Genomic DNA, 57,671 nt, shown 5'->3' with positions numbered 1-57,671 from the left:
AACTGCTTATTTAAAGTAACAGCAAGGAATAACCTTTGTATATAGAGTGTACAATACATGCAAAACAGGATTAAAGAAGATTTTAAATATAATATGAAATAGTACAAAATAAGAAGTTTATATATCTTATATATAAACTATTAATTGAAGTTTGTAATTACGCATTATAGTTAGTATACTAACTATATAATTAGTGTGCTAACTATATTGGAGGTTATATGAATAATTTAGGCTATTTATTACACAAGGTAAGTATAATGACGAAAACAGAATTATCAAATCAATTAAGAGAATATAAAATAACAGCTCAGCAATGGTCTGTGTTAAAGGATATATCTCTTTATCCAAATGGAACCACCCCGGCTATGATTGCTGAAAGGCTCTTAGCAGACCGTCCAACAGTAACCGGAATTATACAAAGATTATTGCAAAAAGAATGGATTCTTATAAAACATAATCCTAAAGATAAACGGTCACATTTAATATTTTTAACAGATGAAACTAAGGGATTAATACAGGAGATAGAAAATGTAAGCGATGAAGTTATAAAAAATGCTACAGCTAGTATTCCTAAAGAGGAAGTAGAAAATACAGTTCGAGTTTTGCAAAGTATGATTCAAAATTTACAAAAAAATAAAGGGTGATTAAAATGATTTTAGTAACAGGTGCTACAGGGAATGTAGGAAAAGAGGTTGTAAAATGCCTAATAAAAAGAAATGCTACTTTCAAAGTCACAACGCGCAGTAGAGAAACTGAAGGAGTGTATTTTGATTTTGAAAACCCTTCATCTGTAAAGGCAGCTTTAAAAGGTGTTACTAAAGTCTTTCTAATAAGACCGCCACATCTAGCTGATGCAAAAAAGTATTTCCAGCCTGTTGTAGATGCCGCAAAAGAAATAGGTATAAAACACATTGTATTTTTATCTTTATTAGGTGTAGAAAAAAATCCGATAGTACCTCATGCTAAAATTGAAGCTATCATAAAGGCTTCTGGGATCCCTTACACATTCCTAAGACCGAGTTTTTTTATGCAAAATCTATTATCACAACATGGTGATGAATTAAGAAATGAAAAAATAATTGAAGTACCTGCTGGTAAAGGGGAAACAAGTTTTATAGATGTACGGGATATTGGAGAAGTTGCAGCTAAAATATTAACCGAAGAGGGACATGAATTTAAAGCTTATTCTTTAACGGGAAATGAGGCATTAACATATTATGAAGTTGCTGCTATTATTTCAAAAATAATAAATAAAGAAATTACTTATACAAATCCAAGTATATTTAAATTTAGAAAAAGAATGATTCAAAAGGGACTTAACAGTGACTTTATTTGGGTTATGATTGGAATATATACAACTGCAAAATTAGGGTTAGCTAAAAAAGTCACATCAGATTTATCGAATTTACTAGATAGAAGTCCAATAACTATGGAAACGTTTGTTTATGATTACAAAGAATTATTAATATAATAATGCAAAAGCAAAAAAGAGGATTATTCACATAAAGAATCTATTATGTTTTAAGAGTAAGAAAGGATAGCCATGCAAAATAAAATTATTGTTATGTTTCAAAAAGATTTTCGCTTATATGATAACCCAGCTCTATTTGAGGCTGTTCAGTCCGGGGAGGTTCTTCCGGTATATGTACAAGATGAAACTTTTTCAATAGGAAGTGCGGCAAAGTGGTGGTTACACCATGCTATAATAGATGTCCAAAAGCAACTTAAGGCATTGGGCTCTACTTTAATAATCCGCAAAGGAAATACACAGGAAGAAATACTTTCTCTCATCAAACAATTAGATATAACGGCTGTATATTGGAATAGTTGTTATGATCCAGACAGATTACAATCTAATCAAAAAATGAAAATGATATTAGAAAATAAAGGTATTATTTGTAAGGAATTTAATTCGCATTTATTATTAGAACCGTGGATTATAAAAAAGAAGGATAACACTGAATATAAGGTGTTTACGCCTTTTTACAATGCATTTCAAAAGCAGGTAATACCTAAACCTATTAACAGAGTGCAGAGTATAAAGTGGGGAAACTCTTTACCAGCAAGCTTATCTGTTTCAGAATTACACTTGTTGCCGACTATACCGTGGACATCTCATATGGAAGAAATATGGGATCCGACAGAAGAAGGGGCATATAAAACATTCAAGAAATTTTTCTCTAGCAAATTAGTCTCTTATAGTGAAGGAAGAGATTTTCCAGATCAAAATGTCCATTCGATGTTGGCACCGTATCTTTCATTTGGTCAAATATCAGTAAAGCTAATGTTTCATTACTTAATAAATAAAAGTATCGAAAGACAATGTAGTCTTTTTGAAAAACAAGTTAATAGCTTTATACGTCAATTCATTTGGCGAGAGTTTTCTTATTATTTACTATACCATTATCCATTTACAGTATATAAACCTCTTAATAAGAGCTTTGAACATTTTCCGTGGAATAAGGAAGAGGAGTTATTAAGAGTATGGCAGAAGGGTGAAACTGGTTATCCGTTTATTGATGCGGGAATGCGGGAGCTTTGGCAAACAGGCTTTATGCATAATCGGGCAAGAATGGCTGTAGCCTCTTTTCTTGTAAAGCATTTGTTAATTCCGTGGCAAGAAGGTGCAAAATGGTTTATGGATACACTACTAGATGCTGATATTGCAAATAATACAATGGGATGGCAATGGGTTGCTGGAAGTGGAGCAGATGCATCACCGTATTTTCGTATTTTTAACCCCATCACACAAGGAGAAAAGTTTGATAAAAATGGAGAGTATATAAGAAGATGGGTACCAGAATTAAGAGATATCCCAAACAAATATATACATAAACCTTGGGAAGCACCTGAGCATATTTTACAAAAATCCAATATAAAACTTGGGAATACATATCCTTATCCGATTGTTGATCATAAGGCAGCACGAGAGAGAGCCCTTTGTGCATATAAAAGTATGAAAGAATTTATATAAAATACACGAGTCAATATGAATTTGATATGTAAAAGTTATAATGTCTATTTGCGTATTAAAGTTGTATTCATTGAAAGAGTATACGAATCATATAGAGTTTCTAAAACCTTCTATTAAAAAGGAGAATGTTTATGAAAAAATCTAGTATTATAGTATTTTTACTAACATATGGTTTGTTTTATGTTTCTAGTGTTTTATTCCCTATTGATCGTACTTGGTATGATGCGTTAGAAAAGCCGTCTTGGACACCTCCTGGTATGACAATCGGAATGATATGGGCTGTATTATTTGGACTTATTGCATTATCAGTAGCAATTATTTACAACAACTATGGATTTAAGCCAAAAACATTTTGGTTTTTATTCCTTTTAAATTATATATTCAATCAAGCGTTCAGCTATTTTCAATTTAGCCAAAAGAATTTGTTTTTAGCAACAATAGATTGTTTACTAGTCGCTATTACTACGTTGCTTCTCATAGCGGTTTCTTCCAATTTATCTAAAGTATCGACATGGTTGCTAATTCCATATTTTTTATGGACTGCATTTGCTACATATTTATCTTGGACCATTTATAGTATAAATTAAAGGCGTAAATAAAAACTTGAGCATAATAAAAATGCTCGAGTTTTTATGTGTGTTAATGATAATCCGAAATATGGAATATATACATCTTATGGAGGTCATCTTTGTGAAGAAATGGATAAAAATTACGCTGTACTCTTTACTAGCTATTTTAATTATAGGAAGTATTACTTTTTTGACTTGGTCTCAGTTTACTTATAAACCGACGCAAGAGGCTTTGTCGTTAGTAGATGATAAAAAAGATGAAGATAATATCGTTTTTGGAGCGAAAGATGCGAAAGTAGGGGTTATTTTTTATCAAGGAGCTAAAGTAGAAGCTGAGGCTTATAGTTATTTAGGAGAAGCTCTTGCAAAAGATGGACATTTTGTAGTAATGCCTAAATTACCATTAAACTTAGCGATACTTGGAATCAATGAGGTAGATAGTGTAATTGAAAAGTATCCGGAAGTTCAAAAATGGTATGTTGCGGGGCATTCAATGGGCGGAGCTATGATTTCTAAGTATGCCTTTCAACATGAAGAAAAGGTAGAAGGGATTATTTTCTTAGGTTCGTATCCTGCAGATGACTTCTCTACTAAGTCGATTCCAATGTTATCAATTTACGGGGAAGTAGATGCTTTAGCAACTGTAGAAAAAATAGAAAACAATAAAAAGTTCATGTCAAAGAATACAACTATGCACATGATAAAAGGTGGAAACCATGCTCATTTTGGCATGTATGGTGAACAAAAAGGTGATAATGCGAGTTTAATTACGCCAAAAGCACAACGAGATGAAACAGTGAAAGTAATAGAAGAGTGGCTATTGAAACAATGATAATAGGTTTAATAAATCGATGGTGATTATAAAAAAAGATTCTTACTATGTAAGAGTCTTTTTTTAGTAATTGCTAGCATTTTTGATGTATATCCAGATCTTCAATGGATCAATTCGTATGAAATAACCTTATTTGGGTATAAATATTAAAAAATTGAAGGAGTTTAATATGAAAAAAATGATAGCGGTTTTGTTTACTTGTAGCTTTCTTTTACTAGGTGTACAAGGGATGGTAGAAGCAGCGGATTCTTCAAAAGAGATTTCCTATATAGAAAACAATGCAAGTAAAATCTTTGAAAATCCAAAAGTTTTTTATAGTAAGGTTAAAAATCATACGTATCGTTCTTTCTATGTTCCTTTTCATGAGGCTGAACATCATATACAGAAAACAGTTCTATATAAAGATTTACAATCGACTATGGAATCCGAAATAGGACCGTTTGTAAGTAGAATGGCTGGCAAAGAAAAATCACTTAACATTAATCCTAATAGACAAATTTACTTAATAGCATCATGGACAGAAACGGAAAAAAATTTCCGGGTAAAATATCTTATCGCTGATGCTGAAACAAAGACTACTCTTTGGACTGGAGAAGATAAAGGAATGAAAAAAATAAGCCGATAAAAAATCAGCTTATTTTTTTATTTGTTTACTATCTTCAATTGCTCTCTTATTTTCTCTGGAATATCCTTTTCTGCAATAATATCGTAAGAATAAACATATTTTCCTTTTACATGAATCTTTAAGTAAGTTTTTCTAATAAAATCATTAGGGGTGTTCGTTCCCACTTTATATTCTTTCTCATTGCTTAATTCATCAACACTTTTTAGTGAGTAAATAGCCCGGCCTTTATAATGATAATCTGGAACGCCATAACCTTGCGCAATGGCGTATGCATTTTTTTCTTCAGCAATCGGATTAAATCTGTCTAAATCCCCGCGTAATATGAAAGGTAGTAAGTATATAGGAAGGCCTATTCCTAGTATGCAAATTATAAATCTCTTCATGGTCATTTCTTCTCTTGTTAAATTACTTATTTTTAAGTATAGGAAAAAATTCTTATGAATTTAGAAGTGAATTTCTTAAGTTTTTCTTAAATAGGTGTTTAAAGGAGAGATAACAGTGTATGGTTATTCTTTCGTGCAAATCGTGTTATTTTTTATTTATATCTTCGCGGCTTTTATGAAAAATACAACATTTCTAGATAAGATTAGACCTTCTTATATAGTAGAAAATGTTTTTTGTGAATTAATTATGAATATATTTTATTTTAAAAAACATCCCTTGATAAATAAACAGAATTATTGTAAAGTGATGATAATTAAAATGTATATTGCTTGAAAGCGATAAAAGGAACTTGTGAATCCATCTTTGAGAGAAATGAAGAACACTTCAGTGTGAAGTTAGTAATCGTTTCCAGCTACAAGCAGTTAATAAATTAAGTAGAGGGCGTATATTTTTAAGTTTTTAACTAGGGTGGCAACACGGGTTAACTTTCGTCCCTTTTATAGGAACGGGAGTTTTTTGTATTTGATTTAGTTAAAACCCTAATTTGAAAAAGGTTAGTTCCTTCATTAATAAAATATAAAAGATTAAGGGGATATTGTTTATGGATAATCAATATAAATTAATAGAAGAATTTAATAATGCGGAATTTGATAAAAGATTAAAATGGTTTTCTCCACCTAAAGATTGGGAGGTTAATAGCAATAAATCGAAGTTAATAATCAAACCAGATAAAGAGACAGATTTCTGGCAAAAAACACACTATGAATTTCAAGTTGATAATGGACATTTTTTATACTATGAACTAAATGGAGACTTTAGATTGATTACGAAAGTAAAATCTAAACCAGCAAATAGATATGATCAAGCAGGTTTAATGGTTCGATTTTCAAAAGATACTTGGTTAAAGACATCGGTTGAGTATATACCTGATGACAATAGTAAATTAGGTGTTGTTGTAACAAAGAATGGCTATTCTGATTGGTCTAGTCAGGATTTTTTGGGAGATTTGAATTCTCTTTATTATCGCATAACAAGAAGGAAAAATAATTACTATGTTGATTATTCCTTAGACGGGACAGTATGGAAACAAATAAGAATGGCTCATCTTTTTGAGGAAAAAGATTGTATGAAAGTTGGCATTTATGCTTGCAGTCCACAAGGAGATGGATATGAAGCAGAGTTTGAATTTATTAAGATTGAAAATATAAATGATAATACAAAAGTTTATTAAAAGTGTAAAGGCTCTTATCCATCATTATTCTACTGCTGAACCTTCTTATGCTGACATTATTTTTATGGCTCTTTATATAAAAATACCAAGTAACCACTCATTCTAAGGATGAGTGGTTACTTGCAGTTTGTTTAAATAGAGAAATTGGGCTTTTCCGTTATAGGTAACATTTTTCAATGCGTAAATAAGAAGGTTTTAGTGTAAAAACTTCAGAGCAATTGCACCAGAATCACTATTGAATCAGTTTAGATCTATAAGAATTAAAAAAGATTCGACATCCTGGAGTAAAAAGTAAAAAATGGAATTGTGAAAGATGAATTTCAAATAATGCTAATGTTTTATAAAAACATTGTATATGAAGGGATGTACCGCTTTGACGAGAAAACAATACAAATTGTGCAGTGAACGGCTCCATTATTAAAAGAACACAGTATAGTAAAGGAATTGATTCATTATGAATCGTTTAGTCCTGTTGCAATTTTAGGAGAGTGACTAATACCGGATAGGGTTATAGTTATAATAATGTAAGTAAATAGTTTTTTTTGCGATACTTTAATAGTGAAGTATCGTTTTTCTTTGTAGAACTAAAGCCCAACTATAGAGCTTAGATTTGCAATAATAAATGTTTTTTCATTAGATAATTACTTTACCAATAATCGAGATGTTTGCGGATACATTTATTTTTGGGATACATAATTATATTTAGAGAATACCCAGTTACAGTATTTGAATTTTTAATAAGAAGGGATGCGAAGGAATGAACTCACAGAGACAAGGCTATGTAGGCTGGTGGCAAGGCGGGCACGGTGGTGGTTGGCCGGGCGGACACGGTGGTTGGCAAGGTGGACACGGCGGTTGGCAAGGTGGACACGGTGGTTGGCCGGGTGGACACGGCGGTTGGCAAGGTGGGCATAGTGGCTGGCAAGGCGGACATAGTGGCTGGCAAGGCGGACATAGTGGCTGGCAAGGCGGACATGGTGGTTGGCAAGGTGGACACGGTGGTTGGCAAGGTGGACACGGTGGCTGGCAAGGCGGACATGGTGGCTGGCAAGGTGGACATGGATATTAAAAAGATACTATAAAATCTTTTTTCATGAAAAGTTTGTATATTTAGTATCGTTGTATATTTTCATTTTTATTAGGTTATATGTTTTTAAAAGCACTCTTTGAAAAGGAGTGTTTTTTTATTTTTCTTTTGATTTAATTAACGAAAAAAGTATCTTGTACTCTGTTTGTAACCTTTTCCAAATAGAATTTTTCTATAAAATAAGGGGCTTTCCTTTCAAACAAATCGTTATTTGTAGCACTGCTATCAAAGGAAAGTGCTCGTGACATCTCGTTAATATTGAAAAACAGTAATAACCTATTGTATTAAATTTTTTGAAAATTTAGGTTTAACATCTTTAAAATAGGTGTATTACATATTACATAACAACTAAATAAAAAAAAATAAAAAATCTAAAGGAGGAAGCTAATTTATATGAAGAAAAACTAGATCAAGGGAGAATTTTACTCCTAGTAACAGCTGAAATACCAACGGGGAGTGATAGACAGCCGCAGAACTATCATTCTCTCTAATAGATTGCAACATCTGATAAGCTAACTTCCTATTTTAAGAAAAAATTGAAATAGACTACATTTTAGGCTCTAGCATTGAAGAAAATAAAGTAGAGAAGGGTGAGAAAAATGAAACATACAATATTTAAATATGCTGTGATTGGGGTTACGACCGGAATCATGGTCTCCTTATTAAAAAAAGAAAATCGGAAAGTGATACAAACAACAGGAAAAAGCGTAAAAGACAAACTACAAGAAGGGAACATAAAGGAAACATTTGAGAAGGTAACTGAGACAAGTAAACAATTCTCTGTAAATGCAGCTAATGTTGCAAAACAAACATTACCACAACTACTTACAGCCACACCAGTTGTCATTTCTACCATTAAAGATTTAACAGAAAACGAAAATAACAAAAAGAAAAAAGATGAAAAGGATTACGAAATAAATGAAAATAGTAAGGACTTAGACGGGGAGAAAACGAAAAATGAAAAGAAATATAGGAAAGAAGGGAAAGAAGGGAAAGAAGAGAGTGCCTAAATTTAACTCTAAAAATAGAAAGTGAGGAAAAAGGTATGAAATCTCTGTATGCAATTGATGTAGGAATTGGCTTTACTAAGCGGGCATATCGACAGGATGTAGATTCTGAGGTGACGATTAAGAGTGAGGCTTCTACACTAGCCCCTGTATCCAATCATGCTGAAAGTGAAGATTTAACAAAGGTAAGTTTTATAGACTTAGACTTTGCATACTACATGGGAGATGAAGCACATCAATCTGACGCTTCATTCCTTCCTCCATTTGGCGAAGAAATAGAAAATTATTATGAAAGCGAACGATTTAAACAACAAATATTTGGTTGCATTGCAAAGGATTATAAAGAAAATGTCGTGTTGCCTTTAGTTGTTACTGGGCTTCCCGTTACTTGTTTTGGTAGTCAGCATGAGCAATTACAACGTGCACTAAAAAAAGAAACTTCTGTGCAAATTGATGGTAAATTTATTACTATTACGGTGGAAAATGCTTTGATTCTTCAGCAACCGGTCGCTTTACATGCTTATTTCTTAAAAGAGGGAATCATTCAGGAACGAGATCGTGTCTTAATTATTGATGGTGGATTTCGTACATTAGAAATGACAGATATGAAACAGAATGTCATTTTAAATCATTATGAGACGAAACTAGGATGTAGCAAGCCTTTGAAAAATATTAAGAATATCGTGCAGAATCATGCGGGTGAAAGTAATCACTTGCATATTAACGATATGCCAAACATATTAGAAAAAGGATATGGAGGTCGAGAAGAAGGTCCTCAGACAAGTCAGGTTCATACTTTGATTCAAAAAGAGTTGGATGCACACTTCCAAGACGTTATGCGTGTATTACAAGAACAATTTAAGTTAGACCAGTATGACACTATTATTTGGACAGGAGGAATAGTAGATCTCCACAAAAAACGAATTGAAGAAATACAAGGTGAAATTTCTTCTTTCCGTATGGTAGACGCTTCGAAAGAGGCTGCACTTCATGGATACTATATGATTGGAAGTCAAGTATTTGAGGACATCACCAATCAATCTGCATATGAATCTAAATTATAATAACGACCGAAATGGATTTCGTTGAATAGATGTGCCAAATTATGTAGCTTCTTTTCCACATATAAAAAATGCTTTATAAGAAAAGATAAAAAGTGCTTATATAGAGGAAATGTTTAAAATTGAGAATAAAAGTAGCTAATATATAGGGGATCTTCCTTTTAATAGAATAAGACCTCCTATGCCATTAAAGTCCGATTGGTGAAGGCTGATAATCAGTGGAGGATGAAGAAAACCCCCACTGATTAAAGTTTCACTTTATTTTGTAATTTAGTTGATCTAAAAACTTTTCCTCCAAGACATGAATACCTACATACAAATTTCATATTACAAATATGATTCGATCAAACATAAAACGATTCAGAAAGGAAGAATAAGATGGAATGCATAAAAATGCCGAAATGGAGTTGGTATCATGTGAAAACTAGTGAGCTTGAAAAACTTTCTTCTATAATCCCTCGTGATGTAACATCTTATTTCTCTCAATTTGTAAAGAAAATAAGTTCTCCTTGTGAAAATGGATTATATGTTTATACGTTATCACCAAGTCAAACTTGTGTATATGGTTCGTTTTTATTTGATCAAGATAAAAAGGATGCCAAAATTCAAAAATTTCTTCATTATTTCGTAGCTCATGGAATACTGATAACGGTCCAGGAAAAAGAGGAAGAGGATTTTCAAAAATTAATACATAATTCCTCTTTTAGTGTAAAAAAGTGTAATAGCTCCGCTGAAGGATTATGTGCTATCTTATCAATGTTTATATCTCACTACTTGCGAAAGGTTGACTATTTCGAAAACAATTTTAGAAATGTATTATGGGATTTTTATCATCATAATAACATAGCAGTTTTAGAAAGAATTTATCATATTCGTCATGAATTATTTATGAACACACATGTGTTTCGCTTAATACAAGAAGTATTACAAGGCCTGAAAGAAGCTTGGTTAGAAAACTTAACAAACACCCTTTGTTATAAACAAACACACGTAAAATTAGAGCGTGGATTACAACTTGTTAAAGAGTACCAAGAAGAATTGGACACGATGATTCATTTACAAGAAGTTGTTTCTTCTCATCGTGGGAATGAAATTATGAAAGCTCTTACTGTATTAACTGCTGTAAGTACACCTTTGACAGCCTTAGGAGCATTGTGGGGGATGAATTTTAAATACATGCCTGAACTAGAATGGAAATACAGCTATTTAATCGCTCTCTTATTTATCATTTTCACAACAGGGGGTATGTATTTATATATGCGATTCAAAGGATGGACAGGTGATTTATTACGAGTAAAGAAAAAGAAATCTTTTTTAAAATCTAATTAATCCTGTTTTTAAAAAATATGATAGATATATGGTTAGTACTATGTATGAATTGCGGTAGTATCATATCCCCATCAAGTTAAAGTTTTGATGTCCCCGCAATGATAAAAATGGTGAATATTTATATGAAAGATTAGCGCTCTCCTTATTCTAAAGTAACGTTAATAAAGGGTGATATACATGGGCTAAATGTAACGCATGCTAAAGAATTTAATGAAGCACTCCTATTATTTTTAAAGGACTGATTACAACTACGTAATAGTTAACTGACAAATTATAAATAAGTAAAAATAAAACTTTATAAAAGATGCTCTTGGATAAATCCAGGAGCATCTTTTATATGCGGAGTAGTGCACCACTGTAATCAATTTAAAGAATCGAAATCTTCCATAACGAAGTTTTTATTCATTTTTAAATGGTGATATTGAGTTAGGTTTATAAATCTCCATTAGTTTCGGATTGAATATGCTTCTTAACAGCTAACATGTATTGATTAGAGTTTTTTAGTCTCTTAGAAGTATTGTTATATTACTATCAAGATAATATTTTGAATAATTCTCAAAACAAAGAAATGTACATGTTCTTGTTTGTGTAGTGAAGTTTCTTAAGTTGAGAGGGGGCCTTTATATCCTAATCCAAAAGTATAGACTACGGCTTACAAATAATCATCTTCCTCTTAAAATTGTCGTTTTACATCTTCAAATTTTTTAAGAAAAAGTGTTTTGTTGGGAAATAATAAAATCTTATTAATTTTTATAATTAGTAGAATTTTTTATAGAAATAATCCTCTTAATATATTAAAATAACATTGTATTATGTCAGATTTTAATTAGGGGAGAGAAATTTTATGTTGAAAAAAATCATTCCAGTTGCTTTAGCATTAAGTACAGTTACTTTTACTAGTGTATTCGCTGTGCCTTCAGCCCAAGCAAGTACAGAACCAAACCGCTACATAGATGTACAAATGCTCGGTATTAACGATTTTCATGGGCAACTAGACACAGTAAAAAAAATTAACAATAAAGATGCAGGGGGAATCGAGTACTTAGGGGCTTATTTACGTGATCGTGAAAAACAAAATCCGAATACATTAAAAGTACATGCTGGCGATGTTGTTGGGGCAAGTACTCCTGTTTCAGCATTATTACAAGACGAACCTACCATTGAATTTCTAAATGATTTGAAATTCGATGTTGGAACGATAGGAAATCATGAATTTGATGAAGGTGTTGAAGAAATGAACCGCCTTATTTATGGTGGATACCATGAGAAAACAGGGAATTTTAAAGGAGCAAAATTCCCATACGTTGCCGCAAATTTCTATAATAAATCCACTGGTCGTTTATTTTTACCACCATTCACTATAAAAAAGGTACAAGGAGTTCCTGTTGGATTTATCGGAGTCGTAACAACGGATGTGCCTAACCTTGTTATGCCTACTATGCTAAAGAATGTAGAAATTACAGATGAAGTTGAAGCTATTAACAAATCCGTAAAGCAATTAAAAAAACTAGGCGTTAAATCTATCGTTGTTCTTGCACATAACGGGGGGACAACAGATGGGAACGGCGTAACAAATGGTGATATCGTCCGATTAGCAAATGAGACTGATCCAGAAGTCGATGTTATTTTTGGTGGGCATAGCCACACTTATGTAAATGGAACGGTTAATAATAAACTTGTCGTACAAGCAAATTCTTACGGTATGGCTTTTGCTGATGTTGATGTAAAGATTGATCGTAAAACACAAGATATTGTTGAGAAAAAAGCAGAAATTGTTACGACTTACCATGAAGGCATGGAGCCTGATAAAAAAATAAAGAAGAAGATGGAGAAATATCAAGCAAAAATCGCACCTCTTGTTAATGAAGTTGTAGGTAAGTCTATTGCTCCACTAGATCGTAAACTAAATACAGCTGGTGAATCTACTCTTGGAAATTTAGTTGCTGATGCCCAGCGTGCAACAATGCAATCTCAAATTGCACTTATGAATCCTGGTGGTATTCGTAATGACTTAGATGCTGGTGATATTACATGGGGAGAGATATATGGTATTCAACCATTCGGAAATCAATTAATAAAAGTAAATTTAACGGGTCAAGATATTCGTGATATTTTAAATCAACAATGGCAAAAAGAAATAACAAGAATGCTTCAAATTTCAGGGATCCAATACACTTGGGATGCAAACAAACCTAATGGAGAAAAAGTAACAAGTGTGCGCCTAACAAATGGAGAAGAAATTATTCCTTCTAAAACTTACAGCGTCGTTGCGAACGCATTTCTAGCTTCAGGTGGAGATGGATTTGTATCCTTTAAAAACGGGAAAGATGCTGAAACAGGACCAACTGATTTTGAAGCATTAGTAGATTATATGAAAAAATCAAAAGAACCAATTCAGTCTGTTATTGATGGAAGAATTCAAAAAATAAATTAGTTTTTTATTAATCTCAAAAACAAATAGATTACCTGTACGCTATACTTTTTCGTGTGCAGGTAATCTATTTTTTGTGGGTTTGAAATAAATCTTACCGTGGTCAATGGATATACCGTCTAGATGCAGAGTGTAGAAAAAAAGTGAAGTAAACAAAAGTTGATATCCTGAACGTACAGGGAGTCTTTGTTTGAAAAAACGGGACATAGCAAACATAAAACAGGCTTAACAATGGATGAAAGAAAATGCGCATTGGGCAGGGGACATCATTCGTTATTCAAAGGGAAATATAACTGGTTATGTGTATGAGCCTTGGCATATTCACGCTATATAGGAGAGGTTGCTGAAAAAAAACTAACTTTAGAGGAATATATGGGATAAGCAAGCCACAGTGAATTGAGAATCTGTATTTTTGTTTAGAGAATAGTATTTTATAAAATAGTAGAGTACTTTACTTTAATAGATTCAAAAACTACCTATCTAAAAATTTGATAGGTAGTTTTTTTACTTTTGGGCACAAAGTGAAATCATTTTATTATGTTCACACATATAGACAATGTAATTACCCTAAACACCAATCATTGCCCCTCATTATTAGCGATAGGATAGCTGCTTAAGGACAAAAAAGAATTGGCTAACTTTTGTGCAAAATGTAATGGGGGCTCTATCGACTGGATATGAATATACATAATTAAGGGATTCATGTACAGCCAGTGATTATGTAAAGCACTTACAATAATTCCTTGTTGTACAATTGATTTCATAAATGCAGGAATCTCTTCTTGTAGAATAGCAATTTCGCCTAAATTTAATGCATTACCATTTTGATCCAACGATTCAAAACTTACTCCGACGGGTACTACATAGGTACTTTGTTTTCCTTGTACAAGTACTCTAAAATCGCGGTGAAAAGACACCGAACAACCACCTTGAATTATTTTACTTTTCCCTTTAAGTATTGTAGCAAATTGTTCGCAAATGAAATTAAAGTTGTGCATAAATTCAATTCCTTTCTCGTACAAAATTATGTAATTAGAGATTCGATTAGAGAAAATTGTTGGCTTTTTTTAAAATTTGAAAAAAGGCTATAATTTTAATGTATCCGATGTATTCAATTTATGATTCATAATAGTCTGTTCGAGATATTGTTATAAAAAAGCACTGCTAAATAGTACTATTTTTCAAAATAAGTCTTTCTTATATAGGTATCTTGCTACTATGAAAATATCTATTTACATACAAGCCTTTTTGAATACCAAAGAATGGCCCCTAAAATACCGTGCTTATTCACGAAGAATGAAGTTGTTTCTCCTTTTATCTATTTACATTTTTAAGTACTGAAAAAGTTCTCATGAATAGAGGGAAGATTTTTTTAATTTTTCTTGAATGTAATAACGGTTATTTTAACCAAAATTTTCATAGAAATACCTTTAAAAAGAACGTAGGTTCGTATATAATAAGAACAAACGTTCTTTGTTGGGGGTGATAACCTTGTATGATTATTCTCTTTTACCGAATCGTATTATTCTTTGTGTAGATCTTCGTAGCTTTTATGCAAGCGTGTCATGTATTAAAAAAGGACTTGATCCACGATATACAAAATTGGCTGTTGTAGGAGATGTAAACAGGAGTGGGTCCATTGTATTAGCGGCAACACCGCCACTTAAAGCGTTAGGAGTTAAGAAAATGGCAAGGTTGTACGAAATACCGAAGAGGCCAGATATTATTATTGTGAATCCAATTATGCATACGTATATGAAATGTTCGACTTACATAACCAGTTTAGCCTTACAGTATGTTGCGCCGGAAGATTTTCATCAATATAGTATCGATGAGTTTTTCATGGATATGACCGCGAGTATTCATTTGTTTGCGAGTAATCCGCGTGAGTTTGCATTAAAGTTTAAAAGAGAAATATATGAACGTACACGGATTGAAAGTACGATTGGTATTGGTCCGAATTTATTATTGAGTAAAGTAGCGATGGATGTGGAAGCGAAGAAGAATAGGGATGGAATAGCGCAGTGGACGTATGACGATATACCCGAGAAGTTATGGAGTATTAGACCGCTCAGTAAATTTTGGGGTATATCGTATAAAACGGAAATAAAATTAAATCGAAAAGGTATACATACGATTGGGGATTTAGCGCAGTACCCATTGAAGTATTTAAAACAATCATTTGGTGTAATAGGAGAAGAATTACATTTACATAGCAATGGGATTGATTTTAGCAGAATAGCAGAAAAATACGTTCCAGCAACAACATCTATAGCGAAAAGCCAAATATTATTTCGTGATTATTCGATAGAAGAGTTCATCTTTATTTTATTAGAGCATGTAGAAGAAGTTTGCTACAGATTGAGAAGAGAAAAGAAATATGCGCAAACGATTCATTTTTCAGTTGGATACAGTAAGGAATATGGAGGGGGAATAAAAAAGGCACATACATTAAATAGAGCAACAAATTTAACGATGGATATTTATAATGTTTGTACCTATTTTTTATACGAGCGGCATACAGGAGAACCAATTCGATCGGTAAGCCTTTCCTTAACAAATCTAATAAATGAAGGGGAAGAGCAAATTTCGCTTTTCGATAACATTATACAAAGAGAAAAAGAAATGCGATTAACGAAAGTTATGGACGAAATTCGAACACGATTTGGTAAGAACAGTATTTTACGTGGAATTTCTTACACAAGCGTCGCAACAGCAAGATATAGAAACACGTTATTAGGAGGACATAAATCGTGATGAATGCTAATATGCCAAAAGGAAGAGAGATGGTAAAGTGGCAACCGTTTGCCAGTATGCCAGAGCAGTTCGTTTGTATTAAAGAAATGATACAGGAGCAAACAAAAATCCCTCGTCCAATTTTAACGCAAGATGCAAAAGAAAGGATTGAGAATAAGCTGTTAATTTCATATTTAGGTGAAGAAGAGGTTTTACTTACATATTATAAAAATGGCTATTTATATAAAAATTACATAACAGTAGCTGATATAAATCCATTAAATAAGACGATTACTTGTACTGATGCTTTTCGTAATCAAAGAATCTTTAAGTTTAGGGATGTAATGGAAGTGGATTAGAGTATCTTTCTATGCAGTAGGGTATTTTTAGCAGTCTACTGCATAGAAAAATCAAAGATCCAGCCACATATCAATTTTCAAGGTTTCAAAATGACTTTTATACAATCATCTTCACGATTATTGAAAATTTGATAACCGTAGCTCGCTTCTTCAAGGGGGATTTTGTGCGTAATAATCTCTTTTGGATCAAATTCTTTATTTGTTATTTTTTCAAATAGTTCCGGCATAAAATGAATGACAGGTGCTTGTCCCATTTTTAAATTAATATTTCTAACCCAAAATGCCCCGAGTGGAAAGGCATTATAATTTCCACCATAAACACCAGTCATTTGAACTGTTCCATATTTTCTTACGGCCTTCGTAGCAATTTGAATAGGGCCGAGAGTTCCGCCTTGTAATTTTAATTTTTGTTCCAGAAATTCTAGAGGTGATTTTTTCCCATCCATCCCCACGCAATCAATGACTACATCGGCACCGCCATGTGTAATTTCCTTTAAATGTTCTCCCATATCAGGAAATTTTGTAAACTCAAATACCTCAACATTGTTAATCTTTTTTGCATAATTTATCCGATAATCTAAGTAATCGACTGCAATTACGCGTTTAGCACCTTGCATCCAAGCGAATTTTTGTGTCATTAATCCAACAGGGCCACAACCAAGAACGATAACAGTATCACCTCGCTTAACGCCTGCGTTTATTACACTCCAATAGGCTGTTGGTAAAACATCGGATAAAAACAGTAGAGATTCATCTTCCAGTTCGCATGATTCTGGTATGACAAATGGAGTGAAATTTCCAAAAGGAACTTTTAAATATTCTGCTTGTCCGCCTGGATGGTTACCAAATTTCTCTGTATAACCAAAGTATCCACCAGAATCATAATGAGGATTGGAGTTATCACATTGGCTTTCCATCTCATGTTGGCAATAGAAACAATGTCCACAAGCAACGTTAAAGGGGATTACAACACGGTCGCCTTTTTTCACTTTCGTAACATCCGGACCAACTTCTTCAACAATGCCCATTGGTTCATGACCAATAATGTACCCTTGCGGTAAAGGCATGTTCCCTTGATATAAATGTAAATCAGAACCGCAAATAGCGGTTGAAGTAATTTTTACAATAATATCATCTTTTTTTTCTAACTTTGCATCATCCACTTGTTTAACTTGTACTTGGTTTGGACCTTGATAGGTTACAGCTTTCATCTCGTATCTCCTTAGGAATCATTTTTCAAAATTTATCCCGCATTAACGGGCAGTAAGATCCCCACCTCAAAATTCAGCGGAAGCAAAGAAGTTAGGTGGGGGGGCGGGCTGCACGTAAAAGCCCGATTGGTGAGGGCTGATTAAAGTTTCACTTTATATGTATCTCTTGGCAAATCAGAAATCTTTAGTAAAGAGGAATCTATACATAGTGTTGTTATGACAGTATGTTATAGCAACTCTTCTTTCTTATGTCTTCTGCACTATTTTAAGAAGAAATTCAATATTTATTCATAAACTAATTCCCATAAAAAGGATAATTATTATTTCATAATCTGTAGCATATTAAAAACATCGGAGGTGAAATAATATGGCAAACAATAATAGTGGAAATCGTAATGAATTGTTAGTTCGAGGTGCTGAACAGGCTCTTGATCAAATGAAATATGAAATTGCACAAGAGTTTGGTGTACAACTTGGTGCAGATACAACAGCTCGTTCAAATGGATCTGTTGGTGGTGAAATTACAAAACGTTTAGTAGCAATGGCTGAACAACAACTTGGTGGTAGAGCTAACCGCTAAGTAAATTGACATACAATATAGTAGATATGTAAATCAATTTCTTTTGTATATGTGTAAAAATAAAAACCCTTATAGTAAATGGATTCTCACTCAAAGATTATTGGTAATCTTCTTTCATAATCTTTGAGTATTTTATTTGTAAACTACTTTCCTAAACAATAAACACGCAGTGTTGGAAAGGTGTTTTCCATGCATAGTAGAAAATCTTTTGCAGGAAAAAGCATACTTAAAAATTTGATTTCAATATTGAAATCAATATTTATTATGATATTTTCGAAAGGGAGGAATTTAAAAATGGGTATATTAAGTGGAAATCCTCAAAACGAACCATTACATTACGGAGAAGTATTTGATATTTGGAGTTATCTTCTAGCTGCACAAGGTGCCATTGCAAGTCACCAAGTATTTATGAATCACACAGGTGATGAAGATTTGAAAAAGTTTCTAGAAGGCTTAATTGAAAATGACATGAATTCGGAAATAGAAGAATTAAAGGCGCTTTTAAAAGTTAATGGGGTTGCTTTACCACCTGCGCCTCCAGAACGACCAGTTGCATCTATTGAAGACATTCCTCCAGGAGCGCGTATTAATGATGTTGAAATAGCAGCAGCTGTTTCTACAGGATTAGCAGCTGGACTTGTCACATGTAGTCAAGTGATGGGAAAATGTCTTCGAGAAGATGTAGGCATGCTATTTGGACAATTTCATATGAAAAAAGCGCAAGCAGGTGTAACTTTGCTGCGTTTAAGTAAGAAAAAAGGATGGGTAGTACCACCTCCGTTACATGTGAAAAACTCTGATCAAGCTTAATAAACAAAAATAAAAAAGTGGCATTTGCCACTTTTTTATTTTTTAGATGTATCCTCAAGCTTGGATTTATTTATTGTAGAAGAATCTATATATTCATTTGACATTTCCATAGCATAGTTATCATGCTGAATATGATTGTGATTTCTTAATGTATTCTCGTTACGCAGTACTAACCTCTTCATATAAATGTGGAAGAAAATTTCTGTTCCACCAATAATTAAAGCGGCTATAAATGAAGAAAGTCCAATATTACGAGTAGCATCTAAATTAGTAAACAAGGATGTTAGTAACCAAATTCCGAAGAAGCTTAAGCCGACATCTGCTATTGTAGCAATCATATTTCCGTATTTAGGTAAAATGAAGAGATCTCCGATTAAATAGGCAGCTCCTGTAAGGAAAAGAGAAATGAGTAATACTCTAGGAATTGAAATGCCTTTAAAGATACTAAGTATGATTAGTAATACTGCAGTTATCGCTGTGTATTTAATTAATAAAGCAACAATATGTTTCATCCTTTTCCTCCATTGTTTAAACGTATATGGAATAAAATATTTCATTAAAAACGGGTTATGCTTTTATATAGCGTAACCCGTTTTAATTACTCTTTAATGGGAAGAGGTACAAGCTGGGTAAGAAGCAGGCTTATACTACGGATAGTATTTGCGGAATATCGAGTTTTATTCACAAAGGGTAGGTCTATCCTTATAATAGAGATGTTGCTTAAGTACAGTGTTTTTTCACTAAACTTAATAATTTTTTCTATTTTGATTTTGAAGTATATTTTAATTATTTAATATTAAAACCAAAGTTTTTTTGCTTAATGTGCCTTTTTATCTACATATTTTCCGTAATCAGGTACAGCAATTTTATCAAATTCTTGAACGAGTGTGTTGAGGCTTGTTGATAGCAAATCACCTGACATCGGTATCCCATGCCCAGTAACAGCAACTAGAGGCTTTAGTTTCTCTAGCTTAATAACTGACTCTTTAGCGGCTTTCCAGTCTGTTGTTAAATAACGAGGTGGTCCGCTTATTTCCTGTTCCTGAGTAATTACTTTATATAAATATTCCTGTTTCACTGTAACAAAAGCGTCCCCAGCAATTAAAGTTCGGTCTTTTTCTCGGAATAATGAAATATGCCCTGGAGTATGTCCTGGTGTATGAACCCATCTAAACTCTGGCATATGAGGAACGGTTCCATCTGCAGGTAATACTTTTACGCTATTTTCTAAATTAATCGGTTCGTTAGGGAACAGAGGTGACATTTTCGCTACCATACCACCTTCAACTGTTGGATCTGGTTCAGGATAGCTTTGTTGTCCAGTCAGGAAAGGTATTTCCATTTGATGTGCATAGACTGGAACATCCCAATACTTGATGAGTTCAATTATTCCTCCAACATGATCAAAATGCCCATGAGTTAAAATAATTGCTTTTGGGCGGCTATTTGTACCAAATCGCTTCTCAGTAACAGATATAATTTCATTTGCACATTTAGGCATTCCAGCATCAACTAAAACAAAATTATCGGTATGCGGATTTCCAACAAAACATATGTTGACGATTTGAATCGTGTAGCAAAATAAATCAGGCAATACTTCGAGGCCATGACCACTCTCAATTGAAGTTGCTGGAATAAACTTGTAATCACTTCCATAATTCATTTCATTGTCCACTTTTTCTCCCCCTTAACTTATTCCAATATGACATTATAGTTCCCTAATTTTGAAAATCCATTTTGGGGGATGTCGTTTTCTCCCGCTTTAATGGGCAGTAAGACCCCACTGATTAAAGTTTCACTTTACAGTATACTGACTTTGTTTCTTACTCGTTTATTACATTTACTATCACAAGTGCCCTTATTAAAATGAGGAGAGAAACGTACTTGATTATAGGAAGTTTTTATTTAAGAGGAGGAACTATCATATGGCAAAGGTACTAATGTTTAATTTTCCAGGGGAAGGACATGTGAACCCAACTCTTGCACTTATTGAAGAATTAGTAAAAAGAGGGGAAGAGGTTGTTTATTATTGTGTAGAGGAGTATAAGGAGAAAATTGAAAAAACAGGAGCTTTGTTTCGTCCATATGAAAATTTTTTAGCAAAAGTAGACATGTTGAAAAGGATGAATGGAGAAATAGATCCCTCTGAACTATTATTACATATGGTAAAATCCATGGATAAAATAATAAAGATTGTTATAGAAGAGTTGAAAGAAGAAAAGTATGATTACGTAATATATGATAACAATTTTGCAGTAGGATGGATCATAGCTGAAGCATTACATTTACCTAAAATCTCTTCATGTACAACATTTGCAGTTACGAAAAAGTTATTTAACGCATTGATGAACAATCATAATGAAGGAGACAAAAAATCACCTCTTTATCAAGAAGTTACGCATATTTTAGCAGAGTGGCAAAAGGTATATGGCTTTTCTATGAATGAAAAGAAAAATGTAATGACTTGTGCTGGAAATATTACTATCGTATATACATCTGAATTTTTCCAACCTGATGTGGAGGAATTGGATGATTCTTATATCTTTGTTGGACCCTCTATTACATCACGGAAAGATATGCAAGAAATTACTTTTAAAAAGAAGGAAGAAGAGAAACTCATTTATATTTCTATGGGAACTGTATTTAATCAACAGATGGATTTTTATTACATATGTTTTGAAGCATTTAAAAATTTTCCTGCTACCATCATATTGTCCGTAGGAAAACATATTGACATCAACCAATTGAAAAATATCCCATCTAATTTCAAAGTTTATAATTATGTGCCTCAGTTAGAGGTATTGAAACAAGCTAATCTTTTTATTACACATGGGGGAATGAATAGTTCTAGTGAAAGCTTATATTTTGGTGTTCCTATGATCGTTATCCCAGTTATGGGAGATCAACCGATAGTGGCCCAAAGAATAGAAGATTTAAAAGCTGGCATACAATTAAATCTAAAAAAGCTTACTCCAGTGACATTATATAATGCAGTAATGGAAGTATTATCGAATGATGTATACTTAGAAAATAGTCATAAAATCAAATGTACTTTAAAAAATGCTGGTGGATATATTAAAGCCGCTGAAACAATAGAACTATTTAAGTTGAAGACGGGTATTAAATAAGATGCCCCAGTTGCCAAACACAGCAGCTGGGGCATCTTATTATTTCTTCCTAACTTAATTATACCACGTAAATCAAGTTCAAAATAGACTGTTTCTTCTCATTTACTCCTGCTACAATCAAGAACACATGCAAAGTAAGGAGAGATGTTATATGAGTTCTTTCGTTCTCGATTTTCAGGAAATAGAAAACACGCAGCTTTCACTCGTTGGTGGGAAAGGTTTGAATTTAGGGGAGTTATCAAGCGTTCAAGGGATACAAGTGCCAGAAGGATTTTGTGTGACAACAGTAGGATATGAAAAGGCTATCGAACAAAATGAAGATTTTCGCACTTTGTTGCAGCAGCTAACAAAGTTGAAAATGGAAGAGCGAGCTCAAATTGGTGAAATTAGTAAGAAAATTAGAGAAGTTATTATGGCAGTAGAAATCCCTTCTGATGTAGTGGAAGCGGTAACTCATTATCTCTCACGTTTTGGAAATGAACATGCGTATGCCGTGCGCTCTAGTGCTACGGCTGAAGATTTACCATATGCTTCATTTGCAGGTCAACAAGATACGTATTTAAATATTATCGGAGAAGAAGCGATTTTACAGCATATAAGAAAGTGCTGGGCGTCTTTATTTACAGAGCGAGCAGTTACGTACCGCATGCAAAATGGTTTTGAACATAATCAAGTTTCTATATGTGTTGTCGTTCAAAAAATGGTTTTCCCTGAGGCTTCGGGCATTTTATTTACGGCTGATCCGGTTACTTCTAACCGAAAGGTGTTATCAATTGATGCCAGTTTTGGACTTGGTGAGGCATTAGTATCAGGATTGGTCTCTGCCGATAATTATAAAGTAAAAGAAGGCGAAATTGTCGATAAGATGATCGCAACTAAAAAAGTAGCTATGTATGCTTTAAAAGAGGGCGGAACAGAAACGAAACAGATTGATCCGGCTCAGCAAAAAATTCAAACATTGTCTGAACAACAAATATTACAACTAGCAAGTATTGGAAGACAGATTGAAGCTTATTTTGGTTGTCCGCAAGATATTGAATGGTGTTTAGCCCATAATACATTTTATATTGTCCAAAGTCGCCCCATTACGACTTTATATCCAATTCCTGAAGAAAATGATGGGGGAAATCATGTATATATATCAGTTGGCCATCAACAAATGATGACTGATGCGATGAAACCACTTGGGTTATCTTTTTTCCTGTTAACGACTAATGCTCCTATGCGTAAAGCGGGAGGACGGCTGTTTGTTGATGCTACACAACAATTAGCTTCACCTGCTAGCAGAGATTATTTAATAAATACTTTAGGAAAATCAGATCCACTCGTAAGAGATGCATTAACGACTATAATCGAGCGAGATCATTTTATTACATTGTTGCCGGATGATGAAAAAGAAAAGATTGTTAGTAAAAGTAAGCAACCTGTAAATTCGCAATCGGAAATCCAAAATGATCCGGCAATCGTTACGAATTTAATACAGAATAGTGAAGCATCAATCGAAGAGTTAAAACGAAACATGCAAACGAAATCAGGAACGGATGTACTTGATTTTATTTTGGAAGACATCCAGCAATTAAAGAAAGTATTATTTAACCCGCAAAGTACGGCTGTCATTATGGCAGGCATGAATGCTTCGGCTTGGATCAATGAAAAAATGGAGCAATGGCTAGGCGAAAAAAATGCAGCAGACACGCTTTCTCAATCGGTACAAAATAATATTACATCTGAAATGGGTTTAGCATTAATGGATGTTGCGGATGTGATTCGGCCGTATCCAGAAGTTATTGCGCATTTACAACATGTAGAAAACGATAACTTTTTAGATGAAATAGTTCAGTTTAAAGGTGGAGAAGAAGCCCGAGATGCGATTCGAACTTTTCTAAATAAATACGGAATGAGATGTAGCGGAGAAATTGATATTACGAAAACGCGCTGGAGTGAAAAGCCAACTACAATTATCCCAATGATTTTAAATAATATAAGAGACTTTGAAGCGGGTGCGAGTAAACGGAAATTTGAAGAAGGACTGCAAGAAGCTTTGAAAAAGGAAGAAGAATTATTAGAGCGATTGCAGCAATTGCCGGATGGAAAACAAAAGGTAGAAGAAACGAAGCGAATGATTCGTAATATACGTAATTTTATCGGTTATCGTGAATATCCGAAATACGGTATGATTAATCGCTATTTCATATATAAGCAGGCGTTGCTGAAAGAAGCTGAGCAACTTGTGCAGAGCGGTGTCATTCATGAAGTTAATGATATATACTATCTAACTTTTGAAGAGCTTCACGAAGTTGTTCGCACGAATAAACTAGATTACGAGCTGATACAAAAACAAAAAAATGATTACAAATTATATGAAAAACTAACGCCTCCTCGCATCATGACGTCTGAGGGAGAAATTATTACAGGTAAATATAAACGAGAAAACCTCCCAGCTGATGCGATTGTAGGCCTGCCTGTTTCTTCAGGAGTGATTGAGGGAAGAGCTCGCGTGATTTTAAACATGGAAGAAGCGAATTTAGAAGAAGGAGATATATTAGTTACTGCGTTTACTGACCCCGGCTGGACACCGTTGTTTGTGTCTATAAAAGGATTAGTCACTGAAGTTGGCGGACTTATGACGCATGGAGCAGTAATTGCACGTGAATACGGATTACCAGCAGTCGTTGGAGTAGAGAATGCTACAAAATTAATAAAAGACGGACAACGAATTCGGGTACATGGGACTGAAGGGTATATTGAAGTGTTGTAATGAAATAAAAGATCATCCGCTAGTATAGTGGATGATCTTTTCATATATACTTGACTTATTTCTTTAAACCAGCCGCATAAAAAGGTCCATGAACTGCGATTGTTGATAAAATACGAGCAATTTCCGCTGGTGTTTCTTTTTGTCCGTTATTTAACCATTGCTGAATCACACCAATATGAGCAGATGCCATATAAGAGGTTAAGTATTGGCTTGGGACAAGTAAATTCTCTTTATTAATGAGAGCGCCATTCGTATCTTCAAATATTGTTTTCCACATAAAGTCTTTCAGTTTTGTTTGGAAAGATAAATCTCCTTTTGGACTTAATACAGCTTTCATAAAATCACTATTTTCATTTAGAAATTCAAGAATAGAAGTGATAAGTATAAACGGCATTGTTGGGGAAGGGCTTGAGCCGAGATCAGCAATAACTTCCGGAAGTTTCTGTTTAGCAATGCTAGAAAACTTATACATAATTTCTTCTTGGCATTTCGTCATTAAATCAAACTTATCTTGATAATGTGCATAAAACGTACCACGATTTATGTTTGCTTTCGTTGTAATATCTTTCACTGTAATGGCGTCAAAACCTTTTTCTTCAATTAATTCCACAAATGCATTTCGTATGGCAGTTTTCGTGCGAACAACACGTAAATCTAAATTACTCTCACGCAAAATAGGTTCCTCCTTAATTTTAGCCAACACATTTTAAGAATGTGTCTTATAACCGACACATTCACGATTTTTGATTATTGTATAAGGTTCAACTCAAACATATAATTCAAATATAAATAAACAACACGTTGTTGGTTATTATAAATCAAATGATAGGAGGAGAAAAGGAAATGTTTAAAAATAAACTTTTATGGTTATCACCAGTTCTTGCACTACTTGTTGTTTTTATTTTTTCATTAACGTTATTTCCAACCGTTCAGCCTCAGCCGAAAAACTTGCCAATCGCAATTGTAAATGAGGATCAAGGAGTAGAAATTCCGAATCAACCGAAGATGAATATGGGGCAAACGATTGTTGATAATATGAAAAAAACATCAAAATCAGAGGAAGAACCCGCAGTGAAGTGGGTAGAAGTGAAAAATAAAGAAGTAGTTCAAAAAGGCTTAAATAATCAAGAGTATTACGCAGCATTAGTTATTCCAAAAGACTTTAGTACAAAACAAGCATCATTACGAACACCGCAGCCATCTTCGCCAGAGGTAGAAATATTCATCAATCAAGGAATGAATACAGCAGCATCATCTATGGCAGGTCAAATGTTAAATACTGTAGTTGATAATATGAACAACAATGTTCGTACACAAATATTAGAAGGATTGAAAGCAAACGGGGCTACTTTAACAACAGACCAAGCTGCGAAAATAGTAACACCTATTGTAAAGAAAGTGACAAATGTAAATGAAACCGGAAAAAATAGTGCGAACGGGAACTCGCCAATTTCATTATTCCAGCCGTTATGGATCGCAAGTTTAGCGAGCGCAGCGCTTATCTTTATCGCGATAAGTAAAATGCCGATTCGTACAAGAAACGAAAACTTCGTATTAAAACTAAAGCAAATCGTAACAGGCGCAATTGCCGCAATTGTTATTGGGTTCGGTCTTACATGGATTGCAGATGGAATGGTAGGACTAAATATTTCAAATTTCACTGATACGGCACTGTTTTTATCTATTACATCCTTTAGTTTCTTCTTAATGATATCGGCGGTACTTTCATTAGTTGGACTAAAAGGAATTGGTGTATTCGCACTCTTACTATTCTTTGGGGCACCGTTATTATCATTAGCACCGGAAATGTTGTCGCCATTTTATCAAGACTGGGTGTACGCATGGTTGCCAATGCGATTTATGATTGAAGGACTGAGAGAAATATTCTTCTTCGGAAAAGAGTTAAGCTGGAGTACACCTCTTACTGTACTCGTTTGGATTGGTGCGGTAAGTATGGCTATTATTCTATTGACTGCTTTCAAACGTAGTGCAATAAAGGAACATAAAACAGAATTAAACGCTTAGAAAAAAGAACGTTTCACTTGTAGTGAAGCGTTCTTTTTGTATACATGCTCCTGCTATTACAAATTGCATAAAATGTTATACGGAATAATGGAGGGGATACAATGTATAATTCGAATTATTATGATTCGTATAGGCAAAATGATAAGCTGATTCGCGATATTGAGAAAGCAATTAATGGAGAGTTTAGTGCAATAAGTTGCTATGCGAAATTAGCCAACATGGCTCCAAATGCGGCGGAACGAAATCAAATTCTTGAAATTCGTAACGATGAAATCAAGCATTTCCATCATTTTGTACAAATCTATACAAATTTAACTGGTCAGCAGCCGAAACCACAAATTACTGAAGATTGTCCAAATACGTACTTACAAGGATTAGAATTCGCTATACAAGATGAACAGAAGACAGTAGATTTTTACTTAGAAATTTCAGATGAAACATCGGATGCACATTTGAAAGAGTTAATGCGCAGAATAGCTGCCGATGAACAAAATCATGCGGTGTGGTTTTTATATTATTTTGTGAAGACGAAGTGAATGCTTAATGAAACACTTATATATGAGTAGAGGAAAACCGTTTCGCTAGTAGTGGAGCGGTTTTTGTGATGAAATATAAGTTACATAGATATCGGCAAAATATAGTAATCAGATTTGATATATAATATACGAACCGAAAATGAAAATAAAAATAAATAAGCAAGGAGCAAACAAATGAAACGAGGGCTTTTTGTATATATTCCAAATGAATATGATAATCTACTTTGGAAAGTGTTAAAGCCGATTAATATTTCTTCATTCGATTGGTGGGTGGGGAATGAAGAGTCCTACTTAATAGCGCGTGGTGGATTGGAGGAGGCATTATTTCCAGAGCAACCAAGTGTAGTAGAAGGGTTAGAGTTAAAAAGGTTAGTTAAAGAAAACATATATTATCTTATTTTTGCAGATTTAAAAGCATATCCCAAAGGAGAAATAGTGCTAGATATTGAAACATATGAAGAGTTTATGGAAAGTAAGTGTGGGATAGTCGTATTAGTGGCGGACGGTCAATACATACAAATTTATGCGAAAGACCAAAAAGCGATTGAACTGATGTATGAAAACGCACGGAATCAGGGGTTTTATGTAGAATATGTTACAGAAGAAAATGACGGTAGAACACGTTTGTCAGTATAGTAGGAATTTGAAAGGGGAAACGTAATATGGAGAGAACTACAGTTAAAGAATATACAATTCGAATTGCTACGGAAGAGGAAAGTGATAGCATTATCACGCTATTAAAAGAAGTGGCACAGTGGCTACAACATAAAGAAGTGGCACAGTGGCAGTATCTGTTAGGAGAAGAAGCTACGGCTGAAATACTAGAAAGTATAAAAGAGAAATATACATATGTGGTTACGAAAGGAGATGAAATTGTCGGTACGGTTACAGTATCTCCTAAACAAAATGAATGGGATGAATATATTTTTGGGAAAGAGGAAGTTTCTAATTCATTATATATTCATAGATTTGCGGTGAAACGGAAGTATAAGGGGAACGGAATAGGAGAATGGATGTTACAGTGGATAGAAGAGAATATACAACATGATAAAGAGTTTTTAAAACTAGATTGTGTAGGGCATAATCGCATATTAAATGATTTTTATAAGAGAAATGGTTTTGAATATGTTGGCAGTACAGATGGACTTAGTAAGTTTCAAAAGAAAAGGGGATAGTGAATGAATCAAATTGATACTGGTTTAGTAGAAAGGTATTTCAAGAAGTATTGCAAATAGATGAAGAAACATGGAATAGAGCAAGAGGATGGGCACTTTGGAAAGCGTTAATTACATATGATGCGAATAAGACTAGTAATAAGATAGTAGTAGACGAATCATATCGTGTGATTCAAGTGATTGCGAATGATTATAAGAGGTAGTAGAAAAAGCCTATTTCAAAATAGGCTTTTTCATATGGTGAAATATTAGAAATTGAAAGAAGGAATCTAACATAATTATACAGAATATTTAGATAATAGGAGGTGTCGAATTTTGAGTGAAATTGAATTAAAAAGGAATGTAATTAAGACTGGGAGTGAGAAGGGGGTTATTCTTCGGTTTATACTCGCTAGTCTAGTTGGGGTATTTATGTTTTTCGTACCAGTTACGATAAATGGTGCTTCTTCTATTATGATTGATCATATCGTATCCTGGATAAGGACTTCTGTTCCAAGCGTCGTACCTTATTACGCTCTACTCGTTATGGCAATAGGTGCAATTTATCCGTTTTATACGAAAAAATGGAATACATCTATCGTAGATATTTGTTTTTCTGTTTTAAAAGTAGTTGGCGTCGTTTTTGGTGTATTATATTGTTTGAAAGTAGGGCCAGCTTGGTTCTTTGCACCAGATGTAGGGCCGTTTTTATATGAGAAATTAGTCATATCGGTAAGCTTACTCGTTCCAATTGGTTCGGCGTTTTTAGCGTTATTAGTCGGATATGGATTGCTTGAATTTATCGGTACGTTTTGCCGTCCCATTATGAGACCGTTATGGAAAACGCCAGGCCGGTCAGCAATCGATGCGGTTGCTTCCTTTGTGGGGAGTTATTCGTTGGCCTTATTAATTACAAATCGCGTGTATAAAGAAGGAAAGTATACGACAAAAGAAGCAGCGATCATCGCTACAGGTTTTTCTACAGTATCCGCAACATTTATGATTATCATCGCAAAAACATTAGACATTATGCATTTATGGAATGTTTATTTTTGGACTACTCTCGTTGTAACATTCATCGTAACTGCTATCACCGTAAGACTCCCACCCCTTAGTAGAAAACCAGATACATATGTAACGGAAGAAGGGTTCCCAGAGCCCGTTTATAAAGAGAAAATGCTAGAACGCGCTTGGGAAGATGCGTTAGAAGTATCGAAATCTGCGCCGAGTATTATGAAAAACATTGCAGTAAATTTAAAAGATGGTTTTATTATGACGATGGGAATTTTACCATCGATTATGTCTGTAGGGTTAATTGGTATTGTCTTAGCGAAGTTCACGCCAATATTTGATTGGGTCAGCTACATTTTCTATCCTTTTACATGGCTATTACAATTACCAGAAGCAGACTTAGCTGCTAAAGCGGCATCCGTTGGTATTGCAGAAATGTTTTTACCATCATTATTAGTAGTTAGTGCACCACTTGTGACAAAGTTTGTCATTGCGGTCGTTTCAGTATCATCTATATTGTTCTTCTCAGCTTCCATCCCTTGCATTTTATCGACAGATATTCCGTTAAAAGTATCAGAACTTATCATTCTCTATGTACAAAGAACGATATTAACGTTGCTTATCATTACACCGATTGCTTATTTGTTGCTTTAAAAAGGGGAAAGGTATAAAAAAGAATCCTTCTATAAAAGGAAGGATTCTTTTGTTTAGTGTTTTTATCAATTAAATACCTTAAAATGTACACTTTTTTGATGTTTTATTTGTTTTTCGAATATGACGTAATACTTCTTAAGAAAATTCCTAATCCTGCAAAAAAGAATCCCAAGCATAATAAGCTGCCTGGCGTTCCCCAAGTAATTTGATCTAGCATTTTTATATCCTCCCATTTACCCCATATTAATTAACTGTAAAATTTTCACTTTATTATCATATAGTATTTTTTTGGTTTAATCCAGAATTATCCATACTATTAAGCTGAAAAATTGATTCATAAATGAAAAAAAGAATCTTTTTGTGGAAAGAATAGCGTTTTTGGTATGCAAATTTTTAAAGAACGTATATAGACCTTTAGAAAAAGAAAAACCTTACATGAAATGAAACCAATATAAATGTAGCTTGCTATAATGGGATATACACGGTATTTGTTAGAGGTTTTTGCCGATTATTATGTAAGAAGGTATTAAAACTTTAATTTTAATATCCATATAATAAAATGTATATTTCTATGATATAGTAAGAAAAAGGGGGCTTACAAATGGAAATCATTCACGAAAGAGTAAAGCTACGGTTAATGGATAGTGATGATGTCGAAACTTTGTTTTCGATTGTAGAAGGAAATCGGGAAATTTGGGCGTATTTAATCTCTAAAATGGATAGTGTGCAAGATATGCAGCAATATGTGCAAAAAGCGATACAAGGTTATGGAAAAGGTACGCAAATTCCTTTCGTTGTAGTGGATTTACAGATAAATGCGATTGTAGGAAGTACACGTCTATATAATATTTCAGTAGAAGATAAAACAGTCGAGTTAGGACAAACGTGGTATCATCCAAGTGTCCAGCGTACGAGTATAAATACAGAGTGTAAGTATATGCTTCTCCAGTATGCTTTTGAAAAACTGCATATGCTCAGGGTACAAATTAAGACGGATGCAAGAAATGAAAAAGCACAACGAGCAATTGAAAGGTTAGGAGCAGTAAAAGAGGGCGTGCTTAGAAATGAAAGAAAATTACCGAATGGACATGTGAGAGATGCGGTTGTGTATAGTATTATCGCAAGCGAATGGCCAGTTGTGAAAGCACGTCTATTAGAAAAATTAGAATTGTATAAAGAAAAGCTATAATTCGTGTTTTGAAAGGTATATTATTTGTAATACATAAAAAATATACCTTTTTTCTTACAAAATGCTACTTTATTTTAATTCCTTTTGTTTCATCGTTCCCTTCTGAGAAAAAATTCGTTACAATGTAGTTGTATGGTAATAAACTTATGAATTTAAAACATGTAATGAAAACCGCAAATGAAAATGAATTGATAATCCTCAATTTTAAATGAAAACCCTTTTATACATAAATAACAAGTAAAGTTCCTTCTTTTAAATAAACTCAAACAAAACGATTTGATATAAATGTTTTTTTATAGAAGTATGGATGATGTACGGAGGCAATTACAAATGAAAGAAAATAAGAAGAGTAAGAAAAGACGAATCTTTCAAGTATTTTTACTAATGATTTGTTCTGCTATTTTATATGTAAGTTATGCAGCTTACGATATTTGGAGTTATCGTTTTAAAACAGATGATAGCGTGAAAACGGATGCTGGTATCGTACTAGGAGCAGCTTCTTGGAACGGAAAACCATCTCCTGTATTTAAAGAAAGAATTAATCATGCGATTTCTTTATATAAGAACGGAAATATTAAAAAGATTATTTTTACAGGTGGTACAAAGTTCGAGGCAGAGCTTGAGGAAGCGCGTACGGCAAGAGTATATGCAATGAAACAAGGTGTAAAAGATGAAGATATTTTAATTGAAACAAAATCCCTTTTCACTGAAGAAAATTTAAAGAATGCGAAGGAAGTTGGAACAGAGAACGGAATACGCACATACACGATTGTAAGTGATCCACTTCATATGAAACGCGCAATGAGAATCGCAAAACATATTAATATTGAAGCGTATGCTTCACCAACGCCGACATCAGCATATAAAACGTTAGACACAGAAATTCCATTCTTCTTTAAAGAATTATTCTCGTATATTGGATATGTAACCTCTTTGCCATTAAAGGCATTAAAGGGAGACTAATAAGAAAAGAACCTATCTTTCAATAGGAACTTTTCTTATTAGTCAAAAACATTGTATTTTTATCGGAATAGTGAAACAATAGAGAGGTAGCTTCATATAATCATAATGACAAAATGAACGGTTTATGAATCGAACATAAAGGAGATTATAGTATGGCACTCTCATTTGTTGAAACAGAAAAACAATTTTTTATTATTGAACAACTAAATAAATTGATTCCGAAGTTCATGGAAAGGGAGCATCAACTAAGTGAATTAGGATCATTTCCGTATGAAAATATAAATGATTTGAAAAATATCGGATATACGAAATTAACGTTACCGAAGGAATTTGGTGGTAGTGCGATTTCTTTATATGACTTCGTTTTATTTCAAGAGAAAATCGCGGAAGGCTGCGGAGCAACTGCATTATCGATTGGCTGGCATCTTGGTATTGTGAAAGAGCTAGCGGAAAATCGCTCTTGGAATGATGAGATGTTCAAATGGTTTTGCGAAGAAGTGCGTAATGGGGCGCTCTTTAATAGGGCAGCAACAGAACCAAAGACAGGGAGTCCGACGCGTGGCGGCAAACCAGAAACAATAGCGGTTCAACAAGGCGAGAAGTGGGTTATAAATGGAAGGAAAACTTTTACAACGATGGCGCCAATACTTGATTATTTTATTATTTCAGCAAGTATTGAAGGCCGAGAAGAAGTTGGAGAATTTGTCATTCCAAGAAATACACTCGGTGTATCCATTGAAGAAACGTGGGATAGCGTCGCGATGCGAGGGACTGCTAGTCATGACCTTGTCTTACAAAATGTAGAGATAGAAAGTCGCTTTTTTACAGATGTAAAGGACGGAAAAGTAAAACAAAAGGGTATTGGCTGGTTGCTACATATACCAGCATGTTATTTAGGAATTGCACAATCAGCAAGAAATTATGCAGTTCAGTTTGCGGGATCATACAAACCAAATAGTTTAAACCATTCTATTAGTTTATTACCGAATGTTAGAAGATTAGTTGGAGAATTAGAACTCGAGCTTATGCAAGCTCGCGTCTTTTTATATCAAATTGCGAAAAAATACGATGAGGCAGAAGATAAACTGTCACTACAAGTAGAGCTGGCAGCAGTGAAATACGCCGTAACAAATGCGGCGATATCCATAGTGGATAAATCAATGCGCATCGTAGGAGCAAAAAGTTTATCAGAAAAAAATCCGCTTCATCGTTATTATTTAAACGTTAGAGCAGGACTACACAATCCGCCGATGGATGATGCAACACTATCTATGTTGGCGGATGCGGCGTTTCGGTCGTAGGTTTAAAAACATACTAGCAAGAGAAAGAAGATCCTATTGTTGGATCTTCTTTTTTTATAAAAATTAATAGAAAGGGAATTCTATTAAATTAGTAATCATATTACTTAAAAATTAAGCGTAAGAATATAGTAAATGAAGGGAGATATAAAATGAATAAAGTGAAACTGAAAGTATTTCATATAAAGTATGTAATGATATGTATTTTATTCACGATTATATGTATTCTCACTTCATTCTTCATTTCTAGTAATTCAAACGTATTTAAATCTTATTATGTTAATCAATTATTAGGAACGAATTCTACGAAAGGCCTTATGTATATGATAGGCAGCGAAAATCGTTATTTTGCAGAAGAATTTCATAAAGAAAAAGGACGAGCGTCTTTGGAATCTTTTTTACTTTCACTTTCTACAAATATTAATGTAAATGACCTTCGAAGCTTATTAACTCGAGAACTTCCAAATATGAATCAATTTTATTCGGAAATATTAATTGCCGGGGAAGGAACAGATTATACGAACATTCCTGAAGAATCCAGCATTCCTTTAGAGAATATTCAAGATAAAGGTACTGCTGTTAAACATCCAAAAAGTGAGAAAGAAAACAATTCAAATACACAAAATAACGGCGAAAATAAAGTTTTTATTTATCATACACATAGTTGGGAGTCGTTTATTCCTCTCATTCCAGGTGCTACTAAACCTGATGATGCCTCTAGTACAAATAATGAAGTGAATATTACGTTTGTCGGAAACTATTTAAAACAAAAGTTAGAAGAAAAAGGAATAGGCGTTTCACATGATACGACAAATATGAGGGACTTTCTGCGAAATAAAAATTTAAACTGGGCCCAATCTTACAAAGGATCTCGTCAAATATTACAAGAAAAATTAGCACAAGATAAAAATATTATGTTTCCTATTGATCTTCATAGGGACGATGCACGAAAAAATATTACGAAGAAAACGATTAATGGAAAGGATTATGCACGACTCTATTTTATTTTAGGTCGAGAAAATCCTAACTATGAAAAAAATAAAAAAATAGTAACGGCAATCAATTCATATTTAGACGAGAAGTATTACGGTTTAAGCCGAGGCATTTTTATTAAAGATCGTAAAAGCGGGAACGGAGTATATAATCAAGACCTTTCTCCAAATGCATTACTTATTGAAATGGGAGGGGTAGATAATACACCAGAAGAACTGTATGCTTCCGTAGACGCATTAGTAGAAGCCTTTAGCCACTATTATAATGAAGTGGTTAAGAAAAATAACTAAATATAGCGGAGAAATTTAGTGTTTTTGTAAAATGAAAAGGAGTGACACCTAGTTAGGCGTTCTAGGGGGTTACTCCTTTTTTGTAGAATATGAAAAATATAAGATTACCAATACATGTTATCAATTGAAAAAATCTTTCTTTTCATTCTTCTTTTTATCGTTTTATAGGAGAATGCTATGCTTCTTATTTCACCTACTGTATAATAAGAAAAAAGCACGAAAAGAGGTCATCTCATGCTAGAGGTTATTGCAACATGTTTAGAAGATGTAAAACGAATTGAACGAGCTGGCGGGAAGCGAATTGAATTAATTTCATCTTATACAGAAGGCGGTTTGACGCCGAGTTATGCATTTATTAAAAAAGCGGTAGAAGCAGTACATATACCGATTCACGTTATGATTCGCCCGCATGCGAAGTCTTTTACATATACGGAAGAAGAAATTGAAATGATGAAAGAAGATATTGTAGTTGCTCAGAAATTAGGAGTAGCTGGTGTTGTATTAGGTGTATTAAATGAAAAGAATGAAGTGGATGAAGAGAAACTAGCGAATTTATTATCTGTGGTAGATGGGATAAATGTTACATATCACCGTGCAATAGACGACATAGAAAATCCAGTAGAAGCGATGAGAACTTTAAAGAAGTTTCATAAAGTGACTCACGTTTTAACTTCAGGTGGACAAGGAAATATAGTGGAGAATATCCCGGTGCTTACAGAAATGCAAAAGGTAAGCGATGGTCAAATTCAGCTTGTAGTTGGAGCTGGCGTGACGAAAGAAAATATAAAGCAATTGCTAGATGAAACTGGCATTTCGCAAGCTCATGTTGGTACAGCCGTAAGAGAAGGGAAATCATGTTTTGCTGAAATTGATCTTAATTTAGTACAAGAATTAGTTCAAATCATAAAATAAATGCGTAAGAAAGAGGAGAAATGATGAAGGAAAATACGAAGAAAGAATTATTCTCATGGGCTAAAACGATAGGATTTACCCTTGTATTAATCGCAATTATTCGCGGTGTATTATTTACACCGTCATTAGTACAAGGCGAATCGATGATGCCTACACTAGAAAATAATGAACGAGTTCTCGTAAATAAGATTGGTTATAGTATAAGTGGATTAGAACGCTTTGATATTATCGTCTTCCACGGAAAAGAAGGATACGATTTAGTAAAACGAGTAATTGGTTTACCAGGCGATACAGTTGAGTATAAAAATGATGTTTTATATGTAAACGGAAAAGCGATGGAAGAACCATATTTAAAAGAGTTTAAAGAAAAAGCAGCAGGCCGTGTGTTAACTCCAGACTTTACGTTAGAACAAATCACAGGAAAAACGAAAGTGCCAGAAGGCCAAGTGTTTGTTTTAGGAGATAATCGTGAAGTTTCTAAAGACGGTCGTATGTTTGGATTTATTTCAGAAGATGAAATTGTCGGAAAAGGACAAGCTGTTTTCTGGCCGTTGAAACAAGTGAGAGCGTTATAAAGAAAAAGTATGGGAGAAATATTCTTCCATACTTTTTTTATGCCTATTTATTTAAATGTTTGGTTTTGCCATAACTTGAGCTTTTGAAAGAGAACCATCATTATTTCTAAATTTCATTTTGTATTCACTTTACATAAAGGTTAAGTAGCTGAAAAATATATTGTTAAAATTGAAAGAATATTTTATAATTTTAAATTATATGTTTGTTTCAGAAAATGGAATTTAAGTTCCGGAATTCGGAACAAGAAGGAGATAGAATGATTATAAATAAAACGGCAGTTAAGACAATGGATATTTTAGAGTTGTTTTATGAGCATGAAGAGCTAAGTTTAACAGAGATGGTTCAGCTTACAAGTATGCCGAAAACATCTGTTTATCGTTTAATTGGCTCGTTAGAAGAAATGGAGTTTTTACAAAAAAACGAAAAGGGGAAATATCGTTTAGGAGTCGTGTTTTTACGGTTCGGTCAACTTGTTTCACAAAGACTATCCGTAAGAAATATTGCGATTCCATATATGAAAGAGCTTAGAGATAGTTTAGGGCAGGCAGTTAATTTAATTATTCAAGATGGTAATGATGCGATTTATGTGGAAAAGATGGAAGGTGCTCAACCTGTACGTGTGTATACGGCGGTTGGAAGAAGAGCGCCACTTTATGCGGGTGCATGTCCGAGAATTTTATTATCGTATTTCTCTGAGGAAGAAAAACGAAAATACATAGAGGAAACGGATTTAAAGCAATTTGCAGATGGAACAATTGTAGATAAGAAACAATTGCTAGAAGTGTTACAAATGGCAAAAAAGGAAGGACATACAATTAGCTACTCTGAGTTAGAAAATCATACAGCAGCTATAGCAGCGCCCATTTTCGCAAATGATGGAACGGTTGTAGCAGGCATTAGTATTTCTGGATTAGCAATTGAGTACAGCGAAAGTAACATTCCATATTTTATCGCTAAGGTGAAAGAGACAGCGAATCGCATTTCGAAAGAACTCGGCTTTTTGGCATAGAAAGAGGGAGTAGGATGAAATTTTCTGCGTTAGGGGATCAAGCAATTATTGTTACATTTGGTGAGGAAATCGGGATGGATGTATATGAAAAAGTACAACGATTATTTCAAGTGTTGCAGCAACATCCGTTTACAGGAATGATCGAATGCGTTCCGTCGTTTACTTCATTAGCTGTTTACTATGATTTGTATGAAGTATGGAAGGAAAATGATAGAAAGATAAGACCGTATGATTACGTATGCCAATACATAACTGGAATGTTACATACGTATAAGGAAGAGCTGAAACGAGATGTGAAACATATTTCTATACCTGTTTGTTACGGGGGAGAATATGGACCTGATTTAGAAGAGGTCGCACATTATCACGGTTTACAAGTAGAAGATGTGATTCGCATACATAGTGAAACAACGTATTTTGTGTATATGTTAGGTTTTACACCAGGGTTCCCGTATTTAGGAGGACTATCAAAAGAACTAGAAACGCCTAGAAAAGAAACACCGCGGTTACAAATCTCTCCTGGTTCGGTAGGAATCGGCGGAAATCAAACAGGTATATATCCGCTTGAAACACCGGGTGGATGGAATATTATTGGCCGAACACCAATCTCCTTATTTAATCCAGAAGAAGAAACACCAACATATATTCAAAGCGGTATGTACTTAAGATTTATCCCGATAACGAAGGAAGAGTACATATCACTTGAGGGGGCCAAAGAATGGATGTAGAAGTTTTGCATGCAGGGATGTTTACAACAGTCCAAGATTTAGGGCGAACTCATTATCAACAATACGGTGTACCAGTTGGCGGGGCCATGGATCAAAGTGCACTTCAGATAATTAATATGTTAGTCGGTAATGAAGAGAATGAAGCGGGACTCGAAATGACAATTAGGGGACCTAAATTGTTAATAAAGAAAACGACTTTACTTGCGATTGGCGGAGCGGATATGGAACCGTTACTAAATGGGGAGCGTATTCCATTGTGGCGTCCCATTTTAGCAGAAGAAGGTAGCATGCTTTGTTTCGGAAAAGTGAAAAGTGGTTGCAGAGCGTATGTAACTTTTGCCGGTGGTATACAGATTGATCGCATAATGGGAAGTAAAAGTACTTACATACGTGCAGCGATTGGTGGTATTGAAGGGAGAATGCTGAAAAAAGGAGATTATTTTCAAATTGGTACGCACACAGAAATGGCGAGTCGTTTTATTCAAGACTTAAAAAAGAGAGAGCAAATCAAAACGAACTGGGCAATTAGCAACAGCATACGGCCAAAGTATAAGAAATATCCTAAGCTTCGCGTCATAACTAATTTTGAATATGATCAATTTACAGAAGAAAGTAAAAAGGCATTTTTTACGAAAGAGTACAAAGTATCTAATTACGCTGATCGTATGGGCTATAGAGTTGAAGGAGAAGTTTTAAATAGAGTGGAAGAAAAAGAGATTTTATCGAGTCCTGTTACATTCGGAACGATTCAAGTGCCGAATGGTGGACAGCCGATTATATTAATGGCAGATAGGCAAACGACGGGCGGATATCCAAGAATGGGAAATATCATTTCAGTAGATTTACCTCTTCTTGCACAGTTAAAACCAGGGGACTATGTTTCATTTGAGAAAATTACACTTGAAGAAGCGGAACAATTGTACATAGAACAAGAAATCAATAGGAATCTATTAAAGAAATTCATCGCTTTACGAAGCTGACATTAGGAGGGTAATATCGTGACGGCAATCGATTTAAACTGTGATTTAGGAGAAAGTTTTGGAGCTTATAAAATGGGGAATGATGATGAAATTCTTCCGTTCGTTTCCTCTATAAACGTTGCCTGTGGTTTTCATGCGGGTGATCCGACTGTAATGAGGAAAACAGTCGAAAAGGCACTGCAGCATAACGTAGCAATTGGCGCGCATCCTGGTTTTCCTGATTTAATTGGATTTGGAAGAAGAAATATGAACGTTTCACCAAATGAAGTATACGACTATGTATTGTATCAAACCGGTGCATTAGGCGCTTTTGTGAAAGCAGCAGGCGGGAAGATGCATCATGTGAAACCGCACGGTGCCCTATATAATATGGCGGCGACTAATCCGGAAATTGCAGATGCAATCGCAAAAGCAATGTATCATAGTAATCCAAATCTATTACTTTACGGATTAGCAAATAGTGAGGCGTTTATACAGGCTACGGAAAAATACAATATAACTCTCGTACAAGAAGCTTTTGCAGATCGTACGTATAAGCAAGATGGGACATTAACGAGCCGTACGGAAGAAAATGCACTTATAAAAAATGAAGACGAAGCAATAAAGCAAGTGCTTCAAATGGTGAAAGAAGGCTACGTAAACGCGGTGAACGGAGAGAAAGTAGCAGTTCACGCACAAACCATTTGTTTGCATGGTGATGGAGAGAAAGCAGTGCAATTTGCGAGGAAAATATACAGAACATTCGAACTTAATGATATTTCTATTTGTGCACCGAAGTAAAAAAATGAGGGGAAGTGTTGGAATTGGTGAAATTAATCGGGATACTACTTGTTGCGGTGGGCTTTTTATTTAGATTGAATACACTTTTAGTAGTTATGGTAGCAGGTATTGTTACGGGTATGGTTTCAGGATTAAGCTTTTATGATGTGATCAGCATGTTCGGTAAATTTTTCATAGAAAATAGATATATGTCTATGCCAATTATATTAACTTTACCGGTAATCGGAATTTTAGAGCGTTACGGTTTAAAAGAAAGAGCAGAAGCACTTATAACGAAATCAAAAGGCGCAACAACTGGAAGAGTATTAATGTCATATTTTACGATAAGAGAATCATCAGCAGCACTTGGACTGAATATTGGTGGTCATGCACAAACAGTAAGACCGCTCGTTGCACCGATGGCAGAAGGGGCTGCGCAAGGTAAATATGGTAAGTTACCTGAAAAGTTAAGAGAAAAAATTAAAGCAAACGCAGCGGCGGCGGAAAATACAGCATGGTTTTTCGGAGAGGATATATTTATCGCGACTGGTGCCATTTTATTAATGAAAGGATTCTTCGATTCAGTAGGTATGCATGTTGGTGTATGGGATATGGCGCTTTGGGGTATTCCAACTGCAATATCAGCACTTATCGTAAGCTGGATCAGATTTAGAAGATTTGATAAATATATAGCAAAAACGATGACATCAAAGGAAAAAGAAGAGAAGGAGGCAATATAAGATGAATATCATTACAATGGATACAATTTATTACGTATTAGGTATAATCGTTGCCTTTATCGCTGTACGTATTGCCTTTGATAGCCAACATCCAAATCGATGGGGGGCTAGCTTGTTTTGGGCGTTATTTGCAGTTACATTTTTATTCGGAAATATAATCCCTTCGTTTTATGTTGGTTGTATCGTGCTCGCTATGGTCGTGTTAGCTTCATTAAACAAAGTAACAAAATCAGAAGAGAAAGAAGTACCAGTACAAGAACGTGTGAAACATGCGGAGAAATTAAAAAATAAAATTTTTATGCCTGCACTATTAATTCCTATTTTTACAATTATCGGTACGTTAACGTTAGGGAAAATCAAATGGGGGAATGTTTCTCTTGTTGATCCAGATAAAGTAACGTTAGTTGCATTAGCACTTGGGGCATTACTTGCATTTGTTGCGGCGATGCGTATTACAAAATCGAAAATAACAACGCCTGTTCAAGAGGGAAGCAGACTATTACAAGCTGTCGGCTGGGCTGTCATTTTACCACAAATGTTAGCAGCACTTGGCGGTATTTTCGCGAAGTCTGGCGTTGGACAAGTTGTTTCAGATTTAGTTGGACAAGTATTACCGACAGAGTATCCGTTCGTTGCTGTTATGGCGTATTGTTTAGGAATGATGCTCTTTACAGTTGTAATGGGAAATGCATTCGCAGCGTTTGCCGTTATTACTGGCGGAATTGGCTTACCTTTAATTGTACAAATGCATGGAGGAAACCCGGCGATTATGGCAGCGCTTGGTATGTTTGCTGGATATTGCGGAACATTGCTTACTCCAATGGCAGCAAACTTTAATATCGTTCCGGCGATGCTTTTAGAGTTAAAAGATAAAAATGCAGTTATTAAAGCACAAGTACCAATAGCTCTTTCCATCTTTATTATCAATATGTTTATTATGTATGGCCTAGTATATCGTTTTTAATTAGGAGGGAAAAACTATGAAAACAGTATTATTAACAGGGTTCGATCCGTTTGGCGGAGAAAGCATTAATCCAGCTTGGGAAGTCGCAAAAAGTTTACATGAAAAAACAGTGGGAGAATACAAGATTATTAGTAAACAAGTACCAACTGTATTTCAAAAATCAATACAAGTTTTAAAAGAATATATAGAAGAACTAAACCCTGAAATGATTATATGTATCGGACAAGCGGGGGGCAGACCAGATATTACGATAGAGCGTGTTGCGATTAACGTTGATGACGCGAGAATTGCTGACAATGAAGGAATTCAGCCGGTAGATGTACCGGTTGTAGAAGAAGGACCAGCTGCCTATTGGTCTACACTTCCGATGAAAGCAATTGTAAAAAGACTGCAAGAAGAAGGTATACCAGCTTCCGTTTCACAAACAGCAGGTACATTCGTTTGTAATCACTTATTCTACGGTCTCATGCATGAACTAGAGAAATATGATAAGAAAATGAAAGGCGGATTTATTCATATTCCGTTTTTACCAGAGCAAGCGAGTAACTATCCGGGTCAACCGAGTATGTCACTTTCTACTATTCGTAAAGGAATAGAACTGGCAGTTGAGGTAACGACGACAGTTGAGGTGGATATAGTGGAAGTTGGGGGTACGACGCATTAAGTAAGATTCTGAGATAGTACCGAAGTGCGTATGTAGTTGTTATTTTTGTTTGGAAGAAGGGTATATCGTTAACTTGATAATGATTGGGTACATTGCATATTTTAAATTCGCCCATTTTCATGTATAATTATTGTAAAAATTGGAGTTTTGGAAATTAGGGGTGGATATCTTGAAAAGTTTTGGTATGTTAGTATTCTCTACTGTGCTTGCAGCGGGGCTATTATATTATAATGCTCAATCCTTTTATAATAGGTTTACTTCTGGAAATACATATTACTGGGTAAACGGTATCCTAGCGGTTATCTTCCTTGTATTCCTGTATAATAATGCAAAAGATATCATCAAGAAAAACTATATAAAATAAGGAAGTTTAAAGAGTTCTTTATACAAAGACAACACCTCCTGTAAACAACTGGTATAATAAGTATAGGAAAATACATAGAGGTGATTTTTGTGCAACAATTTGAAGAAGTACGTTCAATTTTAGAAAAAGCGAAGAAAATTACAGTGTTAACAGGTGCAGGAGCAAGTACGGAAAGTGGTATCCCAGATTTCCGTTCAGCAAATGGATTGTATGCTGATGCGAATGTGGAGATGTATTTATCAAGAGGATATTATAATAGAAATCCGAAAGAATTTTGGAATCATTATAAAGAAATCTTTCAAATTAATACGTTCCATCAATATAAACCAAATCGTGGTCATCGTTTTTTAGCTGAATTAGAAGAACAAGGGAAAGATATTACGATTTTAACGCAAAATATTGACGGTTTACATCAATTAGGTGGTAGTAAACATGTCATTGATTTACATGGAACGCTTCAAACAGCACATTGTCCGAAGTGTAAAGCGGGATATGATTTACAGTATATGATTAATCATGAAGTGCCACGCTGCGAGAAGTGTAATTTCATTTTAAACCCAGACGTTGTGTTATACGGAGATACATTGCCACAATATCAAAATGCGATAACACGTTTATATGAAACAGATGTACTTATCGTTATGGGAACGTCGTTAAAAGTACAACCTGTCGCTTCATTCCCACAAATCGCAAAGAGGGAAATCGGGGCAACGACAATTTTAGTAAATGAAGAGTTAACAGGGCAAGAATATAACTTTGATTTTGTTTTTCAAAATAAGATTGGTGAGTTTGTTGAAGGGTTATCTTCAATGAAATAAGTTATCGAAAAAAAACTGAGGTATCTACCTCAGTTTTTTATTTGAGTAATTACTGTTTAAAACATTTCGATAATGTAGCAACCGCATCTCTATAACCTATAAAAAAGGTTTTGGTTGGCAAAATAGCAAAATAGGAAGAAATGTTTTCTTTAGCGAATACACAATCGTCATAAAGTAAGATAATGTGTAGCTGTTGTAAAGGTTCTATTTGGTTTTGTTTTAAGTATAAAACTAAGTCATTATAAAGTTGTGTACTATACTCACTTACAGACCATTCTAATGAATGCTGACCTACTATGCTAGTCCACCATACTTTAAAACTACACAGTATTTCTTTAAAGGATTCCTCATTACATAATTGAGTGTCAAAAAGCTTCTCATAAAAGATATTATTTTTCTTATAAAAAATTTGTAAATCATATCGGTCGTTAGCAATTTGTTTACGAAGTATATGCCATAATTCTTTGAAATGATCTTCAAAGTCAGTAGAGAAATTTAATTGTTTTGCTATGTAAGGAAACCGCAAATTTTCTTTATTCTCATGTTGGTTAAGATAAATGTTTTGAATATAAATCATAAAGTTTAAACGATATGACGTATTAGTATGAATTGTAAATGAATCTGTCATTTCATTTTCTCCTTAGCAATGTCTTCTATTGTTAGTATACAGAGAAATGTAAATGAATGGCATGAAAAAACAATTGTATACACTCATTCTTTCAGAAAAAAATTCATGTTATGACGAATTAAGGGGAATGGTAATAAATAGGATATAAAATTAAAAAACTGAAAATTAAATCTTTTATTTCTTTAGTAATTAATATAAAATTCTATATATATCATATAAATAAATTTGATACATAATAGTTCTATGTAGAAATGTTAATAGAATGAAGCGAGGGAGCGAAATGAGACAGAAAAAGGAGCAGAAGAAACAATCGAAAAAGAAAAAGACCCATATTCCTTTTCGGTTAAATGTACTATTTTTTATCGTCTTTCTTTTATTTTCAGCTATTATAATTCAATTAGGTAAAGTACAAATCATTGATGGAGAAACATATAGAAATGAAGTGAACAAAAAGGAAGATGTAACGGTAAGCACTCCTGTTCCTAGAGGGAAAATGTTTGATCGGCAAGGTCAAGTGATTGTAAATAACAAACCGCTACGAACCGTTACATATACGAAAATGAAAGGAGTAGATTCGAAAGAAGTTTTACAAGTAGCAAGACAGTTAGCTCAGTTAATAGAAATGTCACCAGAAGATATAGATAAGTTGACAGAAACAGATAAAAAAGATTTTTGGATGCAGTTAAATGAAAAGCGAGCAGCTGCAAAAGTAACAAAAGAAGATGAGAGTAAATTTAGGGAGCAAGAAATAGAAGGAAAAGAATTAGATAAAAAAGTAGAAGAGTTACGCAGGGAAAGAATTACGCAAGAAGAATTAAGCGAACTTTCAAAAGAGGATTTAGAAGTACTAGCAATTAAAAGTAAAATGAATGCGGGATATAAAATGACGCCGCAAATCGTTAAAAAAGATGTAAGTCAAAATGAATACGCAGTCGTAAGTGAAAGATTGGCAAGTTTACCAGGAGTGGATACGACAGTGGACTGGGAACGTGAATACCCAAATGATAAAATACTTCGTTCTATCCTTGGTAGCGTTTCTACTGAAAATGAGGGTTTGCCAAGAGAACAGTTAGATTATTATTTAGTGCGTGATTATAACCGAAATGACCGTATTGGTAAGAGCTATATCGAGAAACAGTACGAAGATGCATTACATGGAACGAAAGAACAGTCTAAAAATATTACGGATAAAGCAGGAAATATTATTCGGACAGAAAAAGTGACTGAAGGAAAAAGTGGAAATAATTTAATGTTAACAGTAGATATGGAGTTACAGAAAAAAGTAGAGCAAAGCCTTGAAAAGAATTTACGAGCATTTCATTCTGCAGAGCCGATGATGGATCGTGCATTCGTTGTAATGATGAACCCGAAAAACGGTCAAATTTTATCGATGGCAGGAAAGAAAATTGTAAATAAAGATGGCGGGATGCAAATAGAAGACTACGCTTTAGGAACGATGACAAGTTCTTATGAGTTAGGGTCAACTGTGAAAGGGGCTACATTATTAGCCGGTTATCAAACTGACACAATTAAGCCGTATACGCATTTCTTTGATGCACCAATGTATTTTAAAGGAAGCTCCAAGCCGAAGAAATCGTGGAAAGAATTTGGTGATATTGATGATTTAAGAGCTTTACAAGTTTCATCAAACGTTTATATGTTTAACACGGCTTTAAAAATGGCAGGTATAAATTATGTGCCAAACAATCCGCTAGATATTAAAAAAGAGACATTTAATAAAATGCGCTACTACTTTAGACAGTTCGGCTTAGGTGTACCGACTGGAATTGACTTGCCGAATGAATCGATGGGTCAAATGGGTAGAACAGATAACATACCTGGTTTTTTACTTGATTACGTGATTGGACAGTACGATACATATACGCCGCTTCAACTTGCTCAATATATGTCAACAATTGCAAACGGCGGTTACCGAATGAAACCACAAATTGTACAAGAAGTGAGAGAGCAACCACTTAGACCAGAGGATGTAGGAAAAGTTATACGCTCTATTGAACCAGTTATTTTAAATCGAGTGGATATGGACACTTCATATATTAATCATGTAAAAGAAGGATTTAGAAGAGTTTTTCAAGAAACTGACGGAACAGGTACTGCAACGTTTAAAGGATTACCATATAAACCAGCTGGAAAAACGGGAACAGCTGAAACCGTGTATGGTGGAGAAAGTGAAATTGGAAGAGATGAAAACAATAATAGAAAAAAATGTTATAATTTAACTCTTGCCGGTTATGCACCATATGATGCTGATCCAGAAGTAGCTTTTTCAGTTGTTGTACCATGGGTAAATGATGACAAATCAGGAATTAATTCCGCGATTGGTAAAGAGATTTTGGATGCGTATTTTGAATTGAAAACGAAAAGATCGGGTGGAAATCCAGTCCCAGTAGAGCAGCCGAACAAGGCCCAGTAAAAATAATATCACTGCATTGAGACTTATGGTGCAGTGATATATTTTTTGATTTAAAAAGCGTTTGAATAAGGTGGGAATGGATATGAAACAGGAGATTAAGAGAGGTTGGGGGAAATACATACTCTTCGTGTTTGTTTTGGTCGTAGCCTATCATTCTTTTACTTTATGTAAAGTGGAAGGGAAATCGATGCAACCGACTTTATATGAAGAAGACTACGTATTTGTAAATAAAGCAGCGGTACACTTTTCCGATTTAGAGCATGGAGAAATTGTCATTATAAAGGAAGAGGATGAATCAAAATATTATGTGAAACGAGTAATAGGACTTCCTGGTGATGTAATTAACATAACGAATGGATCTGTATATGTGAATGATAAAAAACAAGAAGAACCGTATACAAATAAAGATTTGTTTAATAATACGCAAGTGTTTTATAACTTTCAAAAGACAAAAATCCCGCCAAATAAGTTATTTGTAATGGGCGATAATCGTGAAATTAGTAGAGATAGTCGAAACGGCTTAGGATATATTGAAGAAGATAATATAATAGGAAAAGTGGAATTTGTATATTATCCGTTTTCAAAAATGAAGATCATAGAATAAGTGGGATTATACAAAAACCCACTTATTAAAGTTTCACTTTACCCCGCATTAACGGGCAGTAAGACTCCCACCTCAAAATTCAGATGTGCAAAGGAGTTAGGTGGGAGATCAACTGCCCGTAAAAGCCCGATTGGTTCAACTAATAATAAGTGGGGATGACCCCCCCACTTATTAAAGTTTCACTTTATCTTCTTTAAAAAACCTTTAGGATTAAATGAAATGAAAAATTTATGCTTAGATTCATCGATTATGAAATTGTTATTTTTAGTTAAAAATTCTTCAACCGCTTCCATTGGACCAGGGCCCCAATCAGGAGAAACAGGGTTTCCATTAATAGATGTATCCTCTACAATAATATAACTGCCAGCAGTAACGATAGATTTATAAAGCAACAGTTCTTTTGCGACATGCTCTTTACTATGATCTGAATCTAAAATAACTAAAATCACATCATCTGGTTTGCGCATATTTAATATTGTTTGGACGGCCTGTACAGAAACAGAGGAAGCTGTTAAATACGTAATTCGGTCATGAGATGGACGATTTGGTTGAGGGAATATATCGATAGTAAGAACGTGACCTTTTCCAATTAAATCTAATATAGAAGCTAAATACAATGCGCTACCACCATAACAAGTGCCACATTCAATAATTAAATCTGGTTTTAATTCGTAAATAATTTCTTGATACAAAAAAAGATCAGAGGGAAGTTTGAAAATGGGGACCCCGAGCCAATGCGTATCGTGTAACCAGACTTGACTATCGTAATATTGTTTTAAAAACTCGCTACTTATGTTATCGATTTTGAACACTCCTTTCTGAAACGAAAGTTGTACAATATGATATGTGAAATATAATTATAAGGAGAATGTTTTTTAATAAAAATGAGCAAAATACCTTATTAAAAACCAATTGTTTGTATAATAAAAAAATTAATTCAGCAAGTTCTAATCAAAATGCAATTTAATTATGTAGATGAGAGGAAAAGGAACGTATGTATAAGTACACAATTTGCTTCATTAGAAAAGGAAATGAAATACTCTTATTGAATAGAAATAAAAAGCCGAACATGGGAATGTGGAATGGTGTCGGAGGAAAAATAGAAGAGAATGAAACACCATACAAAGGAATCATTCGAGAAACGCTTGAGGAAACAGGAATAGAGCTTCCAAGTGTAACGTATAAGGGAAATGTTATTTTTAAAGATAAAGATGAGTCTTGGGATCGTGAGGGAATGTATGTGTTCCTTGCTGATTTACCAGATGGAGTGCATATGGACACGCCATTAAGTACGGCGGAAGGATTATTAGAATGGAAAGAAATTGATTGGATATTGAATTGTGAAAATAGAGGTGTGGTTAGCAATTTACAAAGCTATTTACCAATCATATTAAAAGAAGAACATAAGTTAGAGCATATATTTACATATGATAACCGGAATATTATTAATTACACAACTGCATGTTTGACGGAAGATGATGCGAACAAGCGGTATGAAAAACAACTTGTTTCTCAATAGAAAAAGTATGAAAATAATCACTTTTATAATCTAGTAGAGATTATTTTAATAGAGCAATCAGCATTTTTATGTTGATTGCTCTCATTATTTAACTGAGAAAAAGACATGTTTAAAGTGCCCCTTATTATATGTCTATAACTTTATTGTGTAACATAATTTTAAATATAGTTTGTACATTGAATAACTTGCTATGGTTCTCTATTAATCTTTCACAATTGTCTAAGCGGTTATTAGATTGCTAGCATAGAATATATTGTCTTCTGCAATTTTAGGAAGATAATCCTATAAAATTTTAGGAGGAATATACTATGGAAATAGAAAACCAACAAGTAGATCCAGTATTTGAAAATCTATGTCAACGATTTTTTGATATTCTAGGTGGTACTGATCACTCGATTGATCCAGGACCTGTATGTACTGTAACTCGAACTAGAATATTTGATGAAACAGTATTAGGAAGAAAATCAAATTCGCCTTTGGTGAATTATCAATTTTTTTCGTTTGAATCTCTTGATGAATCAGGAAATGCACTTTGTTTAGGGGAAACTGCAGCTTTTGAAAATCAGGTTGAACAAGTCCTTTCTAATCTTCGTGATCGCGGTATTATCGTATCAGGTTTGCACAATCACTGGATAAATGAAAATCCCCGTTTATTTTATATTCACTGGGAATCGATAGATGATCCTATTGCATTTGCGAGAAAATCAAGAGAATCTATTGATTTCTTAGGTCCAGTATTACCACCAGATTTGCCACCACCTGTAGTATCTCCAGAATTTCAAGCATTATGTGATGAATTTACTGCTACGCTAGGTGGTGACGGTGAAATTGAAACAGGGCCTGTATGTTTTGTTATGCGGAATGTGAATTTTGGAGCGACTATCTTTGGAAGACCTGCAAATTCACCTCTTGTGGGACATCAACTTTTTTCGTTCGAATCCCTCGATCCATCCGAAGTTGCACTTTGTTTAGGTGAAACGGCAACGACTCAAGATCAGACTGATCAACTAATCTCACAACTTCTGAGATTTGGCTTTAAAGTATCGGCATTTCACAATCATTGGCTAGATGATAATCCTCATTTAATATATGTTCACTGGGAATCGGTAGAAGATCCTATTGCATTTGCGAGAAAAACGAAAAATGCGATTGCGTTTTTGGGCTAGTTTTAATAAGTTAATTTAACTTAAAAGAACTTGCTATTTTATAATGATTGGCAGAGTCGTGACCGCTTTTTCGCAGCAAATGTACCATTTGTCATGGAAGCAATGTGATATATTTGTATTGTGAGCGGCGGTGGAAAACATTGCTCATAAAATTCCTTATAACTGAAAATGGATTGTCATAACCGGTGGCGATGGTTGTAGAATGAATGAATAGTTGTTTTTGATTTCACATTTAATTGCAATTCACGTTGTGTATACGGAGAAGGGGGTTTGTTCTTCTAACTATTTAATAAAGTATGTAATGAAGAAGAATTTCACAATATTAGGTAGTTGAAAGAAGAATGAAACTTCATGTGTCGTATTTGAATTACAATATAATTAGTAAATAAAAAGTATCCAGGGAGGATACTTTTTATTTTGGAGGAAAGTGAAAGTAGTAGGAAACAAGAATGTAGTATCAGCTAATTTTTGGGATAAGGGTGATACAGTTGAATTTAATTGTGAAGGGAAAGTTATGACTCAAGCTATTATCAAATGTATAAAAAAATGGGCGAAATTAAAGTGCCGTTTTTATTTTGATTAAAATAATATTAATGATGATTGTAGGCGCAACCTTTACATGGTTAGCGTCTGATTTGTTGTAAAGGGAAGATGGGTAGAAAAAATAGACTAGTAAACAAGCTGTTATTGACTTTTAAACATAGAATAAGATGATTCTTATTAAAAAGAGGGGGGAATTATAGTTATGGGATGTAATAATAATTTCAGACGCTTTCGAAATTGTAATAGATTTTGGGATGATTTAATGTTTTGCAGATGCGAACATAGAGACTGTGATGAATGTCGTTGTAAACGTATCCGTGATTGTGATTGTGATAAATGTCGTCGTAGAAGTAACCATGATCGTGACTGTGATCGTGATGAACGTAAAGAGTGGTAAATTCCTTTGGAAGAGTGCTTTGAAGAAAAGCACTCTTTTTTTATTTAGTATTCTATATAATATTTCTTAATAGTGTAGTGTTGCTTTACAGCAAAGTATGAAATTTGCATTTTTATATAAAAATTATTAAATTGATCGGTTTTCCTGACAATTCTTGAGAAAAAAACTAATAGTATATTTTTACCATTTTTTACTGTAATATGAAGGTGCGCTTAAAAATATAGGAGAAAGCGCTTATCACAAGGGATGGGAGTTGTTATGATGAAAGTCGCAAAGAAAAAAATAGTACCGTTGTTATTAGTAGGCGGAATACTAGCTGGGGGAGGCATTGTAGCTGAAACTGCGTATGGGGCTGAAACGGAAGTTCTTCAGCCTAAGTCAGTAGAGTATGAGATTCAGATGATGAAAGATAGTGGCATGACGTTGGAACAGGTAAAACAATTTGTTGAAATTTCTAAAGAAGGAAAAGAGTTTTTCGAAAAAGATGCGAAAATTAAAGCGGAAAACGATTTGAAAGAGATTGATGAGTTAAAAACAACACATCCAGAAGAAGCGAAAGAATTGTATTCTAAAATTGATGATCCTGCATATAGTCAAAATGAATTAAATGGTCTTGTTGCGTTAGCAGGATCTGCTTTAGGTACAAAAGGGGATGTTTTAGTTAGTTATGAAATTAATTCTGGAAGTTCTTCTATCGGTGTAGGACACACAGCGATCGTATCAAAAGATAGTAGTCGTACAATAGAATCATTTGCAAAAAGTTGGAGCCCAACTGGTAAAGATGGAGTCCAATATTACCCTAATACATGGAAAGGCCGTTCTAAAGTTTATGGTCTATGGGTGAAGGGAGCTAACAATACAAAATATTTAAATGCAGCTTCATATGCTCAGGGGCAAATTGGAAAAGGGTATAATTGGTCATTCTTCGATAAAAATAGAACGGATAAGTTTTATTGTTCTCAATTGGCATGGCGTTCTTGGAAAAATCAGGGTATTGATATTGATAATGTTACTTGGGATACTGTTGTTACACCTATGGAATTAGTAAAATCATCAAATACTACTATTTTCTATTCTAATTGATAAACAATATTTTATAGAGCAATCGGCATTTATTTGTCGATTGCTTTCACTATATATGTGAGGTGATTACATGCTAAAGAAATATATTTCCTTAGTCAAAGTTATAATATGTACAATGTTTCTTTTTGTAGGTTGTTCTAAAAATGTTAATGGTGGTAAAGAACTTAAAAATATTCAACAAGCGGACTATCTAGTATCCTATTCAAATGCAATGAAAGATGGTGGTTACATATATGCATATGATAAGAAAGGAAATACGATTAGTAAAATGGAAGTAGATGGTCAAAGTATGATGAGCAATGCAAAAGATGAAAAGGGATACTACTTTTCATCAAATAGAAATAACAATCATTATGTAATAAATAAGACAGGCAAGGTACAAGGGATCAATAGACCTAAAGAATTACAGGATGTAAACGCAGGGGCATATTTCATCCATGCAGAACAAGGATATGTATATTATGATGTGAATATTGGATTGGTAGACGAAAAGAAGGGATATACAAGTGAACTTGTATATTGGAAAGATAGTGACAAAAGGCAAGAGAGTGTAGAACTAAAGGGAACGATTCAAGGTGCGCATATTATTGAGAATCATATATACGCATTTTCACAAACGCTAGACAAAGTATATATTTCAGAAATAGATTTGGTCACAAATAAAAAAACAAACGAATTTGAAATTCCTAATGAAAATGTGTATTTTGCACCAACTGCTCAAAAAATAATTTTTCAAAAGTATAAAGATAAACTAATACTCGCATTAAGTGATAATGTAAATCAAAAGTTACCACCTAAATTAATTATGGTAAATACAAAGACTAGAGTAATAGAAAAAGAAACAATATTAGACGAAAAGCAATTCATACCTGTTCTAGTGCAGGTGATTGATAATAAGGTGTATATTTTAAATAACGATGAAAAAGTGAAAGAGCTAGATGAGAACTTGAACATCATACGTACATATTCATTACAAAGTGACAAAAATACAAAAATCAATAGAGAGGATAAAGGGATTTCAGATATACAAGTACATGGTAATAAGGTGTATATCTTATACAAAGATATGAATCCAAAGAGTAAAACGAAACAATTGACAGCTGAGATTGAAGGATATGATCTATTAACTGGAGCTAGTATTGAAAAGACTACTTTAAAATTAGCTGAAAAATGGGATGATATTACTTTTCTCGTATTGAAAGAGTAAATAAAATGATGTGAAGGAGATAACTTAAATTATGGCATTCAAAAGTGAGGAAGAACTGAATAAAGCTTTCGAGGCAGTTAAAGCGAATCTAGCAATAGAAGGTAGGATTATTACAAAAAAAGAAATGGAAAAAATCAACAAATAGAAGGTGACAGGAAAATAGCGCACGAGCAACTTATTACATTAGCTGATGCGATTGCGAGATGTGAACTTACTTAACAATCTAAAAGGCACCACAAACTTTTGCTAAATAAACGGGAAAAAAGAGATGTTAGATCCAACTCTCAGACTGTAGACAAACTATTTTTTTGAGGGTTCAGATGCTAAAAAATAGTTTGTCTTTTTCTTTATGGATAATTTATCCAACAATATATATACGTAGTACGTTCTATGGTACAATTTACTATAAGTGAGGAAGGTGTCTTATGAAAATATCTGTTTATGTTGCAAGTGCATTTAGCAAGGATCATAAAGGCGGAAATAAAGCAGGAGTGGTATTTATGGAGAATCCATTGACCACTACTCAAAAAATGGAAATAGCCAAAGAACTGGGCTATGCGGAAACCGCATTTATATCAGAATCTGAAGTTGCTGATTATAAAATTGAGTATTTTACACCAAAAGAGGAAGTCGATTTATGTGGTCATGCGACAATTGGCTCTTTCGCGATACTGATGCATGTAAATAAACTTTTCAGGAATCGCTATACGATTGAAACGAACAGTGGTGTTCTGACTATTACCATAAAAGATGACATCATATTCATGGAACAAAACGAACCGATATTCTATGATATTATATCTCCAAATGAGTTTATCGACTGCTTTGATAGTAAAGCTATAGACAATACATACCCAATTCAAATTGTCTCCACGGGCTTAAAAGATATTTTAGTTCCTATAAAAAGCGAAACACAATTGCATACACTGGAACCTAATTTTGAAAAAATTAAAGAAATTAGCAAGTATTATAATGTTGTAGGGATGCATCTATATACTTTTAATGACAATCGAATTATATGCAGAAACTTTGCGCCACTATACGACATTAATGAAGAAGCAGCGACTGGAACTTCAAACGGTGCATTAGCTTGCTACCTTTATGAACAGCACTACTTACAAAAAGAAGTCTATGTATTTGAACAAGGTTATTCTTTACACTCGCCTTCTGAAATATTAGTTAAATTAGCAACCGATAGCAAGAATAAAATAGAAAAGGTTTATGTTGGTGGCAAAGGCTATTACTGTGAAACGAAGTATTTAACTGTAGAAAATATTGAGTGAAAATAAAAAAGAGATGGATCTACCATCTCTTTTTCATATGCTCCATGATTAACTGCGAATCGCCTTAATCAGAAAACGATGTTGCGTCACATCAAAATACCCTTTTTGTAAGATGACTTTATGTATACGATATAATTCCTCATAATACCTTTCGACAGTAAAATCAGGAATTTGCCATGGAATCGCTTTTAAATAATAGAGGATAGCGCCAACATCATAAAAGCGTTGGAAAGGGAATGCTTCTTTTGCTTCTAAGATAGTAAATCCATTTTCCTGTAGTTCATTACATGCCGCTTCAAGAGACCAACTTGCAAATTCGTTATTTAGCGGTGCGTTAAACTGCTCATTTAGTTCCGCACAATCGAGACCACCGACTTGTTGTGTAAGAAATGTTCCATTAGGAGAAAGTATTCTATTTACCTCAGAAGCAGAATAGGATTCATGTTGATTCATAATGAAATCAAACTGCCCATCTTGAAATGGTAATGCAGTATCATCAGTTACTTCTAAAACGGTAACCCCTAAAGGCTCTAATTTCTTTCGAGCAATTGGCAAGTTTGGAGCATAGCCCTCAGTCGCATAAATAGTTGGCGGGAATGGTTGTAACATAGATAAAAACTCTCCGCCACCAGTACCCATATCGAGCATTGATTTAGCACGCTGCATAAGCTGATAAGCAGTGCTACCATACGACCATGATAAAGGCTCGCTCTTCATTCGGCCCGTTTCTGAAATGAAAGAAAAATCCCAACCGCTAAAATGTGTATTAGCACTTTCTAATAAAGTTAAAAATAATGGATCACGTTTCATAATTGTATCCTCCTATTTTGTAAGTAAATGATATGGTGAGAAAAGAAAAAAGGAGGACCTCTTATGAAAGGGGAACGGTTTTACGTTTCGTGCTCGAATAGATTCATATACATTCGCTCCTTGTGAGAATGATAATTTATATATTCGGGATAAGTAAGTGAAAGTCCTTTGAATTTGTGAGGGAAGGTTATGCTCTTCAATAATTGGGCCATTAAATGAAATAGTGCAATACGTATTGATTACATGCATTTTAACGTTTTTGAATTTTCTTGAATTATCCTCTTGAACCTCTAGTTACTTTAGGTTTTATAATGAATTTATAATTTTAATAGGGGGATTTAGATGAAAAAGGATAAAAAGTTTTCTATCGGAGAATTCTCAGAAAAAACGGGAATACCAATTCCTACTTTGCATTATTATGATGGAATCGGGTTATTACAACCTGAAAAGAATCCTTCTTCAGGGCACCGCATTTATAAGTATCAAGATATTATAACCTTACAAAAAATTATAAGTTTAAAATTTCTAGGCTATAGTCTAGATAAAGTCGCTAATTTGTTACACGAATCAAGTTTTGGTGTTGATTTGAATGAAAGTTTGTCTCTCCATTTGCAAGTGTTAGAAAGAGAAAAAGAACAAATTGGGCAATCAATACAAGCAATTAAAAGAGTAATGAAGTTAGTCGAAGCGGAAGAAGAGGTAGATAGTAGGGTATTATTTAGTCTTATTTACGGTATGAATACAGAACATACACATAAAGAATGGATGGAACGTCATGAGTTAACGGATATCGTGGAAGAATTATCAAAGAAACGAGAAGAAGATAAAATTGCTTTGGATAAAACATTTATTCAATTGTCTAAAAAGGTTAAACAATTATATGGTAAACCAGTCGAGGACTTGAAAGTACAAGAGATGGTAAAGGAATATATAGAAGAGTCTTTTTCATTTCTTAGTGAAGATTTGATACAAAAGTTAGCTAATACTAGTGTGGGAGAACTGGATATGCAAGAACTTGAAAATATGATACCTTCGCCTTTCGCAGAAGATGAACAAAAATGGCTTAATGAAGCGATGGAATATTATATGAAGCAAGTAGAAATGGAAGAGGGATAGATTTTATGAATGTTTAGCTTCATCGAAATAATGCTGTAGACTTTTCATTGAATAAGGGTAGAATTGCGTTTATTATTGGTTCATTCAAAAGAAAGAACCGCTTATACTTCATTTTTGAAGCATAAGCGGTTTTGTTTAAAATACTCAAAAACAAAAATCCTTTGGTAAAGTATCATTTTTTATTACCGTTCTCAACTCGTTTTTTTACCCCGGCGGTTAAATAAAAACAATCTTTATTTTTTAATCGACAACCCATAAACTAACGTCTCACTCGGAGTCGTAATACTAAAACCTGTTGTTTTATAATCAAGCTTCACCGTATCACCAGTGTAGTCTTTCGTGAATGAATCCATTTGTACAATAAAGTCAGCATCTTCATATACAACATCATCTGCAACATATGTATCCCAAATTAAATCGACATCAACGAATATACTACAAGAGTTTGTCATTGTCCCTCTAATGCGAATGATCTTTTTGTCTTCACGTTCTAATCTATGTATAGCTGCTTTTGCTTCATCAGTAATGCGAATGTTCATGATATCCCAACCTTTATTTATATTTCCTTTATTATTGCAAAAACAGAAGAAATAGGGAAGTAAATAAAAAACGAGCAAACAAATTTGTTTGCTCGTCTCCCTTTATTTCAGTTCACATTTATCAAGTGGAATCACTTTCGTTTTTTTCGTGAATTTATATCCTAACCAAAGTACTAAGAAGAGTGGTAAACCGATGTAAGAAACGAGTACACCGTTCCAGTCGATTGATTCGCCCATAAATGCGCCGTAGTTTTGTCCTAAAATTACGATAATACAAAGCGTAAAGGCGAAGAGTGGACCGAATGGGAACCATTTTGCTTTATAAGGTAAGTCTTTTAAATCTTTTCCTTGTGCGATATATGCTTTACGGAAACGGTAATGACTAATTGCAATGCCGACCCATGCGATAAAGCCAGACATTCCAGATGCGTTTAATAACCAAATGTATACAACACCATCACCGAATAAAGAAGCAATGAAAGCGATACTACCGACAATTGATGTTACGATTAATGCGTTAACAGGTACACCGCGGCTATCTAATTTTCCTAAGAATTTTGGTGCTTTTCCTTGGCGAGCTAAATCCCAAAGCATACGAGTTGA

The 57,671-nt window shown here is 34.1% G+C and carries 59 protein-coding genes and 5 pseudogenes (1 of these 64 cut by a window edge); 52 read left to right on the top strand and 12 right to left on the bottom strand.

Annotated features, from left to right (window positions below; genetic code table 11):
- The first annotated feature begins 218 nt into the window (after nucleotides 1–218).
- The 6 genes from PDK19_RS12990 (at nucleotide 219) to PDK19_RS12965 (ending at nucleotide 5,000) form a co-directional block, all read left to right on the top strand.
- Nucleotides 219–644, top strand: a complete 426-nt coding sequence (locus tag PDK19_RS12990) for a MarR family winged helix-turn-helix transcriptional regulator (RefSeq protein ID WP_074614830.1) — start codon at nucleotides 219–221, stop codon at nucleotides 642–644.
- A 5-nt stretch (nucleotides 645–649) separates the two neighbouring features.
- A complete protein-coding gene (locus PDK19_RS12985) occupies nucleotides 650–1,471 on the top strand; it encodes an SDR family oxidoreductase (RefSeq protein ID WP_080495735.1) in 822 nt (273 codons plus the stop codon).
- Nucleotides 1,472–1,543: 72 nt separating this feature from the next.
- Nucleotides 1,544–2,974: a cryptochrome/photolyase family protein gene (locus tag PDK19_RS12980; RefSeq protein ID WP_074614831.1), complete on the top strand. Its 1,431-nt coding sequence runs from the start codon at nucleotides 1,544–1,546 to the stop codon at nucleotides 2,972–2,974.
- Nucleotides 2,975–3,105: 131 nt separating this feature from the next.
- A complete protein-coding gene (locus PDK19_RS12975; RefSeq protein ID WP_000749742.1) occupies nucleotides 3,106–3,561 on the top strand; it encodes a TspO/MBR family protein in 456 nt (151 codons plus the stop codon).
- 103 nt (nucleotides 3,562–3,664) lie between these two features.
- Nucleotides 3,665–4,375 (top strand): alpha/beta hydrolase, encoded by a 711-nt coding sequence (locus PDK19_RS12970; RefSeq protein WP_049112807.1) that lies wholly within the window; start codon nucleotides 3,665–3,667, stop codon nucleotides 4,373–4,375.
- Between the two features lie 169 nt (nucleotides 4,376–4,544).
- Nucleotides 4,545–5,000 (top strand): hypothetical protein, encoded by a 456-nt coding sequence (locus PDK19_RS12965; protein ID WP_000738168.1) that lies wholly within the window; start codon nucleotides 4,545–4,547, stop codon nucleotides 4,998–5,000.
- A 17-nt stretch (nucleotides 5,001–5,017) separates the two neighbouring features.
- On the opposite strand, the gene PDK19_RS12960 is transcribed toward PDK19_RS12965, so the two are convergent.
- Nucleotides 5,018–5,383 (bottom strand): YxeA family protein, encoded by a 366-nt coding sequence (locus tag PDK19_RS12960; protein ID WP_270707251.1) that lies wholly within the window; start codon nucleotides 5,381–5,383, stop codon nucleotides 5,018–5,020.
- A 602-nt stretch (nucleotides 5,384–5,985) separates the two neighbouring features.
- Between PDK19_RS12960 and PDK19_RS12955 the strand changes: the two genes are divergently transcribed.
- Both PDK19_RS12955 and PDK19_RS12950 read left to right on the top strand, forming a co-directional pair.
- On the top strand, nucleotides 5,986–6,615 hold the full coding sequence (locus tag PDK19_RS12955) for a DUF1349 domain-containing protein (RefSeq protein ID WP_000370220.1): 630 nt from the start codon (nucleotides 5,986–5,988) through the stop codon (nucleotides 6,613–6,615).
- 806 nt (nucleotides 6,616–7,421) lie between these two features.
- The gene (locus PDK19_RS12950) at nucleotides 7,422–7,697 is read left to right on the top strand and encodes a hypothetical protein (protein WP_392387984.1); all 276 of its coding nucleotides are present in this window, start codon (nucleotides 7,422–7,424) and stop codon (nucleotides 7,695–7,697) included.
- A gap of 118 nt (nucleotides 7,698–7,815) precedes the next feature.
- On the opposite strand, the gene PDK19_RS12945 is transcribed toward PDK19_RS12950, so the two are convergent.
- Complete coding sequence (locus tag PDK19_RS12945) at nucleotides 7,816–7,971, bottom strand: acyl dehydratase (RefSeq protein WP_229196254.1); 156 nt, start codon at nucleotides 7,969–7,971, stop codon at nucleotides 7,816–7,818.
- Between the two features lie 105 nt (nucleotides 7,972–8,076).
- Between PDK19_RS12945 and PDK19_RS27405 the strand changes: the two are divergent.
- From PDK19_RS27405 to PDK19_RS12915, 7 genes and pseudogenes are all read left to right on the top strand, one after another.
- Nucleotides 8,077–8,193 (top strand): annotated as a pseudogene (locus PDK19_RS27405) (general stress protein); the annotation flags it as partial.
- Nucleotides 8,194–8,301: 108 nt separating this feature from the next.
- Nucleotides 8,302–8,712 (top strand): peptidase U61, encoded by a 411-nt coding sequence (locus tag PDK19_RS12940; RefSeq protein WP_270707250.1) that lies wholly within the window; start codon nucleotides 8,302–8,304, stop codon nucleotides 8,710–8,712.
- Between the two features lie 35 nt (nucleotides 8,713–8,747).
- The gene (locus PDK19_RS12935) at nucleotides 8,748–9,773 is read left to right on the top strand and encodes a ParM/StbA family protein (RefSeq protein WP_270707249.1); all 1,026 of its coding nucleotides are present in this window, start codon (nucleotides 8,748–8,750) and stop codon (nucleotides 9,771–9,773) included.
- 375 nt (nucleotides 9,774–10,148) lie between these two features.
- Nucleotides 10,149–11,099 (top strand): magnesium transporter CorA family protein, encoded by a 951-nt coding sequence (locus tag PDK19_RS12930; protein ID WP_270707248.1) that lies wholly within the window; start codon nucleotides 10,149–10,151, stop codon nucleotides 11,097–11,099.
- A gap of 140 nt (nucleotides 11,100–11,239) precedes the next feature.
- A pseudogene (locus PDK19_RS12925) lies at nucleotides 11,240–11,341 on the top strand (alpha/beta hydrolase); the annotation flags it as partial.
- Between the two features lie 602 nt (nucleotides 11,342–11,943).
- The gene (locus tag PDK19_RS12920; RefSeq protein ID WP_074614833.1) at nucleotides 11,944–13,533 is read left to right on the top strand and encodes a bifunctional metallophosphatase/5'-nucleotidase; all 1,590 of its coding nucleotides are present in this window, start codon (nucleotides 11,944–11,946) and stop codon (nucleotides 13,531–13,533) included.
- 226 nt (nucleotides 13,534–13,759) lie between these two features.
- A pseudogene (locus tag PDK19_RS12915) lies at nucleotides 13,760–13,911 on the top strand (D-alanyl-D-alanine carboxypeptidase family protein); the annotation flags it as partial.
- A gap of 197 nt (nucleotides 13,912–14,108) precedes the next feature.
- Here PDK19_RS12915 and PDK19_RS12910 read toward each other — a convergent pair.
- The gene (locus PDK19_RS12910; RefSeq protein ID WP_014893615.1) at nucleotides 14,109–14,528 is read right to left on the bottom strand and encodes a DUF1259 domain-containing protein; all 420 of its coding nucleotides are present in this window, start codon (nucleotides 14,526–14,528) and stop codon (nucleotides 14,109–14,111) included.
- Nucleotides 14,529–15,021: 493 nt separating this feature from the next.
- On the opposite strand from PDK19_RS12910, the gene PDK19_RS12905 reads away from it, so the two are divergent.
- Both PDK19_RS12905 and PDK19_RS12900 read left to right on the top strand, forming a co-directional pair.
- On the top strand, nucleotides 15,022–16,287 hold the full coding sequence (locus PDK19_RS12905) for a Y-family DNA polymerase (RefSeq protein WP_270707246.1): 1,266 nt from the start codon (nucleotides 15,022–15,024) through the stop codon (nucleotides 16,285–16,287).
- The gene (locus PDK19_RS12900) at nucleotides 16,284–16,625 is read left to right on the top strand and encodes a YolD-like family protein (RefSeq protein ID WP_000980464.1); all 342 of its coding nucleotides are present in this window, start codon (nucleotides 16,284–16,286) and stop codon (nucleotides 16,623–16,625) included. The genes PDK19_RS12905 and PDK19_RS12900 overlap by 4 nt, the downstream gene beginning before the upstream one ends.
- A gap of 77 nt (nucleotides 16,626–16,702) precedes the next feature.
- Here the strand turns inward: PDK19_RS12900 and PDK19_RS12895 are convergent, their stop codons facing one another.
- Nucleotides 16,703–17,836 carry a zinc-dependent alcohol dehydrogenase gene (locus PDK19_RS12895; RefSeq protein WP_000649081.1) on the bottom strand — a complete coding sequence of 378 codons (1,134 nt, stop codon included), beginning with the start codon at nucleotides 17,834–17,836 and terminating at the stop codon, nucleotides 16,703–16,705.
- Nucleotides 17,837–18,203: 367 nt separating this feature from the next.
- Between PDK19_RS12895 and sasP the strand changes: the two genes are divergently transcribed.
- Nucleotides 18,204–18,416, top strand: coding sequence for a small acid-soluble spore protein, SasP family (gene sasP / locus PDK19_RS12890; protein ID WP_000002833.1), 213 nt, complete (start codon nucleotides 18,204–18,206; stop codon nucleotides 18,414–18,416).
- Nucleotides 18,417–18,710: 294 nt separating this feature from the next.
- Nucleotides 18,711–19,226, top strand: coding sequence for a DUF3231 family protein (locus PDK19_RS12885; RefSeq protein WP_000512121.1), 516 nt, complete (start codon nucleotides 18,711–18,713; stop codon nucleotides 19,224–19,226).
- 35 nt (nucleotides 19,227–19,261) lie between these two features.
- On the opposite strand, the gene PDK19_RS12880 is transcribed toward PDK19_RS12885, so the two are convergent.
- Together PDK19_RS12880 and PDK19_RS12875 are read right to left on the bottom strand one after the other, a co-directional pair.
- Nucleotides 19,262–19,738 (bottom strand): YndM family protein, encoded by a 477-nt coding sequence (locus tag PDK19_RS12880; protein WP_088106667.1) that lies wholly within the window; start codon nucleotides 19,736–19,738, stop codon nucleotides 19,262–19,264.
- 305 nt (nucleotides 19,739–20,043) lie between these two features.
- Complete coding sequence (locus tag PDK19_RS12875) at nucleotides 20,044–20,901, bottom strand: MBL fold metallo-hydrolase (RefSeq protein ID WP_242268998.1); 858 nt, start codon at nucleotides 20,899–20,901, stop codon at nucleotides 20,044–20,046.
- A gap of 250 nt (nucleotides 20,902–21,151) precedes the next feature.
- Between PDK19_RS12875 and PDK19_RS12870 the strand changes: the two genes are divergently transcribed.
- The gene (locus tag PDK19_RS12870) at nucleotides 21,152–22,354 is read left to right on the top strand and encodes a macrolide family glycosyltransferase (protein ID WP_073530843.1); all 1,203 of its coding nucleotides are present in this window, start codon (nucleotides 21,152–21,154) and stop codon (nucleotides 22,352–22,354) included.
- A gap of 151 nt (nucleotides 22,355–22,505) precedes the next feature.
- Nucleotides 22,506–25,112: a phosphoenolpyruvate synthase gene (ppsA, locus tag PDK19_RS12865; RefSeq protein ID WP_270707241.1), complete on the top strand. Its 2,607-nt coding sequence runs from the start codon at nucleotides 22,506–22,508 to the stop codon at nucleotides 25,110–25,112.
- Between the two features lie 55 nt (nucleotides 25,113–25,167).
- On the opposite strand, the gene PDK19_RS12860 is transcribed toward ppsA, so the two are convergent.
- Nucleotides 25,168–25,785 carry a TetR/AcrR family transcriptional regulator gene (locus tag PDK19_RS12860; RefSeq protein WP_016717903.1) on the bottom strand — a complete coding sequence of 206 codons (618 nt, stop codon included), beginning with the start codon at nucleotides 25,783–25,785 and terminating at the stop codon, nucleotides 25,168–25,170.
- A 170-nt stretch (nucleotides 25,786–25,955) separates the two neighbouring features.
- Between PDK19_RS12860 and PDK19_RS12855 the strand changes: the two genes are divergently transcribed.
- The 21 genes and pseudogenes from PDK19_RS12855 (at nucleotide 25,956) to PDK19_RS12755 (ending at nucleotide 43,739) form a co-directional block, all read left to right on the top strand.
- The gene (locus tag PDK19_RS12855) at nucleotides 25,956–27,137 is read left to right on the top strand and encodes a YhgE/Pip domain-containing protein (RefSeq protein ID WP_049112253.1); all 1,182 of its coding nucleotides are present in this window, start codon (nucleotides 25,956–25,958) and stop codon (nucleotides 27,135–27,137) included.
- A 101-nt stretch (nucleotides 27,138–27,238) separates the two neighbouring features.
- A complete protein-coding gene (locus PDK19_RS12850) occupies nucleotides 27,239–27,673 on the top strand; it encodes a ferritin-like domain-containing protein (protein WP_049112257.1) in 435 nt (144 codons plus the stop codon).
- A gap of 174 nt (nucleotides 27,674–27,847) precedes the next feature.
- Complete coding sequence (locus PDK19_RS12845) at nucleotides 27,848–28,309, top strand: DUF2691 family protein (protein ID WP_000820274.1); 462 nt, start codon at nucleotides 27,848–27,850, stop codon at nucleotides 28,307–28,309.
- Nucleotides 28,310–28,335: 26 nt separating this feature from the next.
- The gene (locus tag PDK19_RS12840) at nucleotides 28,336–28,848 is read left to right on the top strand and encodes a GNAT family N-acetyltransferase (protein WP_270707238.1); all 513 of its coding nucleotides are present in this window, start codon (nucleotides 28,336–28,338) and stop codon (nucleotides 28,846–28,848) included.
- A gap of 26 nt (nucleotides 28,849–28,874) precedes the next feature.
- Nucleotides 28,875–29,051: pseudogene (locus PDK19_RS12835) on the top strand (aminoglycoside phosphotransferase); the annotation flags it as partial.
- Nucleotides 29,052–29,163: 112 nt separating this feature from the next.
- Nucleotides 29,164–30,492 carry a YjiH family protein gene (locus PDK19_RS12830; protein WP_001289389.1) on the top strand — a complete coding sequence of 443 codons (1,329 nt, stop codon included), beginning with the start codon at nucleotides 29,164–29,166 and terminating at the stop codon, nucleotides 30,490–30,492.
- Between the two features lie 601 nt (nucleotides 30,493–31,093).
- Nucleotides 31,094–31,681, top strand: coding sequence for a GNAT family N-acetyltransferase (locus tag PDK19_RS12825; protein ID WP_000402602.1), 588 nt, complete (start codon nucleotides 31,094–31,096; stop codon nucleotides 31,679–31,681).
- Nucleotides 31,682–32,011: 330 nt separating this feature from the next.
- On the top strand, nucleotides 32,012–32,644 hold the full coding sequence (locus tag PDK19_RS12820; protein WP_049112261.1) for a YdcF family protein: 633 nt from the start codon (nucleotides 32,012–32,014) through the stop codon (nucleotides 32,642–32,644).
- A 152-nt stretch (nucleotides 32,645–32,796) separates the two neighbouring features.
- Nucleotides 32,797–33,945, top strand: a complete 1,149-nt coding sequence (locus PDK19_RS12815) for an acyl-CoA dehydrogenase family protein (protein ID WP_270707237.1) — start codon at nucleotides 32,797–32,799, stop codon at nucleotides 33,943–33,945.
- A gap of 149 nt (nucleotides 33,946–34,094) precedes the next feature.
- Complete coding sequence (gene spoIIP, locus PDK19_RS12810; RefSeq protein ID WP_049112264.1) at nucleotides 34,095–35,225, top strand: stage II sporulation protein P; 1,131 nt, start codon at nucleotides 34,095–34,097, stop codon at nucleotides 35,223–35,225.
- 234 nt (nucleotides 35,226–35,459) lie between these two features.
- Complete coding sequence (locus PDK19_RS12805) at nucleotides 35,460–36,137, top strand: copper homeostasis protein CutC (RefSeq protein WP_049112265.1); 678 nt, start codon at nucleotides 35,460–35,462, stop codon at nucleotides 36,135–36,137.
- A 23-nt stretch (nucleotides 36,138–36,160) separates the two neighbouring features.
- Complete coding sequence (lepB, locus tag PDK19_RS12800) at nucleotides 36,161–36,712, top strand: signal peptidase I (protein WP_000662493.1); 552 nt, start codon at nucleotides 36,161–36,163, stop codon at nucleotides 36,710–36,712.
- 257 nt (nucleotides 36,713–36,969) lie between these two features.
- On the top strand, nucleotides 36,970–37,722 hold the full coding sequence (locus tag PDK19_RS12795) for an IclR family transcriptional regulator (RefSeq protein WP_270707234.1): 753 nt from the start codon (nucleotides 36,970–36,972) through the stop codon (nucleotides 37,720–37,722).
- A 14-nt stretch (nucleotides 37,723–37,736) separates the two neighbouring features.
- Nucleotides 37,737–38,450 carry a 5-oxoprolinase subunit PxpB gene (gene pxpB / locus PDK19_RS12790; RefSeq protein ID WP_270707232.1) on the top strand — a complete coding sequence of 238 codons (714 nt, stop codon included), beginning with the start codon at nucleotides 37,737–37,739 and terminating at the stop codon, nucleotides 38,448–38,450.
- A complete protein-coding gene (locus PDK19_RS12785) occupies nucleotides 38,441–39,430 on the top strand; it encodes a biotin-dependent carboxyltransferase family protein (RefSeq protein ID WP_270707230.1) in 990 nt (329 codons plus the stop codon). The genes pxpB and PDK19_RS12785 overlap by 10 nt, the downstream gene beginning before the upstream one ends.
- Before the next feature lie 18 nt (nucleotides 39,431–39,448).
- The gene (pxpA, locus tag PDK19_RS12780) at nucleotides 39,449–40,210 is read left to right on the top strand and encodes a 5-oxoprolinase subunit PxpA (protein WP_270707229.1); all 762 of its coding nucleotides are present in this window, start codon (nucleotides 39,449–39,451) and stop codon (nucleotides 40,208–40,210) included.
- Between the two features lie 23 nt (nucleotides 40,211–40,233).
- Nucleotides 40,234–40,929 carry a DUF969 domain-containing protein gene (locus PDK19_RS12775; RefSeq protein WP_000239804.1) on the top strand — a complete coding sequence of 232 codons (696 nt, stop codon included), beginning with the start codon at nucleotides 40,234–40,236 and terminating at the stop codon, nucleotides 40,927–40,929.
- 1 nt (nucleotide 40,930) lies between these two features.
- On the top strand, nucleotides 40,931–41,893 hold the full coding sequence (locus tag PDK19_RS12770; RefSeq protein ID WP_270707228.1) for a DUF979 domain-containing protein: 963 nt from the start codon (nucleotides 40,931–40,933) through the stop codon (nucleotides 41,891–41,893).
- A 16-nt stretch (nucleotides 41,894–41,909) separates the two neighbouring features.
- Nucleotides 41,910–42,557 carry a pyroglutamyl-peptidase I gene (gene pcp, locus PDK19_RS12765; RefSeq protein WP_270707227.1) on the top strand — a complete coding sequence of 216 codons (648 nt, stop codon included), beginning with the start codon at nucleotides 41,910–41,912 and terminating at the stop codon, nucleotides 42,555–42,557.
- A 169-nt stretch (nucleotides 42,558–42,726) separates the two neighbouring features.
- The gene (locus tag PDK19_RS12760) at nucleotides 42,727–42,921 is read left to right on the top strand and encodes a hypothetical protein (protein WP_270707226.1); all 195 of its coding nucleotides are present in this window, start codon (nucleotides 42,727–42,729) and stop codon (nucleotides 42,919–42,921) included.
- Between the two features lie 80 nt (nucleotides 42,922–43,001).
- Nucleotides 43,002–43,739, top strand: a complete 738-nt coding sequence (locus PDK19_RS12755; protein ID WP_270707225.1) for an NAD-dependent protein deacylase — start codon at nucleotides 43,002–43,004, stop codon at nucleotides 43,737–43,739.
- A 49-nt stretch (nucleotides 43,740–43,788) separates the two neighbouring features.
- On the opposite strand, the gene PDK19_RS12750 is transcribed toward PDK19_RS12755, so the two are convergent.
- Nucleotides 43,789–44,367 (bottom strand): hypothetical protein, encoded by a 579-nt coding sequence (locus tag PDK19_RS12750; RefSeq protein WP_270707224.1) that lies wholly within the window; start codon nucleotides 44,365–44,367, stop codon nucleotides 43,789–43,791.
- 280 nt (nucleotides 44,368–44,647) lie between these two features.
- Between PDK19_RS12750 and PDK19_RS12745 the strand changes: the two genes are divergently transcribed.
- Entirely contained in the window at nucleotides 44,648–46,801 is a 2,154-nt protein-coding gene (locus PDK19_RS12745; protein WP_270707222.1) for a peptidoglycan D,D-transpeptidase FtsI family protein, read from the top strand.
- Nucleotides 46,802–46,883: 82 nt separating this feature from the next.
- A complete protein-coding gene (gene lepB, locus PDK19_RS12740) occupies nucleotides 46,884–47,405 on the top strand; it encodes a signal peptidase I (RefSeq protein ID WP_000806882.1) in 522 nt (173 codons plus the stop codon).
- A gap of 179 nt (nucleotides 47,406–47,584) precedes the next feature.
- On the opposite strand, the gene PDK19_RS12735 is transcribed toward lepB (PDK19_RS12740), so the two are convergent.
- Nucleotides 47,585–48,217 carry a cephalosporin hydroxylase family protein gene (locus PDK19_RS12735; RefSeq protein ID WP_270707221.1) on the bottom strand — a complete coding sequence of 211 codons (633 nt, stop codon included), beginning with the start codon at nucleotides 48,215–48,217 and terminating at the stop codon, nucleotides 47,585–47,587.
- A gap of 182 nt (nucleotides 48,218–48,399) precedes the next feature.
- Between PDK19_RS12735 and PDK19_RS12730 the strand changes: the two genes are divergently transcribed.
- The 7 genes and pseudogenes from PDK19_RS12730 (at nucleotide 48,400) to PDK19_RS12700 (ending at nucleotide 54,603) form a co-directional block, all read left to right on the top strand.
- Nucleotides 48,400–48,924 (top strand): NUDIX hydrolase, encoded by a 525-nt coding sequence (locus PDK19_RS12730; protein WP_270707220.1) that lies wholly within the window; start codon nucleotides 48,400–48,402, stop codon nucleotides 48,922–48,924.
- Between the two features lie 308 nt (nucleotides 48,925–49,232).
- On the top strand, nucleotides 49,233–50,090 hold the full coding sequence (locus PDK19_RS12725; protein WP_270707219.1) for a DUF1259 domain-containing protein: 858 nt from the start codon (nucleotides 49,233–49,235) through the stop codon (nucleotides 50,088–50,090).
- 745 nt (nucleotides 50,091–50,835) lie between these two features.
- Nucleotides 50,836–51,030, top strand: a complete 195-nt coding sequence (locus PDK19_RS12720; protein ID WP_270707218.1) for a hypothetical protein — start codon at nucleotides 50,836–50,838, stop codon at nucleotides 51,028–51,030.
- Nucleotides 51,031–51,288: 258 nt separating this feature from the next.
- A complete protein-coding gene (locus PDK19_RS12715) occupies nucleotides 51,289–52,113 on the top strand; it encodes a YiiX/YebB-like N1pC/P60 family cysteine hydrolase (RefSeq protein ID WP_270707217.1) in 825 nt (274 codons plus the stop codon).
- A gap of 70 nt (nucleotides 52,114–52,183) precedes the next feature.
- Nucleotides 52,184–53,320: a hypothetical protein gene (locus PDK19_RS12710; RefSeq protein WP_270707216.1), complete on the top strand. Its 1,137-nt coding sequence runs from the start codon at nucleotides 52,184–52,186 to the stop codon at nucleotides 53,318–53,320.
- 31 nt (nucleotides 53,321–53,351) lie between these two features.
- Nucleotides 53,352–53,539, top strand: a pseudogene (locus tag PDK19_RS12705) (hypothetical protein).
- 206 nt (nucleotides 53,540–53,745) lie between these two features.
- A complete protein-coding gene (locus PDK19_RS12700) occupies nucleotides 53,746–54,603 on the top strand; it encodes a PhzF family phenazine biosynthesis protein (RefSeq protein WP_270707214.1) in 858 nt (285 codons plus the stop codon).
- Between the two features lie 48 nt (nucleotides 54,604–54,651).
- On the opposite strand, the gene PDK19_RS12695 is transcribed toward PDK19_RS12700, so the two are convergent.
- Nucleotides 54,652–55,413, bottom strand: a complete 762-nt coding sequence (locus tag PDK19_RS12695; protein WP_000817576.1) for a class I SAM-dependent methyltransferase — start codon at nucleotides 55,411–55,413, stop codon at nucleotides 54,652–54,654.
- A 342-nt stretch (nucleotides 55,414–55,755) separates the two neighbouring features.
- Here PDK19_RS12695 and PDK19_RS12690 point away from each other — a divergent pair, with 342 nt between their 5' ends.
- A complete protein-coding gene (locus PDK19_RS12690) occupies nucleotides 55,756–56,529 on the top strand; it encodes a MerR family transcriptional regulator (protein ID WP_000710820.1) in 774 nt (257 codons plus the stop codon).
- 233 nt (nucleotides 56,530–56,762) lie between these two features.
- Here the strand turns inward: PDK19_RS12690 and PDK19_RS12685 are convergent, their stop codons facing one another.
- Both PDK19_RS12685 and PDK19_RS12680 read right to left on the bottom strand, forming a co-directional pair.
- Nucleotides 56,763–57,068, bottom strand: a complete 306-nt coding sequence (locus tag PDK19_RS12685) for an iron-sulfur cluster biosynthesis family protein (protein ID WP_001026179.1) — start codon at nucleotides 57,066–57,068, stop codon at nucleotides 56,763–56,765.
- 102 nt (nucleotides 57,069–57,170) lie between these two features.
- Nucleotides 57,171–57,671, bottom strand: the 3' portion of a protein-coding gene (locus PDK19_RS12680) for an amino acid permease (RefSeq protein WP_049110828.1). It continues 966 nt past the right edge of the window; the window shows 501 of its 1,467 coding nt (coding positions 967–1,467); its start codon lies beyond the right edge, outside the window; its stop codon occupies nucleotides 57,171–57,173.

The sequence above is a fragment of the Bacillus cereus group sp. BcHK124 genome (assembly GCF_027712065.1).
Classification (GTDB): Bacteria; Bacillota; Bacilli; order Bacillales; family Bacillaceae_G; genus Bacillus_A; species Bacillus_A pacificus.
This window is presented reverse-complemented; position numbering and strand designations above follow the sequence as displayed.

Excerpts from the sequence above, each read along its gene's own strand:
- PDK19_RS12990 (WP_074614830.1), top strand. The coding sequence starts at position 219 with ATGAATAATTTAGGCTATTTATTACACAAGGTAAGTATAATGACGAAA.
- PDK19_RS12985 (WP_080495735.1), top strand. The coding sequence starts at position 650 with ATGATTTTAGTAACAGGTGCTACAGGGAATGTAGGAAAAGAGGTTGTA.
- PDK19_RS12980 (WP_074614831.1), top strand. The coding sequence starts at position 1,544 with ATGCAAAATAAAATTATTGTTATGTTTCAAAAAGATTTTCGCTTATAT.
- PDK19_RS12975 (WP_000749742.1), top strand. The coding sequence starts at position 3,106 with ATGAAAAAATCTAGTATTATAGTATTTTTACTAACATATGGTTTGTTT.
- PDK19_RS12965 (WP_000738168.1), top strand. The coding sequence starts at position 4,545 with ATGAAAAAAATGATAGCGGTTTTGTTTACTTGTAGCTTTCTTTTACTA.
- PDK19_RS12960 (WP_270707251.1), bottom strand. The coding sequence starts at position 5,383 with ATGAAGAGATTTATAATTTGCATACTAGGAATAGGCCTTCCTATATAC.
- PDK19_RS12955 (WP_000370220.1), top strand. The coding sequence starts at position 5,986 with ATGGATAATCAATATAAATTAATAGAAGAATTTAATAATGCGGAATTT.
- PDK19_RS12940 (WP_270707250.1), top strand. The coding sequence starts at position 8,302 with ATGAAACATACAATATTTAAATATGCTGTGATTGGGGTTACGACCGGA.
- PDK19_RS12935 (WP_270707249.1), top strand. The coding sequence starts at position 8,748 with ATGAAATCTCTGTATGCAATTGATGTAGGAATTGGCTTTACTAAGCGG.
- PDK19_RS12930 (WP_270707248.1), top strand. The coding sequence starts at position 10,149 with ATGGAATGCATAAAAATGCCGAAATGGAGTTGGTATCATGTGAAAACT.
- PDK19_RS12920 (WP_074614833.1), top strand. The coding sequence starts at position 11,944 with ATGTTGAAAAAAATCATTCCAGTTGCTTTAGCATTAAGTACAGTTACT.
- PDK19_RS12910 (WP_014893615.1), bottom strand. The coding sequence starts at position 14,528 with ATGCACAACTTTAATTTCATTTGCGAACAATTTGCTACAATACTTAAA.
- PDK19_RS12895 (WP_000649081.1), bottom strand. The coding sequence starts at position 17,836 with ATGAAAGCTGTAACCTATCAAGGTCCAAACCAAGTACAAGTTAAACAA.
- sasP (WP_000002833.1), top strand. The coding sequence starts at position 18,204 with ATGGCAAACAATAATAGTGGAAATCGTAATGAATTGTTAGTTCGAGGT.
- PDK19_RS12885 (WP_000512121.1), top strand. The coding sequence starts at position 18,711 with ATGGGTATATTAAGTGGAAATCCTCAAAACGAACCATTACATTACGGA.
- PDK19_RS12880 (WP_088106667.1), bottom strand. The coding sequence starts at position 19,738 with ATGAAACATATTGTTGCTTTATTAATTAAATACACAGCGATAACTGCA.
- PDK19_RS12870 (WP_073530843.1), top strand. The coding sequence starts at position 21,152 with ATGGCAAAGGTACTAATGTTTAATTTTCCAGGGGAAGGACATGTGAAC.
- ppsA (WP_270707241.1), top strand. The coding sequence starts at position 22,506 with ATGAGTTCTTTCGTTCTCGATTTTCAGGAAATAGAAAACACGCAGCTT.
- PDK19_RS12855 (WP_049112253.1), top strand. The coding sequence starts at position 25,956 with ATGTTTAAAAATAAACTTTTATGGTTATCACCAGTTCTTGCACTACTT.
- PDK19_RS12850 (WP_049112257.1), top strand. The coding sequence starts at position 27,239 with ATGTATAATTCGAATTATTATGATTCGTATAGGCAAAATGATAAGCTG.
- PDK19_RS12845 (WP_000820274.1), top strand. The coding sequence starts at position 27,848 with ATGAAACGAGGGCTTTTTGTATATATTCCAAATGAATATGATAATCTA.
- PDK19_RS12840 (WP_270707238.1), top strand. The coding sequence starts at position 28,336 with ATGGAGAGAACTACAGTTAAAGAATATACAATTCGAATTGCTACGGAA.
- PDK19_RS12825 (WP_000402602.1), top strand. The coding sequence starts at position 31,094 with ATGGAAATCATTCACGAAAGAGTAAAGCTACGGTTAATGGATAGTGAT.
- PDK19_RS12820 (WP_049112261.1), top strand. The coding sequence starts at position 32,012 with ATGAAAGAAAATAAGAAGAGTAAGAAAAGACGAATCTTTCAAGTATTT.
- PDK19_RS12815 (WP_270707237.1), top strand. The coding sequence starts at position 32,797 with ATGGCACTCTCATTTGTTGAAACAGAAAAACAATTTTTTATTATTGAA.
- spoIIP (WP_049112264.1), top strand. The coding sequence starts at position 34,095 with ATGAATAAAGTGAAACTGAAAGTATTTCATATAAAGTATGTAATGATA.
- PDK19_RS12805 (WP_049112265.1), top strand. The coding sequence starts at position 35,460 with ATGCTAGAGGTTATTGCAACATGTTTAGAAGATGTAAAACGAATTGAA.
- lepB (WP_000662493.1), top strand. The coding sequence starts at position 36,161 with ATGAAGGAAAATACGAAGAAAGAATTATTCTCATGGGCTAAAACGATA.
- PDK19_RS12795 (WP_270707234.1), top strand. The coding sequence starts at position 36,970 with ATGATTATAAATAAAACGGCAGTTAAGACAATGGATATTTTAGAGTTG.
- pxpB (WP_270707232.1), top strand. The coding sequence starts at position 37,737 with ATGAAATTTTCTGCGTTAGGGGATCAAGCAATTATTGTTACATTTGGT.
- PDK19_RS12785 (WP_270707230.1), top strand. The coding sequence starts at position 38,441 with ATGGATGTAGAAGTTTTGCATGCAGGGATGTTTACAACAGTCCAAGAT.
- PDK19_RS12770 (WP_270707228.1), top strand. The coding sequence starts at position 40,931 with ATGAATATCATTACAATGGATACAATTTATTACGTATTAGGTATAATC.
- pcp (WP_270707227.1), top strand. The coding sequence starts at position 41,910 with ATGAAAACAGTATTATTAACAGGGTTCGATCCGTTTGGCGGAGAAAGC.
- PDK19_RS12750 (WP_270707224.1), bottom strand. The coding sequence starts at position 44,367 with ATGACAGATTCATTTACAATTCATACTAATACGTCATATCGTTTAAAC.
- PDK19_RS12745 (WP_270707222.1), top strand. The coding sequence starts at position 44,648 with ATGAGACAGAAAAAGGAGCAGAAGAAACAATCGAAAAAGAAAAAGACC.
- lepB (WP_000806882.1), top strand. The coding sequence starts at position 46,884 with ATGAAACAGGAGATTAAGAGAGGTTGGGGGAAATACATACTCTTCGTG.
- PDK19_RS12730 (WP_270707220.1), top strand. The coding sequence starts at position 48,400 with ATGTATAAGTACACAATTTGCTTCATTAGAAAAGGAAATGAAATACTC.
- PDK19_RS12725 (WP_270707219.1), top strand. The coding sequence starts at position 49,233 with ATGGAAATAGAAAACCAACAAGTAGATCCAGTATTTGAAAATCTATGT.
- PDK19_RS12720 (WP_270707218.1), top strand. The coding sequence starts at position 50,836 with ATGGGATGTAATAATAATTTCAGACGCTTTCGAAATTGTAATAGATTT.
- PDK19_RS12715 (WP_270707217.1), top strand. The coding sequence starts at position 51,289 with ATGATGAAAGTCGCAAAGAAAAAAATAGTACCGTTGTTATTAGTAGGC.
- PDK19_RS12710 (WP_270707216.1), top strand. The coding sequence starts at position 52,184 with ATGCTAAAGAAATATATTTCCTTAGTCAAAGTTATAATATGTACAATG.
- PDK19_RS12700 (WP_270707214.1), top strand. The coding sequence starts at position 53,746 with ATGAAAATATCTGTTTATGTTGCAAGTGCATTTAGCAAGGATCATAAA.
- PDK19_RS12695 (WP_000817576.1), bottom strand. The coding sequence starts at position 55,413 with ATGAAACGTGATCCATTATTTTTAACTTTATTAGAAAGTGCTAATACA.
- PDK19_RS12690 (WP_000710820.1), top strand. The coding sequence starts at position 55,756 with ATGAAAAAGGATAAAAAGTTTTCTATCGGAGAATTCTCAGAAAAAACG.
- PDK19_RS12685 (WP_001026179.1), bottom strand. The coding sequence starts at position 57,068 with ATGAACATTCGCATTACTGATGAAGCAAAAGCAGCTATACATAGATTA.